This is a genomic window from Rhodococcus sp. 14-2483-1-1 (assembly GCF_002259335.1).
Lineage (GTDB): Bacteria > Actinomycetota > Actinomycetes > Mycobacteriales > Mycobacteriaceae > Rhodococcoides.
In genome coordinates this window covers 115,344-173,014 of record NZ_NPFX01000020.1, presented here as the reverse complement: position 1 = coordinate 173,014, position 57,671 = coordinate 115,344, and the positions used below count along the sequence as shown (strand labels likewise).

The following is a 57,671-nucleotide window of genomic DNA, read 5'->3' as shown; positions in this document are numbered from 1 at the left end:
GTGCGCGGGCTGCCCACACGCCGTCGCGAATCCAGGGCCGAGAGAACGCGAAGACTGCGACCGGGATGCTGACGAATGCCACGGCGGCACCGAGCCGGTGGATCGACCCGCCGAGGCTCAGTGACGCGTTGTTCGACCAATCCTGTTTCGGCACAGCGACGACGGCCACGAGCCCTGCTGTCCAGAGCGTCAAGCAGATCGACGCAGCCGATGCGGGTCGAGTGAGGCGATACCGAAGCGCGGACGCAAGAGTGAGTGCCGAGCCGAACGCGAGCAGGACGACCCCGATCGAGAACACCCACTGCTGCGCGCCGAGTCCGTATTCACTGATCGTGCGACGCAGATGCGATGGCGTCTGCCACGCGGTGTGGAGATCGAGAACCAGCACCACCAGCGCCCCCAACACGATCAACAGCGCGCCGATCTTTGCCGGTCGAATCTGCACGTTGCCTCCACTGTCCGGGACGGTGCCGATCACCGTCCGTAGTCCATGTTGCCCGAAGAATCGATCTGCCCTCTTGACCGAGGCTGCAACCTCGAATAACGTACAACCACATGGTTGTAGATCAGTTGATTGATGCGGAGGTCGATCGCCTCTTCCAGGCCTTCGCGGACACGACACGTCGTGACATCGTCGCGAAGGTCACCGTGGGCGAACAGTCGGTGTCGGACTTGGCATCTCACTACGCCATGAGTTTTGCCGCAGTACAAAAACACGTCGCGGTCCTCGAACGTGCTGCCGTGATCACGAAGCACAAGCGTGGCAGGGAGCAGATCGTGAGAGTTCGATTGGACACCATCGCGAAAGCTCGTGAATTACTCGATACCTACGAGGAGATCTGGCGACGCAGGGTCGACCGGATCGACGACCTTCTGTCCACGGACGAGAAAGGCTGAATCATGCCGTTCATCAGCTCACACAAGGATTCAGAGAATCTGACCATGACCGTGGTCGCCGAGTTCGACGCAAAAGTCGAACGGGTCTGGCAGATTTGGGAGGACCCACGCCAGCTCGAAAAATGGTGGGGACCACCGACGTGGCCAGCGACATTCGACAGCCACGACTTCGTTCCGGGTGGCAGGGCGTCGTATTACATGACCGGGCCGGACGGCGAGAAGGCCGCCGGCTGGTGGCTTTTCACCGATATCTCCGCGCCGACGACGCTCTCGTTCGACGACGGATTCGCCGACGACTCGGGCAATCCGTCGTCGACGATGCCCGTCACCCACGCCGTCGCGACCCTCGAAGACGTCGACGGTCGGACACGAATGACCATTCGCTCCCGTTTCGACTCCCTCGAGCAACTCGAGCAACTCGTCGAGATGGGCATGGACGAAGGTATGGCCCTGGCACTGGGCCAGATCGACGCCATTGTCGCCGACTGATCGTGGTGCGCGGAAACTCGGCCTCTGCGACGAGTTTTCGTGCACATGCGGCGAAGCCGCTCAACTCACCCCGTCACCTCGACCGGAATCGCTCCGATTGTCTCGACGGAGGATCCGTTCAACTGGTAGCGCACCAAGGCTGGCCCACCACCCGGGGAGATGGCGTCGTCACCTGGGACTCGCCAGCGGTACGCGATGGTGACGAAGTCGTAGCCGGAGTCCGCGACACTCATGTTCGGATACGGAACGTCATTGGCCTTGCCCAAATACTGGCCGTCGTGAAAGAAGAGCAAATACGACGGGTCGTCATACATGTTGCGGCTTTCGGGTCGCGTCAGAAATGTGACCAGAGGTAAGCACGGGTATGAGCTCGTGCTGTCGACCCAACCTCTGCCCTCGAAGGGTGGGAGCGATGCAAGAGCCGCATCTCGCGCCGAGTTCTCCACGCACACCGACCCGGTCGCCGGATCCACGGTGCCAGCGGGTGCAGGAACGGGTGCAGGCCCGGGCGCAGGACTTGGAGCCGGGTTTGCGCGCGGTGGGTTCAGTACTTCCGGCGGCAACTGGTCGAGCATGTCGACCGAGGACCCGTTCCACCGGTATCGCACGAGCGCGGGTCCGCCGGTCGGATTGGCGTTCGCATCACCAGGATTGATCCACTTGTACGACACCGCGACGGTGTCGGGGAGCTGATCGACGACGGTCGTGAACGCGAACTGCTCGGCCGTGGCGGTTCCGAGGTAAGTGTTGTCGTGAAAGAACAGCACGGTTTCCGGGCTACTGCTGGTTGCATTCGCGATGTGTGCGGTGGCCCAGGCGAGCGTTGCGCAGGGGTCGCCTTGCTCGTCGAGTTGCCAAGCACTGGCCATGAACGGGGTAAGGCCCCTGATCGCGTCCTGAACTACGGAGTCTTCGAGACAGGTGGACGACCCTCCCACGACAGGCGTGCCCGGAGTTGTCGATGACCCCGGTGACGTCGTCGGGGCGGCGGAGGAGGTGGGTGTCGCTGCTGTTCCGGACCCGGGAATGCCGGCCGCTGGGGTGCCCGAGTCAGGACCCGAACACCCACTCACGATCAATGCGACGACGGCCAGCCCCGCACACACTCGAAGTTTCATACCCGGGTGTCGAGCGTCACGAACCGACCGTTACTTCAGATCACGATCCTTCACCGAGTCGAGATCCAATCGAGTCGTATCCGCTACCGGTGAGTGCTGCCGACCAACGCTCGACTGCTGCCCCACAGGGCGAAGCCGAGCAACAGGAAGCCGGGCAGGATTGCACCGATCGCGTCGATAGTGCTGTCGGCGGCACCCGCAGCGGCGAGAATCAGGGCGAGTACGCCGAGCGCGGTCAACGCCACTCCGAGGCCGGTGAAGAAACGTAGCTTCCACACCAGAGCGAGGGCGACGAAGTGCACGCCGACCACCATCGAAATCCACGCAACCGCAGCCTGCGGTGCATCTAGTGGACCGTTGATGATCGCGAGACCGCCGAAGATTGCAACCACCTCGACGGCGACCACGACCCAGTACCCGCGGCCGAAGCCGCCACGGGCACCGCCCTCAGGAGCGGGGGCCGGCTGGACTCGCCACACCGCGAGAAGCACGACGACCAACGCCACCATTGCGACGACGCGCAGCCCGATGGTCAGCGTCGTCGGAAATGTATCCGAATTGACGAACACGAAGACCAGTCCGAAAACGGCTCCGATGATCGAGCCGATCTTTTCGGGAGCCATGCGTGCGCCGGGTTTCATGTGGCCTACCGTCGCACAGTTACACCGCGTGTACGGCGGTTCTCGCCGATCGATCGTGGTGCGCGGAAACTCGACCTCGGCGACGAGTTTCCGTGCACGTGCGGCGACGCCGCTCTACTCCGGAACAGAGCTGACGGTGAACGGCTCGACGGGTTCTCCCCCACGCTTGTCGAACTGGCTGTTCACCACCAGCAATCGATCATCCACTGCCGCAACGGTTGTGGGGTAGGCAAACGATGCGTCGGTGATTTCGCCGGTGACCGCGCCGGTTCTGCCGTCATCATCGAGGTCGACCTTCGCGATCAGACCGTCGCGATTTCGGACGACGTACAGCGTGTCGTCGTCCATCTCCATCCCGTCGCCGTTCACGAGCGTCGCTCCGCCGAGATCGACCTGGGTGACCTCCTTGGAGGTCTTGTCGATGCGATACAGGTTGCCGGTGCTCGACTGCACGACGATCAACGCCGATTCGTCGTCGTTCTCGACGATGCCGTTCGCATTGAAGCCCTCACCGTATGCAAACGGAGTGCCGTCGAAACTCACGAACGTTTCCAACGGAGCGTCCTGCGTCCGAGCCGTCATCTGCTCGAAGGGAATGCGATACAGCGCCGGACTACGCGAGTCGGTGACATACGCATCGCCGTTATCGGCAATCGCGACGTCGTTGAGGAACGTCGCGTCGGTGCCGAGACCGTTGGTGAACGTGGCCACCAGATCACCGGAGTTGGCGTCGTACACCCATACCTTGCCTGTCGCTCCACCGGCGATCACCAAGTAGTTGGCGCGATCGTCGTCATCGGTGACATCAATGCCGGCAGCGCCGGTGCGTCCGTCGGCTCCGCCGGGCAAGAACACAGAGACATCCGGAGACCCGACGGTTCCGCGGAACACTGCGCCGTCGGAGGTGGACGTCACGTAGAACGTGTCGTCCGCTGCGGTGATGCCTTCGGGGAACACTCCGGTTCCGGGCAGGTTGTAGACCATTGCAGAGCTCGAACTCGGTGACGTCGACGCCGACTCCGACGCCGACGCGGCAGAATTGCTTGGGGTGCTCGGTGCCGGCTCCGCCGAATCAGAGGACCCGCAGGCACTCAGCAGCAGTGTGGCGACGGCAACAGCAGGGACTACTCGAGAGACTCGGTTCACATCATCGAGTGTTCCATATGTCTCAATTTGCGGGCATTTCTCCTGGTGAGCAGATTTCCGGTCCGTCCGTTTCGTACAGTCGTTGTCATGAGTGACCTCTCACCCCTCGCCGCAGCCGACAGCGACCTCGGAGGGATCGCCGGATGGGCAGTGGGTTTGATGGAGGCCATCGGTGGCCCCGGAGCCGGAATCGCGGTGGCCGCCGAGAACTTCTTCCCGCCGCTACCCAGCGAGATCATCCTGCCGCTGGCGGGCTTCACCGCATCGCAGGGCGGCATGACTCTGTTCGGTGCATTGTTCTGGACCACGGCCGGCTCGGTCGTCGGTGCGTTGGTTCTGTACTGGCTCGGCATCAAGCTCGGACGTGGCCGGATGTACACCATCGTCGAGAAGATGCCGTTCGTCGGAACGGAGGATCTGACCAAAGCGGAGGACTGGTTCACCCGTCACGGTCGGTCGGCGGTGTTCTTCGGCCGGATGATCCCGGTGGTCCGCTCGGGCATTTCCATTCCCGCCGGAGTCTCACGGATGCCGATCCTGCAGTTCACGTTGTATACGACTCTTGGCAGCCTGATCTGGAACTCGATCTTCGTTCTCGCCGGTTACTTCCTCGGCGAGAACTGGCACTACGTTGAGAACTACGCCTCGGTGTTCCAGTACATCGTCATCGGCATCGTTGTGGCGTTGATCGCGTGGTTCGTGGTGAAGAAAATGAAGTCCAGGCGCGTCGAGGTGCAGTGAGTTCACAGTTCGTCGAGGTCGCCTCGCCCGATCTCACCGAACCCGCCGGATTCCGTCGGCGAAGCGGTCCAGCGCAGCGAGAATCTCATCAGCCTGCCAGACCCTGTTTCGTCGCCCCTTCGATGTCTGGTGAAGGATGTCAGCCTCGACCAGCTTGTCGATCGCTCGCTGAGCCGCGATCTCGCTGACCCCGAATGTGCTTCGCACATAGGCATTGTCGACAACGGGCTGCGCCACCAGCGCGTCGACGAGCTTCCAGACGACCGAGTCGGTGCGAGCCACGATGCGCTCGATGTACTCGGCCCGAGCGGCGGCCAGATCGTCGACCAACCGTCGCCCACCGGTAACTGCATGAAAGGTCGCCGCGGTGAGACTCCGAACGATTGCCTCCACATCTCCTCTCCGATAGGCGTCGAGGCTCTCGAAATAGCTGGCGGTATCGGTCAGCAATCCGGCCGACAGCGGAACCGTCACTCGCTCGGTCACGTCGGCCCTCCGGAGCATTCCGTGGATGATCGCGCGGCCGGTGCGACCGTTTCCGTCCGTGAACGGGTGGAGCGTCTCGAATTGCGCGTGTGTGACTGCTACGTGAGGGATGACCGGGAGGTCCGAGCGAGCCGCGAACTCGAAGAGATCGTCCAGCGCGTCCGGCAACCGATCGTGATGCGGCGGTACGAAAGCCGCGCGGTGCGGGCCGATGTCCGATCCGCCGATCCACACCTGTTGTGTGCGCCATCGGCCGGGCTGAGGGTCGCCACTCGGCTCCATCAGCGCATGGTGCATGGCCAGAACACTCGATGCGTCGATGGACGTACCCACCTCGAGAGCAGCTTCCATCGCGCGGACGTTTCCCGACACGATCGATGCATTCCGTGTTGTGGGCGAACCCAATTCGGCGAGTGCGAGCGCCCTGGCTCCCACGGTCAGATTCTCGATCTGCGAGGACGCTGAGCTTTCCGTTCGCAGCAGAATCGAACTCATCTGTGCCAGCTCGACCGATGGACCGAGTTGCACCGAGGCGTACTGGTCGAAGCGAACGATCTCGCGGAGAGCGTCCTCCGATTCCGCAAGCAGCTGCGCGGGCAACGCCAAATCCGCATCCGCGATACGCGCCGGCACGCACGCGCGATAGTCACCCTGATGCAGCCGACGCTGGGCGCGCGAGGTGTAGGTATCGGACGCCTGCCATGGTCGACGCTCGAATTCGACCGCAGGCCATCGGCTCGCGTCCTGATCATCTGCCATCGACGAAATATACCAAATCTTCTTGCCCTAAGGTTTGGTATGGGGAGACGATGCCCACGTCAGGGTCGCCCGGAGTCCCCGAGCTTTTCTGCCGCCTCGCGCAGTTGCACTCCGATGCGATTGGTCGCCTCGTCGAACAGATCTCACGCCGCACGGAGGTTCAAGGACACCAGCTCATCGCTCTCGCGCTCCTCGAGCTCGGCGAAGTCCGGAGACCCGCGATGCTCGGTTTCATCCCATGTCAACTCCCCACCGAGTCAGTCCTTCGGAATACGGTAACGACTACCCATGAACGCGAAGGCCGCATATCCCAGAATCACCACCACATAAAGCACAGTCGGCACCACGAACACCCACGCGCTCACCGACGCACCTGTGGTCGTGCCCGCAACGACGCAGATCCAGGCGAACAGCAGTGCGGTGACGACTCCGATCCAGTCGAGGTCCTCGGACATCTTGCGGTTCAGTTCGGGTCGATTCTCGGGGGAAGTCCAGTACTCGTGCAGTCGTCGACTCGGCAGATTCACCATCTGAGCCGGAAGCTTGGGCAGCCACCAACCGACGCTGACGAACAACCCGATCATGACGAACCCGGTACCGCCCATCGTAAGGAGGAACGACAGCTTCGAGTCCATCCGATCCACCTGCCCGGATCCGTCGAAGTGTGCGGGTACCTCGTCGCCCGCGGTGACGGCGACCCACACGAGGCTACCGATGAAGACGAGACTGGACAGCAGTAAGGCAACGCGCGAAAGCTTCATCCCAGTTCACTTTAATGCCTCCGGCAGTGGTGTGATGCTGAGCCTCTGGGTCGCTCCGCAGGCTATGCTCCTGTGCCTCAGAAGGAACCCAACCGCACCACTGCCGGAGGCACCGATGCCCAACAACGAGTTCGGGGACTTCCAGACCCCGATCGAGTTGGCGCGCGCGTTGGTCAACACTCTGCCCCGTCGCAAATGGACCCGTGTTCTCGAACCCACCTGTGGTGTCGGGAACTTCCTGTCGGTGATGGCCCGGAGTCACCCCGAAGCAGAGCGAGTCGGGATCGAGGTGCAGCCCGAGTATGCCTCGTATGCATCACAATTCGGCAGGGTTGTCACTGCGTCGATTTTCGACTTCGATCTGGCGTCTGATGTCGACTGGACATCGGGGCCAGGCCCGACTCTCGTCATCGGAAACCCACCGTGGGTGACCAACTCTCAACTATCGGTGCTCGATTCTGCCAATCGTCCTAACCGCGCGAACACCAAAAACGCCCGCGGAATCGACGCGATCACCGGCAGTTCGAATTTCGATATCGCAGAATACATCTGGATCAAACTCCTCACCGAGTTCAGCGATAGACCGGTGACCATCGCGATGATCTGCAAGACCCAGGTCGCGCGCAATGTTCTGCTGCACAGCGCGCAGCAGCAGCTTCCGGTGACCGGCTCGAGTCTACGAATGATCGATGCGAAGAAGTGGTTCGACGCGGGGGTCGATGCCTGCTGGTTCACTGTGGAGCTCGGGCCGGGCAAGGCCGACTACACCGCGCAGACATACCCGAGCGTCGATGCGTCACAACCCGACAACAGAATCGGGGTCGTCGACGGTCAACTCGTCGCGAACGTCGAAGCGTATGAGCGCAGCAAGCAATTCGACGGTGCCAGCCCTCTCACCTGGCGGCAGGGCATCAAGCACGACGCCGCCGCAGTGATGGAGCTGATCGAAAACAACGGTCCTCGAACCAAACTGGGAATCGGCGTCGACGTCGAACCCGACTACCTGTTCCCACTGTTCAAGTGCACCGATGTCTACCGCGACAAGCTGGACTCGGCGTCCAAGTGGATGATCGTGCCGCAGTCGCATACCGGTGACGACACCGAGCTACTTGCGTCGACTGCACCGAAGCTGTGGAAGTACTTGACCGACAACGCCGATGCGCTCGACGGAAGGAAGTCGTCGATCTACCGCAACAGGGCCCGCTTCTGCATCTTCGGTGTCGGCCCGTACACGTTCGCTCCCTACAAGATTGCGATTTCCGGGTTCCACAAGATTCCACAATTCAGGATGGTCGGCCCTTACGACGGCAAACCAGCGGTGTTCGATGACGCCACGTACCTACTCCCTTTCGAGGACCCTGCATCATGTGCAGTCGCCCACGCGCTGTTAACCGGACCGGAAGCGACTGATCTCATTGCGGCCCTGGCATTCTGGGACAGCAAACGGCCGGTGACGAAGAAGCTCCTCCAACGCATCGACCTCTCGGCCATCGCTCGCGAAACCGACAAGGACACAGTGCGATCTCGAGCCCTGACTGTGCACCCGAACGGCAGCGCGGTCGATCAGGCCATGGATGCCTTCACAGATCGGTCTTGATCGTCTCGGCCAGTCGGTCGAGGTATTCGGCGTTGCGTTTGTAGTGCACCCAGGGCCCGATTTTGGTACTCGTCACCAGGTGGGCGCGTTGCAGTACCGCCATGTATTGCGAGGCCGTCGATTGTGAGACACCCGCTCTGGATTGAATGTGCTTGAGGCACACCCCTACCTGTTCGGCCGGTTCGAGCTGCGGCGGAAAATCGCTCGGGTCCTTGAGCCATCGCATGATCGCCAATCGCGCCGGGTTACTGAGGGCACCGAACACTGCCGCAAGCTCCGCGGGGTCCAGTTCGTCAGCCACCCTCGAAGGGTACTCCAATATCGCAATATCCCGATCTGTGGTCTACTTGCACGGAAATCGCAATATCGCGATATACAGATAGGAGTAGCTCATGCAGCGAGCAGTAGTCGTGGGGGCCAACGGAGTGATCGGCGGAAATCTCGTCGCCCACCTGCAGCGAAGCGGAGATTGGGACATCATCGGCCTATCACGCCGCGGAGGGATCGACAGCGGACGCGTCCAGCACATTGCCGTGGATCTGCTCGATGGTGAGGAGACTCGACGCCAACTCTCGCACCTGACGGACGTCACGCACATCTTCTACGCCGCGTATCAGGAACGCCCCACGTGGGCCGAGCTCGTGCCTCCCAATCTGGAGATGCTCGTCAACGTGGTCACCGTGATAGAGGACAGCTCTCCGAACCTGGAACACGTCAGCCTGATGCAGGGATACAAGGTGTACGGCGCGCATCTGGGCCCGTTCAAAACGCCTGCCCGCGAATCCGATCCACCGCACATGCCGCCCGAGTTCAACGTCGACCAACAGCACTTCCTCGAAACCCGTCAGGTCGGCAAGAGGTGGACTTGGTCGGCCATCCGACCATCCGTGGTGTGCGGTGTGGCGCTGGGAAATCCGATGAATCTGGCCACCGTCATCGCTGTCTACGCAACCATGTGCAAGAAACTGGGCGTACCGATGCGATTCCCGGGCAAGCCCGGCGCCTTCGGATCACTGTTGGAAATGACCGATGCGTCGCTGCTCGCCGAAGCGACGGTATGGGCCGCGACCACTCCCGACTGCGCGAACCAGGCGTTCAACATCACCAACGGAGACCTCTTCCGCTGGAACGATATGTGGCCTCGCATCGCGGACCTCTTCGATCTGGATACCGCCACTCCACTGCCGATGTCGTTGGCCGACGTGATGGCCGACAAAGAGTCGCTGTGGAATTCGATCGTTGCCGAGCACGATCTGAAGCCCACTCCCTACCGCGATGTATCTTCCTGGGGATTCGGCGATTTCGTGTTCTCCTGGGACTACGACGTCATCTCCGACGGTTCCAAGGCGCGCCGGATGGGCTTTCATCGTTTCGTCGACACCCAGGCGATGTTCGCCGGAATTTTCGCCGATCTGAGGGGTCAGCGCATCATCCCGTGACCACACGCGGGTCCAGATTCCGCACCCAGACGGCACCGGCCGCATAGGCTGCCACTGTCGGTACGGGATGAGGAGATCGCCATGTCAGTGAAGTCCGAATCGACGTCCACTCGCCACGTGATGCCCAAGAAGCAACTGCTGGCAGTCAGTATCGGCAACGCGGTGGAGTGGTACGACTGGACTGTCTACGCGACGTTCTCGATCTACTTCGCCACTCAGATCTTCTCCGGCGACAACCCGGCTCTGGCGCTATTGAGCACCTTGGCCACGTACTCGGTGGCATTCTTTTTCCGGCCACTCGGCGGATTGTTGATCGGACGCTTCTCCGATCTGAAGGGGCGACGCCAGGCGATGATCCTGACGATCGCGATGATGTCGGGTGGGTCGTTCGCGATCGCCGTGCTCCCTACCTTCGCTGTCGCAGGCTGGCTTGCTCCGATTCTGCTGTTGCTGGCCCGGATCGTGCAGGGCATGTCGATGGGCGGTGAGGTCTCCAATGCGTCGGCCTACCTCGCCGAGATCGCCCCGAACGACAGACGGGGCCGCTACTCGTCCTTCTACTACATCTCCACCGGCACAGCCATTCTCCTCGCCTCGCTGCTCGGCGCGTACCTCACCTTCGCACTCGACGACGCCCAACTGAACTCGTGGGGCTGGCGCGTGCCGTTCCTCATCGGCGGACTGCTGGGAGTGGTGGGGCTCTGGATGCGACGCGGTATGGCCGAAGCCGACAACCAGGAGCGCAACGCCGTGAAGGCGAAGGCTGTGCGAAATCCGTTGTGGATGACCATGAAGCACCATCCTCGTGCCGTTCTTCAGGTCGTGGGATTCGTTCTACTCGCAACCCTCGCCTACTACACGTTCTTCTCCGCGATGACGCCGTACGCCGTCAAGCAACGCGGAGCGGACGCCAACGACGTGTTCGTGGCCTTGTCGATCGCGACAGCGATGTTCGTCGCGTTGCAGTACCCCATGGGCGCTCTCGCGGACCGCATCGGCCGGAAGCCGCAATTGCTCACCTACGCTGCGCTGTTCGCGATTCTGATCATCCCGCTCTCCAAGCTGATCGGGCCGTCGTTCGTCAAACTGCTGATCGTCTTCTGCGTCGGCCTGCTGCTGTTCGCGATGTGCTCGGCCATCATCCCTGCCGTTCTGGCCGAGGCCTTCCCGGCAGAGCTTCGAGGTGTCGGTATCGGAGCTTGGTACAACCTCACCGTTGCGCTCTTCGGCGGCACCGCTCCCCTACTGGTCAACGCATTGTCCGACGCAGGCCACGCCGACTGGTTCTTCTACTATCTCGCGGCAGCCGCTGTGATCTCGTTCCTGACGATGGTGTGGATGCCGGAAAAGCGCGGCCAGGACCTGGACTGAATGCCGGCGACACTACGATCGGATGGCACACACCGTCCGAGTCAGTAGGAGAACCATGCATCCGTTCGACGAGGCAGTCGCGCTCGACGTGGTCGGCGACGGCACCTACAACGGAAAGACGTCGCCGCCGTACAACAACATGGTCGGCCCGTTCGGTGGCGTCACCGCGGCGACGTTCATCCGGGCCATCGAACAACACCCGGAACGCCTGGGAACGCCGGTCTCACTGACTGTGAATTTCGCCGGACCGGTTGCCGAGGGTGATTTCGACATCTCCGCCCGCCCGGTGCGGACCAACCGAAGCAACCAGCACTGGTATCTCGAACTGACGCAGAACGGTGCGGTGGCCACGACCGCAACAGCGGTGTTCGGTGCGCGACGTGACACCTGGGACAACATCGAGGCAACGGCCCCGACCGTTCCCTCCCCCGCCGACACGAAGCAGGGCGGATTTCCCGATGCCATCGCGTGGGCTCAGAACTACGAGATGCGTTTCGTTGCAGGCGCACTGAGTGATCAGGAATCAGCAGACTCGACGGAAACCTTGTGGATCCGCGATACCCCGCCGCGGCCCCTGGACTTCGCAGCCCTGACCTCGCTCAGCGATGTGTTCTATCCGCGAATCTTCCAGCGGCTGGGCACGTACGTTCCGGCGGGCACCATTTCCCTGACGACCCACTACTTCGCGACGCCCGGGGATCTCGAGCAGCACGCCGACGGATACATCCTCGGCACCGCACGAGCGCGCCGCTTCCACCAGGGCTACTTCGACCAAACTGCGGAATTGTGGACCGAGGGCGGGAGCCTGTTGGCCACCAGCCACCAGGTGGTCTACTACAAGGTCTGACCAGCCGACGACTGCTCCAGAACCCGGCGCACAGCACCGCGCGAACCGCTGTCCTGCAGCGAACGCTTGGCTCGCTGGTATGCACCTCGCAGTCTCGGGCTGCCCGAAAGATCCCCGAACACCGCCCGGTTGGTCAGAAACGCTCCCGGGTTGTCGTGGTCTTCCCACGACAATCGTTGCAGGCGTTCGGAATCGGCATCGACCATCGGAACGTCCCCGCGCTCGTGGACTCCGCACCACGCGGCGAGGACCAGAGCGGCATGATCGACGGATCGGTCCTCGGCAAGGCGGTCTCGGATCACCGGCAGCACGAATTTCGGGATTCGGACAGATGCGTCGACGATCTGACGTTCGAGAGTGTCACGAACCGCCAGACTCGAAAATCGTTGCAGCAGTTGCTCGATGTACTCATCCAGGTCGATTCCCGGTACCGGCGCCAGCGTCGGGGCCGCCTCGGCACGCATGTACGACGCGACGAATTCGCGCAGGTCAGGACTGGCCATGACCTCGTGCACATGGGTGTAACCGGCGAGGATGCCGAGGTAGCTCATGGCCTGATGAGAACCGTTGAGCAGGCGCAGTTTCATGTGCTCGTAGGGGGCGACGTCGGTCACGAGTTGCACGCCGACGTCGGCGAAGGGCGGTCGCCCGAACGAGAAGGAGTCTTCGAGTACCCACTGGGAGAACGATTCCGACTGGACCGGCCAGCGGTCTTCGATGCCGAAGTCACGTCGCAGGTCGTCGACGACGGTGGGCGTCGTGGCCGGGGTGATGCGGTCGACCATCGAATTGGGGAACGCGACTGTGGCGTCGATCCAGTCGGCCAGATCGCTGTCGTGGTGGCGCGCGAAGGACGTCAGCGCGGTGCGAGTGACCGTTCCGTTGTGGACGATGTTGTCGCAGGACATCACGGTGAACGGCGGGATTCCATGGAAGCGACGGGTGGCCAGAGCAACGGTGAGAAACCCGAAGACACTCGACGGCGTGGAGAGGTCCTCGAGGTCGGCGAGCACTGCGGGATCGGACGGCTCGAACACTCCGGTCACATCGTCGACGCCGTAGCCGGCCTCGGTGATGGTCAGCGACACGATCATCGTGGCCGGTGAGCTGAGCACGTCGAGCACTCCCTGCGGATCCTCGGGCGCGAAGACGAAGTCCGCGACCGATCCGACGACCCGCGCGTCGCGTCGGCCATCGGGGTCCACGGTCACGACCGTGTAGAGATGATCCTGAGCGTCGAGGACCTCCCCGATTCGCTTGTCTCCCGGCAGGACTCCCACTCCGCACAGCGCCCAGTCGAGATGACCGGCGGCGAGCAGGCGATCGAAATAGACGGCCTGGTGCGCGCGGTGAAACGCACCGACCCCGAAATGCACTACGCCGCAGTGTAGTTCGTCCGCGTCGTACTCCGGCTTCGCGACGCCTGCAGGCAGGTCATTCGATGTGGTGCGACGAAGCTCGATCATGACAGGTCCTCGGGGTCGGATGAACGTGGTGAGCGGTGGCGCTCCCGGGCATGTTCTGCCACCAGGAGCACCACCGCAGTTCAAGGGGTTACACGTCGGCGATCAGCAGGACGACTTGTAGACGTACTGCGCGCCCTCGCCATCGATGTTGTCGGCGGTGATGACGTGGAAGCCGGTCGAGATCTCGGCGGTCACCGGCTGGTCGTTGATGGCGGCCATGGCCTGCGCGACGCCGTCCGTTCCGATGGTGTCGGGCTGCTGGGCGATCAGAGCCTGGACTGTTCCCTCACGAAGCTGCTTCACTTGTGCGGGGCCTGCGTCGAAGCCGATGATCTTGACCTGGTCCTGCTTGCCCGCCTGCCGAACTCCGGTCGCGGTGCCCTCGGCTGCGAACGTGTTCGCGGCGAAGATACCGGTGATGTCGGGGTCCTTGGCCAGGGCGGCAGAGACGAGACGAGCAGCTTCGGCCGGGTCGTTGTGGCTGTACTGCACTCCGAGGTAGTCGAAGGCAGGGTTGGCACCGACGGCTTCCTCGAAGCCCTCCACACGGGCGTCGGCGGTGGATACACCGGGATCGGTGGAGATGACGAGCACCTTGCCGCCGGCCGGGCTGAGACGCTCGATCGCGTTGAATGCCTCTGCCCCACCGCCCTTGTTGTCGGACGAGATGGAGGAGACCGCGATGGACGGGTCTTCCAGGGTGGTGTCGACGAGGACGACCTTGATGCCCGCTTTGGAGGCTGCCGCGAGGGGCGCCTGCATGGCGGCGACGTCGGTGGGCGCGATGAGGATCGCCGACGGGCGTGATGCGACAACCGAATCCACGATCGGCTTCTGCAGGGTGGGATCGAACTTCACCGGGCCCTGGGTGTCGACGGTGACGCCTGCATCCTTCGCCGCAGCTTCGATTCCGCACTGCATGCTGATGTAGAACTCGTCGCCGCTGACGCCCTGGATGAAGGCGATGTTGCCGCTGCCGCCACCGCTTCCGGAGTCGGACGAACAACCCGCCAGGAACATGGCGGAAACCGAAGCGACACTCAATGCAACGACGGCGGTGCGTGATGTGATCATGGTCGACTTTCTTGTAATGGGGTTGCGATAGAGGGAGTTTGGAAGCTGGCCGTAGCTAGGGACTTCGGGACCAGAGTTTCTTGAGGGAGCTGGGCGATTGACCTCGGCTCGCCGCGTCGCGTCGACGCTGATCGAAGTAGACCGCTGCGATGAGGACAGCACCGACGGCGACCTGCTGCCAGAACGGCTGGACTCCGACGATGACAAAACCGTTCTGCAGCACGGCAGGGATGAACAGCCCGACGACGGTGCCGAACATGGTTCCGATGCCGCCGAAGAGGCTCGTTCCACCGATGACCACTGCCGCAATGACATTGAGGTTGGTCTGCGACTGACCGGCGATGGCGGTGGTGCCGTACTGGGACAGAGACAGAATGCCCGCGAGCCCGGCGAGAGTACCGGAGAGTGCGTAGACCTTGACCAGGTGCATGTCCACCTTGATGCCGACGCGTCGCGCAGACTGCTCCTTGGAGCCGACGGCAAAGGTGTACAGACCGAACTTGGTGCGATGCAGCACGATTCCGAAGATGACGACCAACACCAGAGCGATGCTCGAGATCAGGGGAATGGTGGTGGCCGGGAAGTTTCCGTAGCCGATGGTATCGACCAGAACCGGTGGTACGTCGCGGATGTCGACACCTCCGGTGATGACCTGCGAGAGCCCGAGAGCGCCACCCAGGGTCCCGAGAGTCACGATCAGCGGAGGCACGTTGGCCTTACCGATAAGGAAACCGTTGAGCAATCCCCAGCAGAGGCCACACCCCAGTGCCACCACGATTCCGACAGCGGCAACTCCCCATCCGTCGCCCCCGATCGCGGCCATGGTCTTGGCCGAGACGACGCCGGAGAAAACGAGAACGGAGCCGACCGAGAGATCGATACCGCTGGTGACGATCACGAAGGTCATGCCGATGCCGAGAACGGCCAGGATGGATACGTTCTGGATGATCTGGCGGATGTTGCCCCACTCGGGGAAGCTGCCGGGAGCCATGATCGAGAACACGATGCAGATCGCAGCCAAAACGAGCACGATCTGGAACACCTGAACCCGGGCCAACTTACCGAGCGCCTCGACGAGATCGAAGGAGTGGCGAGACGGCTTGTCGCCGGGCGGCATCGGCTCGAGGGAGGGGCTGATGGTCTGGTTGGTCATCGTGTGGCTCCGGTGGTTGCGCCGGTCATCGCGCCGACGAGTTCTTCCATGGTCGTGTTCTTGGCGTCGAGGGTGGCCACGCGCTTGCCCATTCGCAGCACCTGAACCCGGTCGGCAACTTCCATCACGTGCGGCATGGAGTGGCTGATGAACACCACGGCCACTCCCCTGTCCGCCACGCGGCGAATGGTGTCGAGCACGTTGCGGGTCTGTACGACTCCGAGCGCTGCGGTCGGCTCGTCGAGAAAGACGACGCCCTTGGCCCAGGCGACGGCTCGCGCGATGGCAATGGCTTGTTGCTGCCCACCCGACATCGCTCCGACCGGGACGGTCAGGCTACGCACAGTGGCTCCGAGTTCGTTCAACGCGTCCTGCGACTGCTTGCGCATCGTGGAGACGTCGAGAAAACCTAGATGGCCCAGCAGCCCTTTCGCCGGCAGTTCGCGTCCGAGAAACATGTTCTGCTGCGCGTTGAGGTGCGGCGCGAGAGCAAGATCCTGGAACACCGTCTCGATGCCGAGTTCTGCTGCAACGGTTGGACTGTCGAGATCGACCGCGGTGCCGTCGAACAGGATCTCGCCGGTGTCGACGGCCAGGCTGCCCGAGAGCGCCTTGACCATCGTCGACTTGCCTGCGCCGTTGTCGCCGATGAGGGCGACGACCTCACCCGGGTAGATGTCGAAGTCGGCATCGTCGAGGGCGCGCACGTTTCCGAAACTCCTCGACAATCCCCTCGCTTCGAGGATCGGTGTCGCAACAGGTGCAACGCTGGCCATGGATACTCCTAGGTCGAATCGAGAAAGCTTCGAGTGCGGGATGGACACCCCCACCGGCGCCCGCAGCACGGTCCGAGGACGTGGTCTGCGAAGCAGGTCGAGCTCCCTTCGGGGCTCGCTGTGTTAACGAGTGTGACCCACACAACTCCCATTGTCACGCGTTTCGCGAAAATTCATGTCACCGGTGACATGGACACGCGCGACACCTTCCGTTTCGTGCCTGCGGGAGGCCAATATCGGACCGGAAGGTACCGACTCTGAACTGCGCCGATACGCAATCTCGCCGTTTTCGACGCTGATGCAACCAGGCTGGGGTACCGTCCATGACACCGATGACATACACGAGCTTCGCGAAGCCGATGACATCGATGACATGACCATTCGGAGACAGTGAAGGTAGACCCCATGGCGAAGTTCGACGGCCGAAAGATCTTGGTGACAGGTGCCAGCGGAGGCATCGGCTCGGCGACAGTGCGTCGGTTGGTGGCCGACGGTGCCGACGTCGTCGCGGCGGGTCAATCGGTGGATGCGCTGAACAAGCTGGCCGACGAGACCGGCGCAACTCCCCTGGCATTCGATCTGACCTCCGAGGACAGCGTCCGCGAGGCCGTCGAGGGCCTCGAGCTGTACGGCGTGGTGAACTGCGCAGGATTCGGCGGCGAGATCGCCACACCTCAGGACACCGACATCTCGATCTTCGACAAGGTCATCGCCATCAATGCGCGCGGCGCACTGTTGGTCATCAAGTACACCGTCCCGGCCATGATCGCGGCAGGTGCCGGTGCGATCGTCAACGTCTCGAGCCAGGCCAGCCTGGTCGCCCTCACCGGCCACATCTCGTACGGCTCCTCGAAAGCGGCTCTGGACAACATCACTCGCGTCTCTGCACTCGAGCTCGGCCGACACGGAATTCGAGTCAATGGTGTCAACCCGACGGTCGTGATGACAGAGATGTCTGCGTTCTATTGGGGTCGCCCCGAGATCGAGGAGCCGTTCCTGGCTCAGATGCCGCTGGGACGGTGGGCCACCGAAGACGAGATTGCCGCGCCGATTGCCTTCCTGCTGAGCGATGATGCTTCCATGGTGACCGGAGTGTCGCTGCCGGTCGATGGCGGCTACACCAGTCGCTGACGAGACGATGACGAGCAGACGGGGGTAGATCATGACCACCATGCAAGACGTCGCGGCGCTGGCCAAGGTCAGTGCCAAGACCGTCTCACGGGTGTACAACAACGACCCGCACGTCGATCCCGATACCCGTGCCCGCGTCACCGAGGCGTTGAATTCGCTGAACTACGTGCCCAACACGATGGCCACGTCGTTCCGCAACGGTCAGGCGGCAGCCATCGGAGTCGCCGTCCCCGATATAGACGATCCGTTCTTCTCCTCCATCGCACGCGCGGTGGAGGAACGAGCGCGACAGGACGACATGGCCGTTCTGGTCACCAGCCTCGGTCACGACGGTGATCAGGAACAGGCTCTGGTGGAGTCGCTGCTGCGTAGGCAGTTGAGTGGCTTGATCATCGCGCCGACCGGTGCACATCACTCCTACCTGGAGCGGTGGATCGACAAGACCCCCACGGTGTTCGTCGATCGGGCTCCCGACGGACTCAAAGCAGACAGCTTCGTCGACGACGATCACGGCGGGGCGGTGTTGGCCACCGACCACCTCCTCGATCTGGGACACACCCGCATCGCAGTCATCGGCGACAGTGCCGGCATCCCGACCAGCCGAAACCGGCTCGAGGGGTATCGGGAGTCGTTGCAGGCACGCGGAATCGACTTCGACGACACGCTCGTCGCTCTGGGTGTGTTGGACCGCGAGGACGCCCGAGTGGCTCTGACCGACCTGACCGCGCTCGAAAACCCGCCTACCGCATTGTTTCTGTCCAACGCGCGAGTGGCGATGGCATGCGTGCCCGTTCTGCAGCAGATGAATCTGCTGCATCTGGCGTTCGTCGGATTCGGCGATTTTCCCCTTGCCGATGCAGTGATGCCACCGGTGACGGTGATCGATCAGAACCCCGCTCGCCTCGGCCGGTTGGCCATCGAGCGACTACTGGGACGGATCGAGAATCCGAGCAAGCGCTACAAGCGCCGCAACATCCTCGGCGTCGAGCTGGTCGAGCGCCAATCCTGCACTCCCGGAACAGATCACCGCCTCGACTGATCCTCGAGCGCGTGGGCAACCAGATCGACCTGCAGTGGGGTCGACAGTTCGGCATCGACCCGCAGATGGGGAACCAGCGCCTTGGCCGCCGGGGCGTCCACCGGCCGATGGGCATCACGCTCCGCCCCACGCGCAGCGCGCCTGCGCGCCAACAGCTCCGGCGACCCGTCGACGTGCACGACCAACGATGCAGCGGGGGCTACGTGCGAGACCAGTCGTTCCCACTCCGCGCCGGCAGTCAATTCGCGGGTGAAGGGTGCGACCAGAACGGGGCGCTGACCGATCTCCACGAGATCCCGCGCAGCAGCGAGCAGTACGGCGTATCGGCCGACTCGGATGCGTTCCGAGTGCGGGCCCGCACTGTTCCAGTGTGAGCCGTCCAGCAACGAATCCAGTTCGTCGAGAAGCGGATTGGTGAGCGTGTCCAAGTCGAGCAGAGCGGTACCGAACCGTCTCGCAAGCTCTCGACCGAGAGTCGTCTTGCCACTTCCCGCAGCACCGGCCACCACCAGAACCGGCATCCGCTCGCGATCGATCACGGAGACGTCTTGACAGACATGAGTCATAGAGGGAATCATACAAGACAACGTTGTCTCGCACTGTTGATACCGCGAGCACACTCCTCCGATCGAGAGTTCACGTGACCGAGCGCGCAAGCATCAAAGACGTCGCCGCATTGGCAGGCGTCAGCTTCAAGACCGTCTCACGCGTCGTCAACGGCGTGGATACGGTCTTGCCGGAGCTGCGTGAGCGCGTCGAGGCCGCGGTCCAGACGCTCAACTACGTTCCCAATTCTGCTGCTCGGTCGCTGAAATCGGGGTCCGGCAACACGATCGGCATCATCGTCGACTCCATCGACGACGTCTTCTTCGCATCCCTGGTCAGTGCCGTGGAGGATCGCGCGCTCGAGCACGGTCTCGCAGTGATCGTCGGCAGCACCGGGTTCGACTCCCAACGAGAACGTGACCAACTCGCGTTGCTGGCCGGCCAGCACGTCCGCGGCATCATCCTGGCACCGGTCGGCGACCACAGCGATTTCCTCGTGCCGCGTCGTCGAACGTTGCCCACGGTGACCATCGACCGCTCGATCTCGGGATTCGATTCGGTCATCGTGGACGATTACGGTGCCGCGAAGCGCGCCGTCGAGAAGTTGGTGGCAAGCGGGCACGCCCGAATTGCGTTGCTCGGCTTCGACGATCGACTGCAGACCGCCCAGTTGCGCCGGCAGGCGTACCTCGACGTGCTCGCGGACATCGGACAGAAGCCCGAGGCCGCTCTCGCTCCTCCGGTGTCGCATGCCGCGGATTCGGTGCGTCCCGTCGTCAAGAAGCTACTGGCACTGCGTAATCCGCCGACCGCCTTCTTCGTCGCCAATGCGCGGCATGCCACGGCCGTGGTGTCGGTGCTGCACGAAATCGACCGCACCGACGTGGCGATGGTCTCGTTCGGTAACTTCTCGCTCGCCGACGCCGTCAGCCCGTCGGTGACCTGCATAGACCAAGACCCGTATCGCATCGGCACACTCGCCTTCGATCGCCTGGTTCAGCGGTTCGACGATCCGTATCTCGAACCGGAGCAACAGGTCGCGCCCACCACGCTGGTGGAAAGACTCTCGCATGCCCTCCCCCTACCCGTACAGAAATGAGACCAACTCCGTGAACCCCAGACTTGTTGCGGGACTGGACCTCGGGAGCACCGGCGTCAAAGTGCTCGTCACCGACGATGCCGGCACCGAACTGCTCATCGAGCAGAGTCCCACACCGTGGCGGCACGGCCCGGGCGGAACCACCGACCTCGCCGCAGAGGACTTGCTGGCCACCATCGGGCAGTTGCTCGACGCCGTCGCGCGTCGGCTGCCCGACGTCACCGGCGATCCGGCCGCCCGCATCGACGCCATCGCAGTGTCCGGGATGGGCGAAACGGGCTTTCTTCTCGATGGAGACAACGTTGTCCGCGCGCCGGCCTTCGCCTGGTTCGATCCGCGCGGTCAGCAGCAGGTCGACAACCTGCCGGCCGAATTGCGCGATCGGTTCGCCGGCAAGACGGGCCTTCCCGTCGGCGTGCAGGTCTCCGTCGTCAAGATCGCACACCTTCGCGACAACGGACTGAGCTTGAACGGGCTTCGCTGGTTCAACCTGCCGGAGTTCGTCGTACTGTCCCTCGGCGGCCGCGCCGTGGCCGATTACTCGCTGAGTTCGCGCACCGGACTACTCGATCAGGACAGTGGCGAACCGTGGTCGGAGATGTTGGCGCACTTGGGCGTCGGAGCCGATTTCCTTCCGCCCTTGGTCGATGCAGGAACCGACCTCGGAACCGCCGACGCGGCAACTCTTCCCGAGTCCATCGCCGGCGCTCGCCTCACTGTGGCCGGTCACGACCATCTTGTGTCCGCAGTGTCCGGCGGTGCGATCCCTCACGACCGGTACCACGTGTCGATGGGCACCGCCGAGGTTCTGCTGCGGGTACTCGACGCTCCGTTGACCACGGCCGCGCGGAGCAGGCTCGCCGAGCATCTCATCAACTCGGTACGCCACGTGGTGCCGGGCCAACACGTACTCGTTGCCGGAGTCAAGACCGGTTTGCTGATGCGACGGGCATTGCAGCTCTGCGACATCAACGATCGAGCCGGACGCGATCTGCTGGATCAGCGAGTGTGCGCTCTGCCTGCGGGTGGGCCGTTCACCGACGGCGGTCTCGACATCGGGGGTGCCCGCAACGACGACGGAGTTCTGTCCATCACGGTCCGCACCGACGGAATCGATGCGGCCGAGCTGTTCCGTTCGATTCTGTTGCACGGCAACGACGAAGTGGCTCGACTCATCGAGGCACTGGACGCCGAGGTGCCGCCCGCCAGCACGACGTTGCTCACCGGCGGCTGGGCCGGGATGGCCAGCGTGCGAGACGCGCGAGCTCAGGTGTTGCCCGGCGTCTCGGTCTCGACCCGTTCCCAGGACACCGCCTACGGTGCAGCACTGTTCGCCGCCCGCCTACTGACGCTCATAGAAATCTGAGCCCACATTTCTGCAGTGAGACAACGTTGTCTTGACTGCGCTCGACCCCAACACCCACCAGGAGAAGAAGATGAACGAACTCACCACCCTCGAACGTCGCGGAATGGCTGCCATCTCCACCGCAGACGGCAACATGCTCATCGTCGCCGGAGATCAGCGCAACGGCATGAAGGCCGTCATGAAGGACGCCACCGACGGACCGGGCTCGATCACCGTCGAGCAGCTCGCCGAGGCCAAGGCCGATCTGGTTCGCTACCTCGGCAATCACGCACCGGCGATCCTGCTGGACCCGGAGGTGGCACTGCCGAAGATCGTCGACGACGGTGTGCTCTCGCGCAACACCGCACTCGTGGTCGGCATGGATGCCTCGGGCTTCGAGGAGACCGACGGTCTGCGCTACACCCGCTTCGTCGACGGTGTCACCCCCCGCGTCGTGCGTGATCTCGGCGGCGACGTCGCCAAGATGCTGTTCTACATGCGCCCCGAGCAGCAGGGCGTCGATTCCCGTGTTGCCGAGGAGATCCGCGACCTCGTCAAGGCCTGCTCCGCCGAGGGTCTGCTGCTCATCGTCGAAATCCTGACCTACCAGCTCGAGGGCGAGTCGGACGAAGATTACAAGGCCGGCTTCGGCAAGACCATCGCCGACTCCACGCGCATCTCGGTCGAGTGCGGTGCCAAGGTACTCAAGCTCCCGTACCCCGGTTCGGCCGAGGCCTGCGCTGCGGTGACCGAAGCGGCACAGGGTGTTCCGTGGGCCGTGCTCTCGGCAGGTGTCGATCACGAGACGTTCATCGAGCAGGTCCGCATCGCCGTCGCCAACGGTGCCCGCGGAGCAATGGCTGGCCGCTCGCTGTGGAAGGACAGCATGGCCGTCTCCGCCGAGACCCGCGAGGACCTGCTCACCAACCGCGCACTGCCCCGACTGCGTGAGCTGAACGAGGCCGTCGACGCCTGATTCGCGTCCTTCGACCGAGCCCGAACTCGCCCTTCGGGCTCGGTCGACGCCCGGTGGGTAGCGTGAAACCCATGAACGACGTCTCGAAACACATCGACATCATTGCCGCGCCCGGGGTGTTCGCCGATCTCGCCACCGCGCAGGAACTGGCGGCCAGGGCTCTCGATGCACGCGGACTGTCCGGCGGAATCGTCGGCGCAGCAACCGGTTCCGATGAGGTGATCGTCGTTCCAGGTGACGGAATCCCGATCGACATGTCGCCGTACACCAGTGTCGTTCGGGTCGATCTGGGTCAGTGCACACCGGACAGATCTCCCGGCATCCGCACTCACATTCGTGGCCGCGGACTCGACGGGCTGCGCTTCGCGATCGACAGCGTGTATTTCCACCGCTTCCACCCCGGCACGATCGTGTCGTACGGGGATCACCCGGAGCAACGCGGCGAACTGCGCGTGCCGGTCGGTGATGGCCCCTTTCCCGTTGCCGTGCTGATTCACGGTGGGTGTTGGCGTTCGCGGTGGGAGTTCGATCTGATGGACGCGATGGCCGTCGATCTGACGGAGCGCGGCTTCGCGACCTGGAACGTCGAATACCGTCGCCCCGACGAGCACGAGTGGGATGCGATGACCGGCGATGTCGCGTCCGCGCTCGCAGCGTTGGAGACGGTCCCAGGTGATCTGGATCTTTCGCGAGTAGTTCTGTTCGGCCACTCAGCAGGCGGTCAGCTCGCACTGCAAGTCGCGGCCGACTCCATCGGAAAGCCGGTGACACCTGCCCTTGCGGTCAGCCTGGCCGGTGTACTCGATCTGCGGGTCGGTGACGAGCGCTGGCTCGGCGAGGGTGCGGTGTCGAATGCGATCGGTGCGCGATTCGCCGGAGCGCAGGAGACGTACGAGGCGTCGTCTCCGATCTCGAGGCTCCCGCTCGGTGTCCCGCATCTGGTGGTGAGTGCGGTATCGGACGACCCCAACCTGCTCGAGATAAGTCGGGCGTACTACGCCGCCGCTGCAGCCGGCCCGGATTCGGTCGACTACATCGAAGGACCGGGTGGCCATTTCGCCGTCATCGATCCCACGTCGGACACCTATCGGGACACCGTTCGCGAGGTCGACGCCCGAATCGGAGGTACCCGAGACCACGCGTCCGAGTAAGTCCGTATCGTGCATGGTGTGACACGCAGCACAACGACGTGTATGCCGAGACTTCAGGAGCGAGATCGATGAAGAGCACCATGCAGGACACCCCACTGTCCATCGGCCAGCTGGTTCGATTCGGGACGTCCATTCACTCCTCGGCCGAGATCACCACCTGGACCGACAACGGCCCCACTACGGTGACCTTCGGAGAATTGGGCAGGCGGGCAGCGCAACTGGCGCACGGTCTACGGTCGATCGGCATCGACGACGATCAGCGCGTCGCGACGTTCATGTGGAACAACGCCCCGCACATGGAGGCCTACATGGCGATTCCTGCGATGGGCGCGGTGCTGCACACGCTGAACATTCGACTCTTCCCCGAGCAGCTCACCTACATTCTCAATCACGCCGAGGATCAGGTGATCATCGCCGACGCGAGCCTGCTCCCCCTGCTGACACCCTTGCTGCCGACGTTCGAGACCGTCCGTCATCTCATCGTGGTCGGCGTCGACCCGGCGCAGGTCACTGCACCCGACGGCATCGAAGTACTGGGCTACGAGGATCTGCTGGCGGGTCAGCCCGAGGAGTTCGACTGGCCCGAACTCGACGAACGATCCGCTGCCGCAATGTGTTACACCTCGGGCACCACCGGCGACCCCAAGGGGGTCGTGTATTCGCATCGCTCGATCTACCTGCATTCGATGCAGGCCTGCATGACCGACGCGATGGCGATCGCGCAGTCCGACAAGGTCTTGGCCATCGTGCCGATGTTTCATGCGATGTCATGGGGCCTGCCCTATGCAGCGCTGATGGTCGGTGCGTCGCTGATCATGCCCGACAGGTTTCTGCAGCCGGCGCCGCTGGCGGAGATGATGTCGACGTTGCGTCCGACGGCGGCGGCCGCGGTTCCGACGATCTGGCAGGCCCTGCTCGCTCACTTGGACGAGCACCCAGCGGATCTGTCGAGTCTGCGTGACGTGGTGGTCGGCGGTGCCGCGTGCCCGCCGAGTCTGATGAAGGCATTCCACGAGAAGTACGGCGTGCATATCTCGCAGGCGTGGGGCATGACCGAGACCTCACCACTGGGCACCTCCGGCAAGCCCGACGCCGGCCTGTCCCCGGAGGACGAGTTCGACTTGCGTTGCACACAAGGACGATTCGTCGCCGGAGTGCGAGCACGACTCGTCGGCGATGCCGGTGACGTGTTGCCGTGGGACGGCAAGACCGTCGGTGAACTCGAGGTGCGTGGCCCGTGGATCACTGGAAGCTACTACCGCGCCGATGCGGACGACAAATTCGACGACGGCTGGCTGCGGACCGGTGACGTGGGCACCATCTCCGAGGGCGGCTACCTACGACTGACCGATCGCTCGAAGGACATCATCAAGTCCGGTGGCGAGTGGATCTCGTCGGTGGAACTCGAGAACCAAGTGATGGGACATCCCGCCGTCCGTGAGGCCGCGGTCATCGGTGTACCGGACGCCAAGTGGGACGAACGGCCTCTTGTGGCTGTCGTTGTCCGCGAGGGCGCGTCGGTGACGGCCGAGGAACTGAAGGAGTTCCTCGACAGCCGCGTCGCGCATTGGCAGTTGCCCGAACGTTGGACCTTCATCGACGAGGTTCCGAAAACCAGCGTCGGCAAATACGACAAGAAGAGGCTGCGGAGTTCACACGCCGACGGTGCGTTGGAGGTTGTCGAGCTGTCTTGATCCGTAGCTGGGCCACGCTCAACGTCAGTGTCTCACCCATAGAATGCTCACCTAGTGGCTGCGCGGGTTCGGTGTGGCGCTGCCCCTAGTTCTCCTGTCATCCATTCGGACTCTTCCACGAGCAGACCCGAACGATAAAGGATTCTCCTGGAAGGTACAGTCCCGCTGCAGAATTCAGGAGAGCAATCATGCGCACGAAGTACAGGCGGTTGGTTTCGGGCATCGCCGTAGCGGGGTCGGTGGCAAGTGCACTGATCTTGGGAGCGCCGGCAGCGAGCGCCGGTCCGGTCGCGACCATCTATCCGAATTACTCGGATGCAAACTGCGCGAACAAGGGAACGGTCACAATGCTGCAGGTCGCCGCAACCCCCGGCGGATCGACCAATTGGCGGCCGGGCCGTTGGGCACCCGTCCAGGCAAATACTGGTCAGCGCGTTCAAATCACAGCGAATTTGTACTGCAAAACACGATTCGGAGGCGGATACACAGTCGTAGTGCGGTCGATAACCCCTAAGGCCAACACCAGCTACTACTTCTGATCGGTGGTGCGATGCCGCTGACGTCGTGTGCTCAACAGCCTCGAGTACACGACCTTGGTGGACAATCGAGGACGAGGACCCGAGCGCACTCTAAGCGCCGGGTCACTCGTCCACCTCGACGCCGTATCTGACGGCCAGTTCCGCCAGTCCGTCGTCATAGCCCTGGCCGATGGGCCGGAAGCGCCAAAGGCTCCCCCGCCGGTAGATCTCTGCCAACAGCATCGATTGTTCGGTCGTCGCTGCGTCGAGCACTGCCGTGACGACCGTCGAATCGACTCCATCGAGCGATACCGAGACGGCACCGACGTCGCCGAATGTCTTGTCGCCGTCTATGGCTGCGGCGATGACGATACGGGCGCATTCTTCGGGAACGAGTGCCAGATCGATCCGCACACCCTGTTCACTGTCACCGTCGATCGACATCGAGACGGCGCCGTCCGAGGTAGCCGGAGCGTTGTAGAAAACGAAATCCTCGTCACTGGAAACCAATTCGTCGTCGTTGACCAGGAATGCGACGACGTCGACGCCCATCCGGTCGGACTCGTCGGCCCGCCACGAACTGTTCAACGTCAGCATGGTGACGCTCGGATCCAGATCGACGACACCACCACGCGGCACCAGCGGGGCGATTCGAGACCGCCGCGCCGGAAGCGGAGCAGGCTCCTCGATCTTCAGCTCACGGTCGATCGATGCGGGCGTCAGCACTGTGAGATCCCGTTCTCTCACCTTCGGCATCCGCGGATCTCCGTCGCCGCCGTCCAGGATCAGGATGTCGGTGACGCCTGCGCTGAGATTCACCGCCGGTGTGGCCCCGAGTTGGATCAGGCGAGAACGCATCAGTACGGATTCCGCATGCGAACCACCCATGACCAAGACCCGTCTTGTCTGCCAGGGCTTGGCGACTGGATCGGGCTGCTGCACGGGTGGCTTCGGCTGGGTCTGCGGCCGAGTACCTTTCGGCGTTCCTGGCTGCACATCCCGGAGCAAGTCGAGCAACTCCGACTCCGAGACGATCCGAAGGCCATGGGCGCGAGCCCGTTCGACCTTTCGGCTTTCCGTTGTGGGATCCGAACACACCACCACGCTGGTGAACCGGCTGACGGAGTTCATCACGTCCAGGCCCGCTTCGGTGAGCTGAGCGGCCAAACGCAATCGCGGAATGCGCGTGTCGCCGCTGATCACGACTCGCATGCCCTGAATCAGACCGCCGTCCTCAGCAAGAGGACCGGGGTTCTCCCACGTGCAATGTGTGCGAGGAACGGTATCCGGATACAGAGTCAGGCGCTCGGTGCACGTGACGACGGGAAGGGGAAGTTCGAGCGACCTGGCCAGTCGAGCACTGTGGGTGAACACCTGCGCCAGCACGCGGGCATCGTCGTAGGCGTCGTGTGCATTGGACTGCAACACTTTCCAGTGCGCGGCGAGGGTGGATAGCTTGTGGTTGGGAGTATCGAGTTGTAGTCGCCTCGACAATGCCACGGTGCACAACCGCTGCTTCGTCGGCATGTCGATGCCCGCACGCATCGATTCGAGCTTCAAGAAGCCGTGGTCGAAACTCGCATTGTGCGCGACCATGGTTCGACCGTCCAGCAAATCCATGAGTTGCGGGGCGATCATGTCGAACGTCGGTGCACCGGCAAGTCGTTCGGGCGTCAGTTTGTGGATGTGCACCGGACCGGGATCGCAGCCCGGGTTGACCAGAGTCGACAGTTCGCGTCCGACGCGTCCGTCCTCGTCGACCGTCAGAGCGGCCACGCTGAGCACCCGGTCACGGGACGCTTTCAGACCCGAGGTCTCGACATCGACGACGACCCACTTGTCGCTGCCGCTTCTGAGCGCGTTCCTCACAGAGCTTCCACCTTCGACCGCGTCGGACAGTGGTGGTCACTATGCCGTACGGGCGATCCTCAATACGGAAAATGCCGATCGCGGGTCGCTCTATTCACACTGCGGACCGGTGATGTAGCCCTGCTCGCAGCCATACTGGGTTTGTATGTCTCCGCTGGTCGGTTCCTCTCCGCACAGAACTCCGCACCGCTCATACCCATTCACGACGCCGTCACCGTTTCGATCTTCGGACTCGTTGTACGGATACCCGGACTCGGGCGACGGCGCGGTCGCAGCACATCTCGGGTCGTTCACCGCGTACGAGCCATCGGTGAAGACTGCAGTGCCGCCGTAATCGCAATATCTCAATTCAGGAGCCGCGGGCGCGACGTACGTGTCGCATTCAGCTTCGTACCCTGTTGTTCCGTCTGAGTACAGGGCAGTGCCGGATTGATACAGGTCCAAGTTTCCGCACTCGTAGGTGACTGGTTGGGGCGGAGGAGCGGGCGGCGGCTCAGGTGCAGCCGGAGCGACGACGGTGGAGCTAGGCAATACCGAGACAGTATTGCTCGAGCTGCTCGACACAGAAACAGCCTCGCTCGGTGTCTCGTTGGGGTTGCTGGAGCAGCCGACGCAAGCGAGAGCTATTGCGGTGATTGCAATGAACGTTCTCGTGGACATGGCAACTCCGAACCGGTCGAGAATGGTTGGACCCGCCCCCGGCACAGGCCATGTCGGCTCAGTATCGCAGGGAACTCCGCGCGAAAACGCATGATTCGATGTTTGGACCGAGCACTATGCCTTAGTACGCAGGCGTAAGCGGGTTCCACACGACAATTTCCACGGGTAGTCTCCTCTGTGCATGTAGATGCAAGCACAAGGAGCAAATGTGGCCACCCCTCGACGACGAACCCGACTGAATTCGAGTGAGCTAGCTGAATCCTTCGTCGCTCGTCGGCATCAATTGCGCCTCACTCAAGCAGAACTGGCATTGCTTGCAGGAGTTGGTCGATCGACAGTCCAAGCTCTCGAAGGCGGTAAGGACTCGGTCCAACTCGATGGTGCTATCGCAATTGCGGATGCGCTGGGCTGCAGGATCACTCTGAACAATCGATCTGGCATTCCTGTGCCGCCGCTTGATCCGCGTTGACCACAGGCTGCACGCCCCTTGGCAATCTGTTCGACTGACACGGATTGCATTCACAGTTTGCAGACTCCCAGGAGGAACCGTGACCGAACCCGCACGCACCGATGAGTACTTCCTCGGACTCGCAATAGAGCAAGCACAGATCGGCTGGGCTGAAGGCGGCGTTCCGATCGGCGCGGCACTTGTCCACGACGGCGAAGTTCTTGCTGTGGGGCGGAACCGCCGCGTGCAGATGGACAGCGCAATCCGTCATGGAGAAACCGACTGTATCGAGCGGGCGGGTCGACTGCCGGCTTCGGTGTACCGCAACTCCGTCCTGTACACCACCTTGTCTCCGTGCTTCATGTGCGCGGGAACTGCTCTGCTGTACGAGATTCCTCGGATCGTCGTCGGCGAGAACCGCTCGTTCGAGGCATCGGAAAGCTTGCTACGCGAACATGGGGTTCAGGTCGACGTCCTCGACGACGCTGAATGTGTGCGACTGATGGAACGCATGTTGGCAGAGCGACCGGGCCTGTGGCTCGAAGACATCGGCGAAGAGGCATGAGCAGCGCAGCCGAACACGAACCCACCGCTTAGGGTTGTGGACGCGACTGTTGACCCCGTGTGTCGCGAACACTCAGAAACCAGTGTCGATCGAAGGAGGTAGGCGAAGCCGATGATCATCACCGGGTTGTTCTTCGCCGAGTATGCGCGAGCCTCCAACGACATGCTCGACATTCTCGGCGGTGTCTGGGATTCCTGCACAGTCCCGCGCGATACCCGCATGCTCGAATGCCGACTGGTAGCGCTCCTACAGACCGGGCCCGACGACATCGGCAAGGACTTCCCCGCGACGCTCGAAGTGCTCGACGCGAACGGCGAACACATAGTGAATCAGCGGGGACTCCAGATCCCCGGCGCCGGCTTCACCGGCGAGAATCGGTTCTGGTTCCTGCCGATGCAGATGGTGTTCCGCGACGAAGGACGGCACAATTTCATCCTCAGCGCCGGTGGGGCCACAGCGAGCGTCGGGCTTCGCATTGCCTTCGGCTGACGCCTCGGTCAGTACGACGGCAGTTGGCGTTTCGGCACCGCCGACGGATTCAGTTCGTCATCAAAGATGCACCGACAGCCGACGTGACCAAGGCCGATACCGCCGGCGATCGGACTCCGGCCGGCCATGCGAGGACCGTCGTGATCATCGGCGCATCGGACACCGGTACGGCCACGTGATCGGGCCACTGCCACGCGCGACTCGACGCAGGGATCACCAGCAGCGCCTGACCCAGCGCGACCAGTTGGGCAATCTGCGATTGAGCGCGCACCTCAGGCCCGGGTCCCTCCGGATAGGTCCCGTCGAGCTGCGGCCATCGGGCCATCGGCAGATACGGGACGTCGCGGATATCATCCATGGCCACTTCACTTTTGGAGGTCAAGGGGTGATCACGCGGAACGATCGCGACCTGCCCCTCGGTGAGCAGGTCCTCGAAGTCGAACCCGACGAGGTCATCGACGGGGCGATGCATCAACGCCACATCGGCATCACCGCGGCGAAGATATCCGGCTTGCTCACCGACTTCGCACAGTATGACATCCACGTCAGTAGGGTGCGCTTCGAGAACGCGGCGTAGGAGCTCGTGGGACGCACCGGCTTTGGTCACCAGCTTGACTCTGGCACCGGCGGCTCGCGCTCGCTGCGCTGCCGCAGCAACAGCGTCGAGCGCCGTCGCAGCGTCCCTCAGGAGCACAGCACCGGCAGCAGTGAGCGCGACTCCCCGACGATTCCGATCCAGGAGGGCGACGCCGAGTCGGCGCTCCATCCTGCTGATCGCTCGCGAGAGCGGTGGCTGCGCGATCCCCAAGCGTTGCGCTGCGCGTCCGAAGTGCAGCTCCTCGGCCACGGCAACGAAGTACCGGAGTTCGCGCGTTTCGAGGTGGTCCACGCCGTCAGCCTAGTTGTGATACCCGTCGAGTATCACTGGTTCGTCGATCGGTATTGGACGCACCTGCGCTCGACGCCGACCATGGACCGCATGACAACGAAGACCGCGCTGGTAACCGGCGCCAACAAAGGGATCGGCTTTGCCATCGCGCACGGACTCGGAACACAGGGAATCAGAGTAGGAGTCGGGGCCCGCAACGATGAACGACGACGGGACGCGGTCGACAAGCTTCGTGCTGCAGGCATCGACGCGTTCGGAGTCCCCCTCGATGTCACGTCGGATCACAGCGTTGCCGCCGCCGCCGACTCGATCCACAACCTGGACATACTGGTGAACAACGCAGGCATTTCCGGCGGCGACCGACAGAATCCGACGACGCTGGATATCGACGTACTGCGGACTACCCTCGATACCAACGTATTCGGGGTCATCAGAGTGACGAACGCACTACTTCCGACACTTCTTCGGTCTGCCTCGCCACGCATCGTCAATGTCTCCAGCAACATGGGCTCGCTCGCGCTACAGACCGGCCCGATCATGGCGGCATACGCTCCATCCAAGACCATGCTGAACGCGATGACCGTGCAGTACGCACGGCAGCTCGCGGACACTGCGGTGATCGTGAATGCATGCTGCCCGGGCTATGTGGCTACGGATTTCACCGGATTCGCATCCCCACGAACACCGCAGGAGGGTGCGCGCATCGCACTGAAGCTCGCCACCCTGCCCGACGACGGCCCGCGGGGCGGATTCTTCGACGACGCCGGATCCGTGGCCTGGTAAGAACACGGCCGATTTTCCGAGTCCAGGCATAGAGTGGCCGACTCGGCGCTGCCAGACTCGGCTGACGTCAGGTACTGATCGTCTCCCGCGCGGCACCCCGCTCCACCACTCGTCGAGCGGTTCGGGCCACTGCCTCGTCGATCAGAAATCCCTTGCTGTCCACGGCCACACCCGAGGTTGCACGTTCCAAGTCGGCCAGCAGTTCCTCGGCTTCTCGCACTTCCAACTCGGATGGCACGAACACCGTTCGCACAGGACCGAGTTGAGCCGGATGGATGCACGCACGACCAACGAAACCGAGACCGGCCAGCGTTCGAGTGTCGGCCTCGAAGGCCTCGGCATCTCGGAAGTTTCGCGACACCGCTGCAGGCGGTGGATCGATACCCGCCGCCACGCTTGCTGCGACCACCTGAGCGCGCACGAACGACAGCGACTCCGCAGAACCGTCGACGCCCAGATCGGCGGCGAGATCCACCTCACCGATCTGGAGAAACTTGACCCGAGGCGCACGGGCGATGTCGAGAGCGGCGAACACTCCGGCGGCCGTCTCGATGAGGGGCGAGACCACCGCGCTACTGCCACTCAGCAGAGCATCGGCTTGCTCGATCTCCCGAGCAGACGACACCTTCGGCAGCCAGATACCCGTCAGGTTCGGGTGCAGCACCGCGCGAATATCGTCTTCCTGCAACGGCCCTGGGTTCACCCGTACCCAGATCTGCACGTCACCCGGTTCGCAGGCTGCAACCCACGCAGCCACCGTCGCACGGGCATGGTCCTTGTTCGCCGCGGTGACGGCGTCTTCGAGATCCAACACCACCGCGTCAGTGCCCGATGCCAGTGCTTTGTCGAAGCGCTCCGGCACGTCCCCGGGAACGTAGAGGTACGTCAGAGCCGACCTCATCCGATGACTCCCGTACCCGCGACGAGGGACTTCGCGATGACGGTGCGCATGATGTCGTTGGTGCCCTCACCGATAGCCATCAGCGGGGCGTCACGGTAGAGGCGCTCGACGACGAACTCGGTGGAGTAGCCGTAGCCACCGTGAATACGCATGGCTTCGAGGCTGGCGGTAATGGCGGCCTCGGAGGCGAAGTACTTCGCCATACCGGCCTCCATGTCCACTCGCTTACCCGAATCTGCCTGCGATGCAGCCCAGTACGTCATCAGTCGCGCAGCCTGCAGCTGGGTCGCGATGTCGGCGATCTTGAGCTGAATGGCCTGGAACTCGGCGATAGGCTGCCCGAATGCGGTGCGCTGCTTCGCGTATTCGAGGGCAGCGTCGTACGCAGCCTGAGCGATTCCAACACTGCGGCCGGCGATGTTCAGACGGCCGATCTCGAGACCCGACAGTGCTTGCTGCAGACCACGACCCTCCACACCACCGAGAAGCGCATCGACGGGGACGCGCACATCGGTGAAGGTGATCTCACACGATTCGGTGCCCTTGTAGCCGAGCTTGCCCATGTCGCGCTGCACCTCGAACCCGTCGGTGCTGGTGTCGATCAGCAGCAGCGACATACCCTTGTGCGCCGGCGTGGTCGAGGTGTCGGTCTTCACCAGTACCGGAAGCACATTCGCGTGCCGTGCGTTGGTGATCCAGGTCTTCGCACCGTTGACAACGTAGTGGTCGCCATCGCGCTTGGCGGTGGTCTTGATGCCCTGCAAGTCGGTGCCGGCGCCGGGCTCGGTGAGGCCGACACCCGTGCGCCATTCGCCGGACGCGAGCTTGGGCAGCAGCGTCTTCTTCTGCTCCTCGGTACCGTGCTTACCGATCATCCAGCACGAGAGGTTGTGGCTACCGAGAATGCCGGCGACTCCCATCCAACCGCGGGCGAGCTCCTCGTAGACGAGGGTGAACGAGACCTTGTCGAGGTCGAGTCCGCCGTATTCCTCCGGCGTCGTGATCCCGAACAGGCCCATGGCCTTCATGTGTTCGACGATCTCGGTGGGGTACCGACCCGTCTTCTCCCACTCGTTCGCGACGGGGATGATTTCCTTGTCGACGAAGGTGCGCAACGCTTTCCGGAATGCCATTTGCTGTTCGTCGTACGTGAAGTCCATGATGATGTCCTGTCGATTGGGGTGTCGTCGATCAAAGCGTCAAGGTGCCGGCGCGATGGCTGCGGCGAGATCGAGAATGGCGGTCAAGTCGGCTTCGTCGACCAGACCGAGGATGCGGCCGGCGAGCTCGCCGGCACGAAAATCGTTGCCGCAGTTGGCGAGAAACTTCTCCAGCAGACGGTCGTCGCTCAGCGGGAACCCGGCGGATCCCTGACTGCCGCCGACGGAGGCGTCGAGCACTCGACCGTCGGTGAGGGTGAGAACCGCCCTGCCCGACGCGGCCGCCGCGGGAACCTCGGACGGCAGGTTCGTCACCCGTACCTTGCGGGCGGTGACGAGGACGTCCTGACGTGCAATGGATTCGTCGGTGTAGGTCGAGACGGTGATCGCGCCGTCGTGCAGCAGAGCGGCCACGCTCCAGGGCAGATCGAACTTGCCGTCGTACGTGCTGCGCGGTGACGCGACCCCGGTGTTCGGACCACAGACGAACGGACTCGAATCTGGGTGAACGAAGACCTCGATGTCGGCCACGTCGCGCGCTTGAACCGCATTGTCCCCGAGCGCCTTCGACACTGCGTCGAGTGTGACGTGCATGAGCTGACAACTGGGGTACGGCTTGATGCCGATTCGGGTGGCTTCCCACCGCGTCCCGAGTCCTTCTGTCAGGGCTGCGAAGTTCGTCGGCCGATCGGTCAGCGCAGCGTAGATGCCGCGTCGACCTTCCAGAACCGAGGACGGTCCAGTAGCGCCGGCGGCGGCGAGTCGGGCAGCCAGCACACCGTTCATGCTGGCCGATCCCGGATGCAGTGCCTTGGTATCGGCGTCGGTATCGAGAAACTCGAGCAATCCCGAACTCGACGACCCGGCGATACCCAGAGCGTTGACCAACGCCTCGGTGTCGAATTTCGAGAGATGTCCGGCAACGAGTGCGGCCGTCAGCGGTCCCACCGCCGCGGTCGCGTGGACACCCCGAGCGTGAAATCCATGCGGACTGACTTCACCCAGGCGACAGGCGGTTTCGAGTCCGAGAGCCGCGGCGGTCAGCACATCCGCCCCGGAGGCCGACACCTGCTGCCCGACGGCGAATGCCGCGGGAAGAGATACCGCCGTCGCGTGGACCAGAGCGCCCGCGTGCGTGTCGTCGAAGTCCAGCGAGTGCAGCATCACCCCGGTCGCGAAAGCGGCTGCCGGCGCGGACAGGCCGCGGGTGCCGGTAAGAGGCCGCGCCTCCGGTGGGCCGCCGAGAGCGTCGGCCACAGTCCAGCCCGGTCGGCCGTAGCCGAGGCGTTGGGCCGCAACGGTATTGCCCACGCCGTCGAGTAGGTGACGCGCGGCCGCGTGCCGGACGTTCTCCGGCAGGTCGGCAACGGTGACACCCGATGCCCACTCCGCCAGGATCGCCGAGGTCACGCCCGAACCTCGTCCTTCGCCGTTCCGAAGGCACCCTCCGCCTTCAGTTTTGCGACGCGTTCGTCGTCGTAGCCCAGTTGGTCGCGCACGATGTCGTCGAAGTGCTCGTTGCGCTGCGGCGCTCGGCGGTACTGCTTGGCCTCGGAACCGAAGTTCACCGGTGAGGCGACCTGGCGAACCGTGTTGTACACCGGGTGCTCGGTCTCGACCACAAGATTGCGTGCGAGCGTGTGAGGTTCGGTCAGCGCATGCTCGACGTCGTTGATCGGACCGGTCGGCACCCCGGCCGGGCCGAGCTTCGATAGCCAGTGCTCGACGGTATTCGTAGCGAACACCGCTTCCAGGATCGGCAAGAGCACGTCCTGATTCTTGCCCCGCAGCGAGAAGTTGGTGAACCGCGGATCGGCACCGAGGTCCGGGCGATCGATGGCAACCACCAAGCGGTCCCAGAATTTCTCCTTCGCGCAGCCGACGATGAGCCAGCCGTCCGTCGCCTCGAAGGCCTGGAACGGCACCAGGGACGGGTGAGCGGAGTTCTTCGTGCGGATCGGTTCGAAGCCGGCGTTGAGGTGCCACGTTGCGGGATACGTGAGCAGTGACATCGCCGTGTCGTACAACGAGACGTCGCAGTCCCCGCCGATGCCGTCGCGTCGGGCAGCGTGCAATCCCGACAGCAGCGAAATGGCAGCGACGAATCCACCGGAGTAATCGACCAGCGACAGACCGGATTTGGTGGGCGGGCCGTCCGGGTCGCCGGTGACGCTCATCCAGCCGGCGAGACCCTGAAGGATGTAGTCGTAGCCAGGCTCTTTCGCGCGAGGGCCGGTCATACCGAAGCCGGTGAGACTGCAGCACACGATCGCGGGATTGAGGTGCTTGAGCTGGTCGTAGGTGATGCCGATCTTCTCGGGCACATCACCGCGGAGGTTGGAATAGACGGCGTCGCTGGTACGGACGAGGTCCTCGAACACCGCTCGGCCACTCGGGGTCGAGAGATCAAGGGAGAGACTGCGCTTGTTGCGGTTGAAGCTCTCGAAGAACAGCGAGTCCTCGCCCTCGTTGTAGGGCGGGACGTAGCGGCCGACGTCGCCGCCCACACTGGGGTCCTCGATCTTGATGACATCCGCGCCGAGGTCAGCCAGATGCAGGCTGCCGAACGGGCCTGCCCCGTACTGCTCGAGGGAGATGATGCGGACGTCTTCGAGTGGCCTCATGCGTCGGAATCTTTCGTCGTGGGGAGTTCGAGCGGGCCGTTCTTCGCTTCGGGGAAGTAGTTCTGCCCGATGCCACTGTCGCGGGTGGCGACCATGACCGAGCGCTTCCATGAAATGACTTCGACGCCATCCTGATTGAGGCCGCGGGTGATCATCGAGACGATGCCGGCATAGGGGCGTGATTCGGACTTGCGCAGTCCGGTGCAGATGCTTTCGGCGTAGAGCGTGTCGCCTGCGTACACCGGGTGCGACATCTTGATGTCGGTGAAGGCGAGGTTCGAGATCGCGTTCTGACTCATGTCGATCACCGAAAGTCCCAGCACCACAGAGACTGTGAAGCCGGAGTTGACGATGACCTTCCCATCGGTGATGGGGTTCTGCGATGCCAGGTGCGCGTTGAAATGGTTCTGGTTGGTGTTGAGCGACAGCAGCGTGATCCACGTGTTGTCGGTCTCCGAGATCGTCCGCCCGAAGGGATGTTGGTAGACGTCCCCCACGGCGTAGTCGTCGAAGAAGCGCCCCAGAACGGCCGGATGGATTGCCACCGTGTCTCCTCGTGTCAGTTTGGCGAGTGCCTTACCTAGACCATAAACATCAGATGTTTACGGCGTCAAGGGTTCGAGAAAACCGACAATCAACGAAGTTCAGGTGAATCGACCCGATAAAGAGCAGATGTTTACGGGTTGCGGAGTCGATCCATCTGTCGGTACGAGTCGCCGAGGTGGTCGAGATGCTTGCGCATCAAGTCCATCGCGGCCATCGAATCACCCGCTTGCACCACGTCCAGCAGTCCTCGGTGGTCGCTGTCGACGCACTGCCAGAAGCCCTCGGGCGCGTGGTCGCGACCGAATCGACCGGACAGGACGCGAAAGACAGGAGCGGTGATGAGCTCGAGCAGGGGGTTGTGGGCCGCGCGAAGCAAGACGAGGTGGAATTCCTGGTTCTTGGCGAAGGTCTCGGGCCCCTGCACTTGATTGGGGTCGAAGATCGTCGCGTTGAGCTGCTCTAGATGCTCGTCGGTGCGGCGGAACGCAGCAATGCCTGCGGCCGGTACCTCCATCAGGTTGCGCACTTCCATCAGCTGGTCGACGGTGACGGTTTCGGCTGCGGCCATCAGGGCCACACCGGTCTCCAGATGCTCACTGATGTGTCCGACGCTGGGGACGGCGACGAAGCTCCCTCCGGTCACTCCCCTGGTCGTCTCGATCAGGTTCTGACTGGCCAGGGACCGGAGAGCTTCACGAATGGTGCTACGGCCGACGCCGAACTCGGCGGTGAGCTCGGACTCGCCTGGTAGCCGCTCCCCCGGTTGCAGCTCACCGGACAGAATGCGGCTCCGAAGATGGCCGGCGAGAACCGCATACGCGGGGACACTCTTGGCGGTGGCCTTGAGCGAAGCCGATTGAGCCACTTCTGCCCCCTGGTTGTCGACGACGGGTACTGGTCGGCTCGAGCTTAGCCTGGCCGATGCTCGGAGATGCAGGGATCGCAACCCTCGATACATCCGCTCTTTCGTAGGAAAAATCCGACACCGTCGCGGACGAGACTGGAAATTTAGACAAAGTAGACGCAATACATCAGAGGTATTGCTTTTCCGGTTGATCATCAGCACTATGACTCATGTCACCTCAGCGGTGACCCAACGACTTCGTAAACAGGCGGAGCACGCCTTCCCGCTCCACTCGGGCACCGACAGAACGGACGCAGCATGAAACGCATTGGAGTCGACGTCGGCGGCACGTTCACCGACCTCGTCCTGTGGGACGACGACGGCACGGTCGTCGTGCACAAGACCCCGTCCACCAACCACGATCCCTCGATCGGCACGATGGACGGAATCAAGGTCCTCGCCGAACGCGCAGGGATCGACCCGTCCGAAATCGACATGTTCTTCCACGGCACCACCGTGGCCACCAACATCGTGCTCGAGCACAACGGCTGCGACGTCGGCATGATCACCACCGAGGGTTTCCGCGACCTGCTGCACATCGCACGCAAGAAGCGTCCTCTCAATTACTCGAATTACCAGGATCTTCCGTGGCAGAAGTGGCAGCTCGTGCCGCGACGCAACCGTCGGGTAGTCCCCGAACGCATCGATGCAGCAGGAAATATTCTGACTCCGCTCGATGAAGATGCTGTGCGAGAACAGGTTCGACTGCTACGTGAGCGAGGCGTGCAGGCCATCGCCGTCGCATTCCTTCACGCGTACCGCAATCCGACTCACGAGCAACGCGTCAGAGCCATCATCGAGGAGGAGTTCCCCGGCGTCTTCATCTCCCTCTCCAGCGAGGTGGCCCCGCAATACCGGGAGTACGAACGCTTTTCGACCGCCGCGCTCAACGCCTTCATCGGACCGAAGACCTCGAAGTACATCGAGAACCTCGCCGGTAAGGCCAAGGCGGCGCAGGTCGGCGAAGACGTACACCTCATGACCTCGGCCGGCGGGCTAGTCACCTCGCGCAGCGCCAGCGAAATCCCGGTCTCACTCCTGACCAGCGGTGTGGTCGCCGGCCTGCTCGGTGGCTGCGCCATCGGCAAGGCATCCGGCTTCCCCAGTGTTATCACTCTCGATGTCGGTGGCACCTCTGCGGATGTCGGCGTGGCCCCGGACGGCGCGCTACGGATGAAGCATCTGCTCGACACGCGGATCGGTGACTATCACGCGATGGTGCCGATGGCCGAGGTCGACACCATCGGTGCCGGAGGCGGTTCCATCGCCGTGGTCGACGACGGGGGCATGTTCCGCGTCGGACCACGCAGTGCGGGTGCCGTTCCCGGTCCCGCCTGCTACGGACACGGCGGCATCGAACCGACCTCCACCGATGCCATGGTGATGATGGGATGGCTGCGCGAGAAGAGCTTCCTGTCCGGAACCATGGAGGTCAAGCCCGAGCTGGCGCGCGAAGCGATTCAGACTCACATCGCCGACAAGCTCGACACACCTCTCGACGACGCCGCGATGGGCATCTTCAAGATCCTCGCCCATTCCATGACCGAGGCGATCAGCCTGCACTCGGTGCGCAAAGGCTATGACCCGCGCGACTTCTCACTGATCGCCGAAGGTGGTGCCGGTCCGCTGTTCGCCTGGCAGATCGCCGACCAGCTCGGTATTCCGCGCGTGATCGTGCCCGGTCACCCCGGCATCACCTCCGCCGTCGGCCTGCTCACCACCGACATCCGCTACGAGGAGCCGACGACGGTGTGGACGTCGTCTGCAGACCCGAACATCGATCTGCTGCAGGAGCAGGTCGAGCGCCTGTCCGCGCTCGCCGTCGCGCAGCTCGAGAAGGACGGTGTTGCGGCCGAGAACATTTCGCTCGAACGCAGCGTCGACTGCCGTTACGTCGGCCAGGGCTACGAATTGCGCGTCGCTGCGCCGGACGGTGAGATCGACGACGTGTGGGTCAAGACCGTCGCGGAGGCGTTCCACGACGTGCACGGCCGCACCTACTCACAACGATTCGACGACAAGCCCGTGCAGCTGATCAACGTCCGAGTCACCGGTGTGGGTGCGGTCCCGCACGTGCAGATCGCCGACATCGCCGTGGGCACCGCCGACTCCTCGGCCGCGATCAAGACGACCACCAAGGCCCTGTTCTGGCAGGACGAGACATCCGCGCCGCAGTGGGTGGACACCCCGGTCTACGAGCGGTCGTTGTTGTTGGCGAACAACGAGATCGACGGTCCTGCGATCGTCGAACAGTTCGATTCCACCACGATCATCGGTATGAACCAGCACGCCACCGTCGACGCCGTCGGCCACATCATCATCGAGAGGAACCCCGCATGAGCAAGGCGCTGATGCCCACCACCGGAGTGTCACTGGCGGGCGAATCCACTCGAACCTGGAACGACGTCGAGGTCGATCCCATCACGCTGCGCGTCATCGGCGGAGCCCTCCAGTCGATGGCCAAAGAGATGGCCCAGGTGCTCTACCGCATGGCGTACTCCTCGCTCATCCGAGAGTCCGAGGACCTCGGCGCGGGCATCTTCGACATCAACGGACGTGAACTGTGCGAATCGGATTCGACTCCGATGCACTGTGGGTCGATTCCCGCCTACATCAAGGGCGTCAACCGTCGCCTCGCCGGAACGTACAAGCCCGGAGACGTGGTGCTGCACAATCATCCGTACCACGGAGCGGCTCACTCCCCCGATTACGGCGTGATCATTCCGATCTTCTGGCAGGGCGAGCACATCGGCTTCGCCGGGTGTACCGGTCACGTGTCCGACGTCGGCGGCAACTTCCCCGGCCTGTGCATGGACGTCGTCGACGTGTGGGCCGAGGGCAAGCTGATGGACTCGATGAAGATCTACGAGGCCGGCGTCCGCAACGACTACCTGATCCAGCACATCCTCGACAACGTCCGTACACCGGAGCAGAACCGCGGCGACCTCGAAGCCTTGATCGCGTGCTCGCGGATCGGGGAAAAGCGATTCACCGAGCTGCTCGAGAAGTACGGCCTCGACACCGTGATGAGTGCGGGCGAACGCTGGATGGACTACTCCGAATCCATGCTGCGCAGAAAGATTCGAGAGATTCCCGACGGCAGCTACACCGCCCCCATCGGATACCTCGACGACGACGGTAAGAACCGCGACGAACCGCTCAAGGTGGCCGTGCGGGTGCAGGTCGAGGGCGAGGACATCCTCATCGACCTCACCGGCTCGAACAGCCAGGTGCCCACCGCGTTCAATGTCCCGTTCGAGGGTTCGGTTCTGCCGGTGGCCGTCTCGGCCATTCGTACGATTCTGCTCGACGAGGACCTGACCGAGGAATTCGTTCCGCAGAACGACGGGTGCTTCCGTCCGGTCAAGGCCTATGCGCCCGAGGGCACGATCTTCAACCCGGACTTCCCTGCGTCATGCTTCGCGCGGTTCTCGCAGGTGAACCGGGTGTTCGACTCGATCAACCTGGCTCTGGCCCCGGTGCTTCCGGATCATGCGATCGCAGGGTCGTCTGCCGCTCTATGCGCCATCGCCTACTCCGGTATCGCGCCGGACGGCGAATCCTATTGGGTCTACATCGAAATCAACGAGGGCTCGTACGGCGGCCGCAACGGCAAGGACGGTATGGACGCCGTCGACGCCCTGATGGCGAACACTCGCAACAACCCGATCGAGGAGCTCGAGCTCAACCACGCCATGCGCGCGTTGCGTTACGAGCTGCGCGACGAGGCTCCCGCGCCAGGGAAGTGGCGCGGCGGTATCGGCAGTGTGCGCAAGTGGTTGATGGAGACCGATACGTTCCTCGGTTCCGAGGCCGACAACCGGTCGGATCCTCCGGCCGGAGCCCTCGGTGGCCACAACGGTGTGTCCGGCTCGTTCACCAGGAATGCCGGGACCGACCGCGAGGAAGTGTTGTACTCCAAGGTCACTCAAGAGACGATTCGTTCCGGTGAGACGCTGGAGATCAAGCTCCCCTCGGGCGGTGGCTTCGGAAACCCGTTCGAGCGTGATCCGTTCCAGGTGCTCAGCGACGTCTGGGACGAGTACCTCACCGAGGACGATGCTCGACGCGACTACGGTGTGGTCGTGAACACCGATTCGTGGACGGTCGACGAGGACGCGACGGCCGAGCTGCGCGCCCGGAGCGCAGCCTGATCGAGGACGGGACCTTCGGCGGTGTCGTCCGGTGGATCGACGACCGGAACGATACCCCGGGGCCCCTGTCCGGCCTGCGCATCGGCGTCAAGGACAACATCGACGTGGCCGGCGTCGAGACCACCTGCGCGTCGGAGTTCTTCGAGGACAACGTCGCCGCGTCGGACGCCGAAGTCGTCTCCCGCCTGCGACGCGCAGGCGGGTCGGTGGTCGCGAAACTGAACATGGCCGAGTTCGCCGTCGGCGTCACCTCGCAGAATTCGGCCGCCGGCCCGTCGTACAACCCGTGGAATCGCACCCGGGTGCCCGGCGGATCGAGTGGCGGATCGGGGATTGCCGTCGCCGCTGGATTAGTCGACGCATCCCTGGGCACCGACACCGGCGGGTCGGTGCGCCTACCCGCCGCGGCATGCGGACTCACCGGTCTCCGCCCGAGCTGGGGATCGATCAGCAACCACGGTGTGTTCCCGGTGAGCGAGCAGTTCGACACCGTAGGCCCGATGGCGCGGTCGGTTACCGAGCTGAAAGCCCTGTTCGACGTCCTGTCCCCCAGCCCATCCGAGCCCTCGGAGGTCACACGCATCGGCGTGCCCACTGTGTTCCTCACCGCGGACGTGGACTTTGGCGTTGCGCAGACCGTCGCGGTCGCGGTGCGCACGTTCGCCGAACTGGGGTACGAGATCGTCCCCATCCAACTCGAACACGCCGCCGACGCCCAGGACATCGTCTACACGATCGTGTACGGCGACCTCGCTCGCTGCCACCGGCACCGGCTCGCCAGCGAGCCTTCACGCTTCCAACCCGCGACCTACGAGCGAATAGCGTTGGGCCTGAGCATCTCCGAGTCCGACTGTGCCCGTGCACTCGCTGGCCGCGATCGATTCCGCAAGGCCATGACCACCACGTTCGCGACGGTCGACGTGGTGTTGACTCCGGTCATGCCCGTCGATGTTCCCCCGAGGGACGGGGGTGACGACGTTGTCGCGCTCTCGCGCCGGATGGGACAATTCACGTACCCGTGGTCGTTGCACGACGGCCCGACGCTGGCTCTGCCGGTTGGGTTCCACCCGTCCTCGGGCATGCCGGTGGGAGCGCAGCTCACCGCTGCGGCGCACCGTGAGGGTGCATTGTTCGGCGTCGGCGAGCGCTATCAGTCGGTGAGCAACTGGCATCGAGCCGCGCCACCGCATACATCAGATCTTTAACCAGTGTTGCGTGGTCAATCTTCAGGCTTTGTCCGGATTTACCTCACCTTGACGCCTAAAACATCTTATGTTTAGGTAGAAGGCAGCTGTTACGTACGTCTCACTACGGGTGAACATGCGACAGCCGACACTCCCACTTCGGCACCGTCACGCCGATCATCCAGCGAGGACGCAGATGCATTTACGCCGAGCCACGTCCATCATGGCAGCACTGACGCTGTCCACCGCATTGGTGGCCTGTGGATCCGATCCCGGTCCCGACGCGGACCCGGCCAACCCGGTCACGATCGACGTCACCGTCTCGGCAGCGGCCGAAATCTACAGCATCCCTTGGCTTGTCGCGCAAAAACAGGGACTGTTCGAGAAGCACGGTGTGATCGTGGAGAACATCGTTCCGGGTAAGGGCGGCAGCGCGACCATGCGCACGCTGCTCGACGGCAACATCCCCATCGGCGAAGTCAGCTACCCGTCGATCGTCCAGGCGGACGCGGCCGGCTCCGAGCTGCGCATCGTCGGCGGTGGCACTCAGGGGCCGTACCCGATGAATTTCTACGCGCTCGCCTCGAACCCAAACATCAACTCCATCGAGGACGTCCGCCGGTGGGCCTACACCCGCCCCAACTCGGCCTCCGACGCCCTCACCCGCCTCATTCCCTCACTCGCGGGCGTCGACCCGAGCCAGATCGAGCGGGTTGCCTCCGGCGGAATCGGCGAAGGCTTCGCACTGCTCGAAGCCGGCAACGTCGATATCGCCCTCGTTCCCTCCATCGTCGCCGAGCAGCGACCCGAGGACTTCAAGCTGATCGTGAGCAGCCCCGACTACATGTCACGGTTCTTGCAGTCGACGATCACCACGACCAAGGACTACGCCGCGAGCAACCCCGGCGTCGTACGAGCCATCAACGCCGGCTACACCGAGGCGGTCGCGTCGATCGAGGCCGATCCTGTTGCGGCTGCCGAGATCTACGCGGCATACACGGGATTCGACGTCGAGTCGGCCACCGCAGTGGTCGAACGCGCGTCCTCGGTCGGCACTTGGGGCGGCGGATTCGACACAGCGTCCGTCGAATCCGCCCAGGACGGCGTGGAAGCGTCGGGGAGCGATCGCGTACCCAATTTCTGCACTCTGTTCGACCCGGAGTTCCTCGCCGAAGGAGTCGAAAACGATGTCCCCGGCGACTGCGACTCCTGACCCAAATTTCCCACCACCAGAAGGTATCGACGTGACTCACGCAGCGACTCGACCCCGCCCCGACACCACCTCCGCCATCGCCGTCGCATCGTCGGTGTCACGGCGCTTCGGTGATGTGACCGCTCTCCACGAGATCGACTTGTCCATCGGCCGAGGCGAATTCGTCTCCGTCGTCGGGCCCAGTGGCTGCGGCAAGTCCACTCTGCTCGAGGTGTTCGCCGGACTACAGGATCACGACGGCGGCACCGTGCACGTCGACGGCCAACCGCTCACCGGCCCTCGATCCAAGACTGCAGTCATCTTCCAGGAATCGGCTACGCTGCCCTGGCGGACCGTCCGCGACAACGTCGCGTTCGCTCTCGAAGTCCGGGGTGTCGGGAAGAAAGAACGTCGGTCCCGCGCCGACGAGTTGCTGAACACCGTGGGGCTGAGCAAGTTCGGCGACCACTACCCCACCCAGTTGTCCGGCGGTATGCGCCAGCGTGTGGCCATCGCGCGCTGCCTGTCCATGGAGCCCGACCTGATTCTCGCGGACGAGCCGTTCGGTGCACTCGACGAGCAAACGCGACTGGTGATGTCGTACGAGCTGCTCAAGATCGTCGAAAAGCTTACGTGCGGAGTCTTGTTCATCACCCACAGCATCCAGGAAGCAGTACTGCTGTCCGATCGCGTGCTCGTGATGAGTGCGCGGCCCGGTCGATTCATCGACGAGGTGGACATCGACCTCCCGCGTCCACGGTCCGAAGACGTCTTGGCCAGTCCCGACGCTGTCGCTCTGCACGAACGTATCTGGTCGCGGCTGCGGGACGAGGCCAAGAAGACGATGAGTATCGAACCATGAGTGCCCCCACGCGCCAGAGCACGCGCGCATCTGTGGTCCCCGGATACATTCGGCCGGCCCCCTCCACTCAACTCGGTCTCCCCGCATGGGGATGGACCGTGCTGATCCTCGTCGCGGCACTGGTGACCATCGACATCTCGGCACGGTTCTTCGCCTCACCCCTGGACATCGTTCCGGTGACCGACATGATCTCGACGTCGCTGAGCTTGCTGACTGACCCTGACTTCCTGATCGACGAGTTGGGCCGAACGCTGGGCATCATCGTCCTGGCGTTTGTGCTCAGCTCCGTACTCGGTGTCGCCGCCGCGTACGTTCTGTGGCGGTACGAGTTGTGGGACAGAGCGTTTCAGCCCTATCTCAACGTCTACTACGCCGTCCCGACGTTCGCGCTGTACCCCATCATGGTGGTGCTGTTCGGTGCCGGTGTGGCTCCGATCGCCATTCTGTCCACCATCTTCGCCTTCGGTGTGGTGGCGTTGAATGCGCGCACCGGTTTCAACTCGGTGTCGCCGATCGTCACCAAGCTCGGCACCACACTGATGCTCACGCGGTGGCAGTACTTCCGATCGGTGCTGCTTCCGTATGCGTTGCCGAGCATAGTGACCGGACTCAAGCTGGGGCTCTCGTACGCCGTCATCTCCGTGTTGGCCAGTGAGTTCATCCTGTCGACGCAGGGGCTGGGCCACTTCATCTCCATTGCCTACGACGGGTTCGACATCGCCGACATGTACGCCGGGATCCTCATCGTGGCGCTGATCGCTCTGCTCTCGACCTCGCTGATCTCTCTCGCGCTCAACCGATTCGATTGGAGGCGCCGCTGATGAGCAGCACCTTGGACAGAGTAGTTTCCGCCCCGACGATTCCCCCGAAGGTGACCTCATCCGCGGGCCGCACCAACGCGCGACGGTTCCTCCCTCCTCTGGTCGTGGCCGTCGTGGCGGTCCTGATCTGGTGGGTCGCGGCGGTTCTCGTCGACAGTCTCATCTTCCCGACGCCTGCCGAGGCCATGGCCTCGCTCGTCGAGGACCTGGGCAAGGCAGACTTCCGGGCCAATGTCGGCGACTCGCTGCGTATTCTCTTGCTCGCGTTTCTGGCCAGCACCGTCGCGGGTTCCGTGCTGGGTCTGACGCTGGGATTGAGTCCGTTCTGGACCCGAACCATCGCCCCGATCGTCTACTCGATCAACAGCATTCCGAAGATCGTGCTGTATCCGATCTTCCTGTCGTTCCTCGGCATCGGCGCACTGAGCCGATTCGGATTTTCCTTCTACGCCGCCTTCATCCCGATGTTCCTCGTAGCCGTCGAGGCCACCGCATCGGTCCAGAGAATTCATCTGAAGATGGCGGCGTCACTGCAAGTGAGCTGGCCCAGGTTGATCCGTCAGATCGTCATTCCCGCCGTGCTCCCAGCATTGGCGACGGGTATGCGGATGACCTTCGGCCTGGCGTTCCTGGGACTGCTTCTCGCCGAGATGTTCTCATCGTCCAGCGGCATCGGATACGAACTGCTCCGCAACGTCAGCCTCGTGCGGATGGAGAACATCATGGGCACGGTTGTGTTGATCCTGGTGATGGCACTGCCACCCACGATTGCCCTGCAGTGGTTGGAAACTCGTATCACCTCGAAATACGGTGCTGTTTGACCTATCGACATTCGACCCACGTTCCTACACAAATCGATACAGCGGCAGAGGCGGGAAAGCAAGATGCCCCAGCAATCACCGACTCACGACAGGATTGACACCAAAGTAGAACCGAGTGACGCAAGCACAGACCAACGTTAAGCGACCCGTCCTCAAGCTTAGGTCCGCAGCCATCGCGGGTCTGCCTTGCACTCAGCACGGGCACCTAGTAGCGAGCGCAGGCACGTTGGACGAGATTCCGGAGACTCTGATATCCGGGATCTACCGGTTTCTCTTCGAAGAACCGCAGTACAATTTCCTGCCCTGCGAAAAGTCCGCAACGCGCGTCTTGTCTCCGGTATCATCGATACATGCACTCGTGGACCGTACGTGACTTCAAAGCAATTGGATTCTCACGCATTGACTTCAAGAATAAGAACTTGACAATACTCTGCGGTGTCAACAGCTCGGGGAAGTCATCGATACTTCAGTCACTGCTGCTACTGACCCAGTGCGCGTACCGTACTGGTTCCATCACGCTTAACGGACAGCTGGTACGACTAGGGCTTGGATCCGATGTGATCCGAGATGGCCAGAAGAGCACTCAATTTGAGTTTCTCTTTCCGCTCTCGGACCTGAGAACTGGTACACAGACCAAGGAGATGGAAGTTCGAGTTTCACTTGAGAATGCGGAAAATAAGGCGGACCTTACGGTTAGCGACTTCGAACTTGTAGAACCAGACTCAGGCCGCCCAATTTTCAACGCAACCAGCTCAAGGATTAATGGCACCGACCGAGCAGAAATTTTAGAGGTCCTCGACGACGACCAATTGATCGTTTTACGCATTACTATCGAAAATGGTAAAAAAGCACGCAACCGGCGATATATCCTACTCCGGGGATTAGTCCCGGTCGCTGTCGCTCAACACTCAAACAGCGCACGAATAAGAAAACTCTACGCTGGATCCTTGATTCCACTCGCGAATGCCTCCCAAAATTCACTTCGGTTGCGGTACGTTTTCGTAGAGCTAGCTCGACTAATTTCCAAAAAAGATTATCTAAAACTAGTCTCAAACAGAGACGGCATCGAGATACAATTCACACCATCCGTCAGATGGTCACCTGCTGATTGGAAGTCACTCAGCGATAAACAAAAATTAGAAGTCGCCGACATCGCCGCCGGGCGCCGCTCCGAGAATCCGTGGATAATTCAAGGTACCGATTCCTACCGTCTTCCGCCACGCATCGGAAGGGCTCACGATGGGCTCATTGAAGTTACGACATCCAACGATGACGAACTGACGTTGCATATGCTTAGTGAAGTCGGTGAACAGGTAACCGAGACCGGGGGACTTATAAAATATCTGGGCCCGTTGAGGGACGAACCACGCGTTGTGCATAGCGCGTGGGACGAACGGGTGGAGCCGTTGCCTGTAGGAATACGAGGCGAGCTAACCGCGGAAGTACTTACTAGGCTCAACAACGTTCGCATTAATTATGGCGATATGAGCGGGAATAGAAGGAACGACCTGTTTACCGTTGCAGTCAGCAAGTGGTGTAGCTATCTGGGCATCGGTGACGAAATATCCGTTACCGACCACGGAAAGCTAGGACGAGGGGTTCAGTTACAGGTCGACGGGGCTGACCGAGACCTTACAACCATAGGGGTGGGTGCAAGCCAGCTCCTTCCGGTTCTCGTAGCGGTGCTGTCGGCGCCACCACGGTCGATTTTGCTTGTCGAACAGCCCGAGTTGCATCTACATCCAGCCGTTCAATCCCGGCTCGCAGACTTCTTCCTTTTTGCACGTACTGATATAAAACTAGTCATCGAGACTCACAGCGAATATGTAGTGACCAGGCTCAGACGGCGGGTCGCTGAGGATTCGGTCGATCCTGCCCGCATCGAGGTTGTCTTCGTGGAGCACCGGGACACTGCGTCAATCGCAAGAAGTGTGCCAATAAATGACCTGGGGGACTTCGAATTCTGGCCAGAAGGCTTCTTCGACGCGCAAGACATCGATTCGCTCGCCATTATCCGAGCAATCGACAAGAAGATAGAGAAGCGAGCACACAATGGGTGAGGCGTTATTTGTCGATCCAGCGCTCGTGATACCGTCGAAAGAGAGTGACGCAACTGCGAAGTTTTGGCTGCGGATCGCGGAGTGGGAAAATCTCAGAAATATTTCGCTAGGCTACGCCACCTTTGAGGCTGCGACAGAGTTCTATGGTAATTCACTGCTACCCAATCCACACGCGTGGATACCAAGCGGAATGACAAAATCCGTTCACCGAGTCTTTTCCAGGCTTCTTAGCCGTACCGGAAACGCCGCGGCCGCGAACCCACTCGCTGAAGGCATCAGAATAATCGGAAACTATATACCGAATAATTTTGCTTCCCTACTGACTTCAGACATCGCACATCACAGCGACTTCCCAGAAGTGCATATGGCATCCGATACGACTCATTGGTCACCTCCTCACGAAATCCGGCTTGAAATTAGCCCCGGACCGCCATCCGTCCTAAACCTCTATTTTGACGTGGACAAGCCTACGAAAGCCGATGCACTCGATTTAGTTCATGAATATTTCAAAGAAAGATCTATCTTAATCGTCGGCGGGCAAGTTGAGTTTCGAATACTGGAACGCGCACATGAGATCTGCGGTATTGGAGCTGATCAAATACAATGGTCGGCCAGCGAGAAATCAAAAAAGGCCGCCGGTGTTGAGAGTAAAATTCGCGGGCTGAGCAGCAGCGCTATCATTGTTTGCCTGACAGGCAAGATTGACCATTCTACTTATTACCTAATGAAAAAAACTTGCGGCCGGATCGGCAATACTCTTCACGTAGTTGAAAGTCCCACCGGACTCATTGAGCTGCTGTGTAGTGTCGCAGGTATCAATCATGAGCTAGTAGCGCTTGATTGACTTTTTGCAAAAACTTCCACACCCCAGAATCGATGTGACGCCTGAGCTCACTCATAGCCCTGACCTGCTTACCGGACTGACTGCCATCTTCGTCGATTGCCTCCAACGGTAGACGACCCTGCGGCTGCGTTCAGAGAACTTTACACGACGTGGGGCTTTGACGGCAACGGATTCTCCAGTCGATGACGGTCGCGTCTTTACCGTAAATTTTCGATTTTGAAGATGGCGTCTTCCGGGTCATTTAGAGCAGAACGTACATTGTCGGCCACTTTGTCAATAAGTTTATTTCCCCAGAACGGATCCGACTGATCATACAGAATAACTCGGATATGCCGGAGGTCAAACGGAACATCGTCCTGATTGGATGATACTAAGATGACAGGCTTTTGAAGCGCGTGCGCGAGGCCAAGCTCATAAAAAACATTGGGGTTCTTCGTTGTTAGCTCGGCAATGAGTACGGCAGCATTACTAATTCCTCGCCAAATCTGGTCAATTATTTTGCCAGTACCAAATATATCGGCGTCAGCCCGGACAGCCCGCAGGCCCGTCTGTTCTATCGCAGGTAAAAATATTGATTCATAGTATCCACCCAAAGGCGCTTGAAATGGCTGCATCACAAAACACGTTCCCGCACCTCCAGCTAACGCATCAATTCGTGAGCTGTCCAGCGTCTTCGGTGGCGAGGATTGGTGCCTCTCGTCTCTGCCGATATCGCGTAATCGTGGCCTGTCTCCCGAGTTATCTATTAACTCGGCCTGCTCAAGGGAATCGTTGAAAATCGACAAAAATTCAGCAGTTTTGTCTGCTGGAATTCCAAACTTATCCGTTAGGGCGTTTACAAGAAAGTTTGAATCCGGTAGGTTTTCTCCGCGATAGAAACTATAGACGTCTGATATCTCTGGCGCAGCCAGAACCGCTTCTTGAAACGATGCAACACGATCACCGTCAGACTGAGGCGCGATGGCGCGCCTCGCCCTTTCCTCCAATAGCAGCTTTCCACCTTCAGACTTTATGAATCCATACTTCTTTGCGGAGGAAATTTCTAACTTGTATGCTCCAGTCAATGACCGGCCACCGGCAAAAGCAACGGCCTCTTTTGGAGTTGCCGGGTTCCCACCGTTTTGCTGATATATTGCTTGCGGAATTCTCAACGCCTGGAGCAGAGTATGGCGAGGAAATTTCGCCACTACAGCAGGTAGGTTTTTCGGGCTACCTTTCTTGGTAACGCCCGCCTTCTTCGCCACCTTTGGCGCAGAAGTAGCGCCCGCCTTCTTCGCCACCTTTGGAGCAGAAGTAACCCTCGCCCGACTCGGACTCGGTATAGCGCTCGGACTCGAACCAGCACCATCGGAGGCCGGCACCGCACCAACTTTTTTGTGCACCGATGCGTCATTGCCGTTGGCCGTGTCCGAACTATCCGATGTCATCGCTTACCTTGCCTGTGTCGGGGATCTGGGCCCGGTTAGAAGAGTCCCCAGCTGGTTCTACGCACGGCGTTGAACGGTAACAGAGCACCGAGACGAATGTGATCGAACTGAAGTGAAAATTTCCCGCTGCCGTTGAACTTGCATTGGCCATTGACACCATACAGGACAGAGCAGGTTGCGTTAAATGTCTGGTGAGCGGCATTGATGCCCACACTTTGGATGTACCGTGCTCGGTTCGACAGAGACCTGATCTCAGCCCCCTGCAGTTCGGGAGAAACCCGGCTCGCAAGCTTCGCCAGCGATACTCGTTTTGCGGTCGACGACGGCCGCGAGATGTCCGTCCGCGAGTGCTGACCCGGTGCACCCAGCACCGGGTCTTCCTTTTCGCCGCCGCCCATCTGATGCAGACGCCTGCTCTATGGTCTAGAAGCGTGCGTTTAGCTGGCGGACTCTCGACGAAATTCGTCGTAAGTTCCTCCAAGGTGGTTAAGCAGCATCGCCTGGAAATCAGGGTTTGCGAAGAACATATCGAACAGGACCGCATTTTTTTCATGGCGATCCAGCAGCAGATCTTTGACCTTTTGCTCCAGCACCAGTTCGAACTGGCTACGGTCATTGTGGACGGCTACGGCCTGCATTTCGGCGTCTTCCATCACTACGGTCCATTGCTGATCGACCCACACCTTGTCGGCCTCAGTGAGATCAGCTCCATACTTCTCGTTCATAGCCTGGATCAGCGCGGAAAGCTTGTCGATCAACGGCTCAGCGAGTGCCCCTCTTCCGTCGCCAGGAAGAGCAGCACTTGGTTCGTCGCTGCCCTCAAGCCCGATCGTTGCCTCGTCTGCTGTGACTGAAAGCCTCAGGTGGGTTAGCTGGACAGACTTGCTCAGCTGCGGCATTGGGTCGTTCTCCCGCGGAGGCAGTTCGGTGAGCAGAAGGCGCCCATAGAGGAACACTCGTTCCAAGTCCGGGTCGGCCCACGGCATGATCTGTGCGACGAACGAGTATGCGCGGCAATATGATTGCAGTGTTCCGCGAAAGGCCTCCTGTGCGTTCTCGTCAAGCGCCGCGAAGCGGCCGACCGGCGGACCGAGGTTGGAGTACAGCACCGACTGCTGCGACGCATCGTTGGAGAGCAGCGCTGTCACGGCCGCGTCCATCTCCTGCCGGGAGAGCACTCCTGAAGCTAGTAGGTCGTGCTCCATGGTGTAGAGCACGTTGGGTTCGGTTGGTGTCGCGAAGGATTCTTCATAGAACGGGTCGAACGCGTCCTTGATCTCTTCGGCGGTGTTGGCGAAGTCCAGGACGAAAGTGTTTTCCTTGCCCGGATGGGTCCGGTTAAGCCGGGAAAGGGTCTGGACTGCGGCGACCCCGCCGAGCTTTTTGTCGACGTACATCGTATGCAGCAGCGGCTCGTCGAATCCGGTCTGGTATTTCTCGGCTACGACAAGTAGCTGAAAGCCATCCTCCTTGAATCGCTGCGGTAACTGGCCTTCGGAGAACCCGTTGAGGTTGGCCTCGGTCCACGGCGCGGCGCCCAGGTCGTCAGGGTCGGCGAGCGAGCCCGAGAACGCCACGAGGGTGCGGAGCGGGTTCGCCCCAGTGCCGTACCCTTTTGAGGAGATATAGAAGTCGAGGGCCTGCTTCATCCGAATCGCATGGAGCCGGGACCTGGTGACGACCATTGCCTTGGCCTGCGCATCGATCTGTCCCGCCGTCTTCTGCCGGAAGTGCTCGATGATGACCTCGGCCTTAGCCTCGAGCTGGTACGGATGGAGCGACGCGAACCGAGCCAATGCCGCACGCCCCTTGCTGCTATTGAATTCGGGATCATTGCGTGGGTGGGCGTTTGCGAGTTTGTAGTACACCGAGTAGGTCGTGTAGCTTGCGAGCACGTTAAGGATGAACCCCTCGGCGATGGCTTGGCGCATCGAATATGTGTGAAACGGCCGCTTATGGCCCTCGGCGTCAATCCGGCCGAACGTGTCGAGGGTCTTGGGTTTCGGAGTGGCCGTAAAAGCGAAGAACGACAAGTTGCCCTGCTTACCTCGAGAACGAGCGATGGCGAGGAGCGGATCGTCCGGGGCGCCCGCCTCCTGCGCCTCGGCCTGCTCCGTCTCGGCTGCAGTGAGCGGATCCGCACCCGTCAGAACGGTCTTAAGCGCGGTGACCGAGTCCCCGGAACTTGAGGAGTGCGCCTCGTCGATGATCACTGCGAATCGACGGCCGACAACGTCTTTCGACGCGCCCTCCGCGACCTCGTTTCGGGCGAGCTCGGCCACAATGGGGAATTTCTGCAGCGTGGTGATGATGACCCGCGCAGCGTTGCCCTCCAACGCTTCTTTCAGCTGGTCGGACTTTTGGTCGATTCGGACTATTGTCCCCGGGGTATGATCAAGTCCCGCCACGGTCTGCTGAAGCTGCCGGTCGAGCACTTTGCGGTCGGTGATGACAACGACCTTGTCGAAAATCGGCACGTCGTCAGACCCGTGCAGTCGGGACAGTGCATGCGCGGTCCAGGCAATAGTGTTCGACTTCCCGGAGCCCGCAGAGTGCTGAATCAACCGATCGACACCTGCACCGTCCCGCATCGTCGCCGCAATGATCGTTCGCACCGCGTGCCACTGGTGATAGCGCGGGAACAGTATGCGCCCGTCTTCGTCGTGTACGAATGAGCCGAGAACTTCGAGCCAGGCGTCGCGTTGCCATACCTCGCACCAGAGGTAATTGGTTTGGTACCCCGTTGGTGCGGAGGGGTTTCCCGAAGCGCCTGGTCGACCTGCCCCCTCACTGCCCTGATCGAACGGTAGAAAGCGGGTGTTCTGCCCGGCGAGCCGCGTCGTCATCGCGACGCGGTGGGGGTCGACGGCGAAATGCACGAGAGTGCGGGCCCGGAAGACGAGGTCGTGTGGGTTGCGGTCGCTGCGGTACTGCGTCATGGCACGTTCAATGCCCTGTCCGGTCAGGGGATTTTTAAGTTCCGCCGTTGCGACCGGAATGCCGTTGACGACCAACGCCAGATCAACCGAGTCCAGCGGATTGGACTCCGAATGGTGCAGCTGTCGCACCACCCCGAGCCGGTTCGATGCGTACCGCTGCGACTGTTCCTTGTTCAGGGTGCTTGCAGGCCTGAAGAAGCACAGTCGGACCGAGACTCCGGTGTCCTTCACCGGGGAGCGAAGCACGCTGATCGTCCCACGGTGATCGAGCGCGTCGGTCACCGTTTTGAGGAACTTGATACGAGCCGATTGCTCCCCGCCGTGCCGACTGACCAACTGCTGCCATGCCTTCGGCTGCGACGCCTGCACAAACGCGACGACCTCATCCGGGAAAAAGCCGACCTTGCGGTCGTAGCCCGATGGGTCGACCTTTGCCCACCCGTTCGCAAGTAGATCGGACTCGATGTTGGACTCGAATGCTGCTTCCTGCGTGATTTTCATGCGTCCCTCATCTCGGAATTCCGCTCCCCGCAGTCGTCACATCGAGCTGACCCGTAACCGCAGCGGTAATCAGTGATTGCTTGTACTCATGAAGCAACTCGATTGAGTGTCCAACATTCGCCGCATAAGCGGCCTGTCTTTCCTCGATCTCAAGCGCGGTCGCCGCCGCAGTTGCCTGCGCTGGCAGTGGAGCGAGCGGGATCCAGAGAGAGCGCACCACGCCAGAGGGGAGGTTGTTTGCCATTCCCTCCGCACCACTCACCCCAACGCGGATGCTCTCGCGATTGAAGTGCGTGCGCAACATAGGCGCGAGGTAGTCCGGTCGCCACTGCGGCAAGGGGGTGATTCGATAGATCTTGTCGCACAAAATTAACTGGGATCGGACCTCAAGCGGGACAACGGCAACGCTGCCAATCTTGTCAAGGGACCCGCTAGCACGCGACATAAGTAAGTCGTTGGACTTGATCTCGTACTGTTTTTGCGGCTCGAGCTCATCGGGCAATCTCTTATTGTCGTCTTCTCGAAAGACACCACCGTTGACGCACCCGGCGCGCATAACTCCCCAGTCCTCGAAGCCCGCAGGTGCACTCTCAGCTTGCGGTGACCAACCTTGCTCCAACCCCCTGATCAGATAACCGAGACGTCCACGTCCGTGCTGGCAAATTAGTTCATCGAAAATTTCTTGGAGCTTCGCAGCCGACCACTGGGGTGCCAAGCTCGCTTGAGTGCGGCGGTCTGCAATGATCTTGTCGATGCGGGCGACTGCGTTATCTAGGAAATCCGCGATCTGCGTCTGCTCCTCGACTGATGGCAGCCACAGTGGCAGTTGGTCAAGATCATTCTGTTGTATTCGCCGGTCAAAGGTGGTGTTAGCGCGTACAAACAGGTCGTACTGGTCTCGATATGGTTGGCTTCTCATGAGGTGATGAAGGTAGCGGGGGTTGACCCGCGCTTGGTCCGGAGCAAACACCCGATAGTCAGGGCTAACTGCTCCGCGCTTGTCCGACATGGCAATACTGCCACCGGTCAGCCACATCGGATTGATAACCAGTTGGTCCCGATCCACCAGAAGACTGCGCTGCTCGGTCGCCTGCGAAGCCTGCTGCCGGTCCGTCGCTCCGGCCCTGGGATACAAGTGGCCTTCACTGGAAAGCGAGAGCCGTGTGACATCGAGCGACTCACCGACCCGAGTATCGACACGTTGCATGACGTTTTTGAAGCGAAGCATCTCGGAGAGCTTGGAATCGGGATACGCGGCAGCGATAGCTAGGTTATTCACAACTCAAGCCCGCGCATCCAGTCCTTGATCTGGGTCTCTAGGTCTCTGATCTCTGCTGCGATCTCTCCAATCGGTCGCGGGGGTTCGTATACGTAGAACTGGCGTGTAAAGGGGATCTCGACGCCAACCTTGTTCTTGTCGTGGTCGACCCAAGCGTCGGGAACGTACGGGTGGATCTCGGTTTTTAAGTGTGTCTCGGCGGCGTCCGTGAGTGCCTGCTCGCGAGCGTCGTCGTCGAGATCGAACCATCCGGCCGGCAAGGGGACGTTCTCGGTGTCGCGCAGATCCGGGTCGGGTTCGGCCTTTCCGCCGCGGCCGGTGATAATAGTCGCGTCAGGATCGGCTACTGCGCACGCCTTTGCGAAAGCTCTGCGCTGTGCGGGTTTAAGGTCGCCGACCTCGACGAAAAGCGCCTTCTCACTCTTGAACCGCCTACCGACCAGACCGGCGTAGGCGCTATATGGCTCAGTCGCGACGGCCTCGGAGGTGACTTCCCAGCGTCGGCGGAGCGGCCGCTCCACGGTGATCCGTTGGAACCCGAACGCCTCGCGGGTCAGCACCTTGACGCGAGCGTCGTCGGCGAACTCACTTTTCGCGCCCAGGTATAGCCGGACGATCTCGTCAATGGCGGCACCGGTCAACTCTTTACGTTTGTCGCCCAGGGACTTTCGCATCTTGGTGCCCATCGTGCGGGCGTCGACCAGCCGGATTAAGCCATAGTCCTCGGTTGCTTTGTCGTTGGTGAGTATCCACACATAGGTAGAGATGCCAGTGTTGTAGAACATCTGGTCGGGCAGGGCAACTATCCCTTCGAGCCAGTCGTTTTCAAGGATCCAGCGGCGGATCTCCGACTCACCCGACCCGGCTTGGCCGGAGAATAGCGGTGAGCCCGAAAGTACGATGCCGACTCGGGAGCCTCCGGTCTTCATATGGCTGAGCATGTGCTGCAGGAACAGGAATGATCCGTCCGAAATTCTTGGCAGTCCAGCACCGAATCGGCCGGCATGGCCCTGCCCGGCATTTTCGTCGCGGATTGGCGCTGCGTATGCCTTCCAGTCCACGCCGTAGGGTGGGTTGGCAAGAATGAAGTCGAACTTGTCGCCGGAGAAGGCGTCCTGGGTGAGGGTGTTTCCGTTGCGCATGCGGGCCGGATCAATGCCCTGCATCATGAGATCGGACTGGGCGACGGCCCATGTCTCGTCGTTGAGTTCCTGACCAAAAACGTTGACGATTGCGTGGTCGTTGAGCTCTTTGATGCGGGCCATCGCTGTCATGAGCATGCCGCCGGTACCGGCCGCTGGGTCGTAGACAGTGCGGACCGGGGCCGGGTTCTCGGTGAGCGTGATGGCGGCTCGGCCGCTAACAAGCAGGTCGACGATGAGCTGAATGACCTCGCGGGGTGTGTAATGCTCCCCGGCAGTCTCGTTGCTCATTTCGGAGAACTTCCGGAGCAACTCCTCGAAGATGTACCCCATCGCCTCGTTGCTGA

Annotated in this window: 51 protein-coding genes (2 of these 51 cut by a window edge); 27 read left to right on the top strand and 24 right to left on the bottom strand. The window is 62.0% G+C overall.

Annotated elements, in window-relative coordinates; all coding sequences use genetic code 11:
• On the bottom strand, nucleotides 1-478 hold the 5' portion of the coding sequence (locus tag CH294_RS18375) for a DUF998 domain-containing protein (RefSeq protein WP_249305376.1). It extends 245 nt beyond the left edge of the window; only the first 478 of its 723 coding nucleotides appear in the window; the start codon lies at nucleotides 476-478; the stop codon falls past the left edge of the window.
• A gap of 77 nt (nucleotides 479-555) precedes the next feature.
• On the opposite strand from CH294_RS18375, the gene CH294_RS18370 reads away from it, so the two are divergent.
• Together CH294_RS18370 and CH294_RS18365 are read left to right on the top strand one after the other, a co-directional pair.
• Nucleotides 556-897 carry an ArsR family transcriptional regulator gene (locus CH294_RS18370; protein ID WP_094738755.1) on the top strand — a complete coding sequence of 114 codons (342 nt, stop codon included), beginning with the start codon at nucleotides 556-558 and terminating at the stop codon, nucleotides 895-897.
• 3 nt (nucleotides 898-900) lie between these two features.
• Entirely contained in the window at nucleotides 901-1,386 is a 486-nt protein-coding gene (locus CH294_RS18365) for an SRPBCC domain-containing protein (RefSeq protein ID WP_037148345.1), read from the top strand.
• A 65-nt stretch (nucleotides 1,387-1,451) separates the two neighbouring features.
• Here the strand turns inward: CH294_RS18365 and CH294_RS18360 are convergent, their stop codons facing one another.
• From CH294_RS18360 to CH294_RS18350, 3 genes are all read right to left on the bottom strand, one after another.
• Complete coding sequence (locus tag CH294_RS18360) at nucleotides 1,452-2,255, bottom strand: LppP/LprE family lipoprotein (protein WP_170944779.1); 804 nt, start codon at nucleotides 2,253-2,255, stop codon at nucleotides 1,452-1,454.
• A 332-nt stretch (nucleotides 2,256-2,587) separates the two neighbouring features.
• Complete coding sequence (locus tag CH294_RS18355; protein ID WP_094738753.1) at nucleotides 2,588-3,145, bottom strand: hypothetical protein; 558 nt, start codon at nucleotides 3,143-3,145, stop codon at nucleotides 2,588-2,590.
• 114 nt (nucleotides 3,146-3,259) lie between these two features.
• On the bottom strand, nucleotides 3,260-4,291 hold the full coding sequence (locus CH294_RS18350) for a superoxide dismutase (RefSeq protein WP_094738752.1): 1,032 nt from the start codon (nucleotides 4,289-4,291) through the stop codon (nucleotides 3,260-3,262).
• 87 nt (nucleotides 4,292-4,378) lie between these two features.
• Between CH294_RS18350 and CH294_RS18345 the strand changes: the two genes are divergently transcribed.
• The gene (locus tag CH294_RS18345) at nucleotides 4,379-5,032 is read left to right on the top strand and encodes a DedA family protein (protein WP_094738751.1); all 654 of its coding nucleotides are present in this window, start codon (nucleotides 4,379-4,381) and stop codon (nucleotides 5,030-5,032) included.
• A 33-nt stretch (nucleotides 5,033-5,065) separates the two neighbouring features.
• On the opposite strand, the gene CH294_RS18340 is transcribed toward CH294_RS18345, so the two are convergent.
• Nucleotides 5,066-6,277, bottom strand: a complete 1,212-nt coding sequence (locus tag CH294_RS18340) for a Fic family protein (protein WP_094738750.1) — start codon at nucleotides 6,275-6,277, stop codon at nucleotides 5,066-5,068.
• Nucleotides 6,278-6,534: 257 nt separating this feature from the next.
• Complete coding sequence (locus CH294_RS18335; protein ID WP_094609980.1) at nucleotides 6,535-7,038, bottom strand: DUF1648 domain-containing protein; 504 nt, start codon at nucleotides 7,036-7,038, stop codon at nucleotides 6,535-6,537.
• Between the two features lie 115 nt (nucleotides 7,039-7,153).
• On the opposite strand from CH294_RS18335, the gene CH294_RS18330 reads away from it, so the two are divergent.
• Complete coding sequence (locus CH294_RS18330) at nucleotides 7,154-8,635, top strand: SAM-dependent DNA methyltransferase (RefSeq protein ID WP_212709816.1); 1,482 nt, start codon at nucleotides 7,154-7,156, stop codon at nucleotides 8,633-8,635.
• Here CH294_RS18330 and CH294_RS18325 read toward each other — a convergent pair.
• Entirely contained in the window at nucleotides 8,619-8,936 is a 318-nt protein-coding gene (locus CH294_RS18325; RefSeq protein ID WP_094738749.1) for a helix-turn-helix transcriptional regulator, read from the bottom strand. The genes CH294_RS18330 and CH294_RS18325 overlap by 17 nt on opposite strands.
• Before the next feature lie 91 nt (nucleotides 8,937-9,027).
• Between CH294_RS18325 and CH294_RS18320 the strand changes: the two genes are divergently transcribed.
• From CH294_RS18320 to CH294_RS18310, 3 genes are all read left to right on the top strand, one after another.
• Nucleotides 9,028-10,074 carry an SDR family oxidoreductase gene (locus tag CH294_RS18320; RefSeq protein ID WP_094738748.1) on the top strand — a complete coding sequence of 349 codons (1,047 nt, stop codon included), beginning with the start codon at nucleotides 9,028-9,030 and terminating at the stop codon, nucleotides 10,072-10,074.
• Nucleotides 10,075-10,155: 81 nt separating this feature from the next.
• On the top strand, nucleotides 10,156-11,445 hold the full coding sequence (locus CH294_RS18315) for an MFS transporter (RefSeq protein WP_032379814.1): 1,290 nt from the start codon (nucleotides 10,156-10,158) through the stop codon (nucleotides 11,443-11,445).
• Nucleotides 11,446-11,500: 55 nt separating this feature from the next.
• The gene (locus tag CH294_RS18310; protein ID WP_094738747.1) at nucleotides 11,501-12,292 is read left to right on the top strand and encodes a thioesterase family protein; all 792 of its coding nucleotides are present in this window, start codon (nucleotides 11,501-11,503) and stop codon (nucleotides 12,290-12,292) included.
• Here the strand turns inward: CH294_RS18310 and CH294_RS18305 are convergent.
• The 4 genes from CH294_RS18305 to CH294_RS18290 all read right to left on the bottom strand — a co-directional run bounded on the left by CH294_RS18305 (nucleotide 12,280) and on the right by CH294_RS18290 (nucleotide 16,761).
• Nucleotides 12,280-13,758: a mannitol dehydrogenase family protein gene (locus CH294_RS18305; RefSeq protein ID WP_094738746.1), complete on the bottom strand. Its 1,479-nt coding sequence runs from the start codon at nucleotides 13,756-13,758 to the stop codon at nucleotides 12,280-12,282. The genes CH294_RS18310 and CH294_RS18305 overlap by 13 nt on opposite strands.
• 102 nt (nucleotides 13,759-13,860) lie before the next feature.
• The gene (locus tag CH294_RS18300) at nucleotides 13,861-14,832 is read right to left on the bottom strand and encodes an ABC transporter substrate-binding protein (RefSeq protein WP_032402657.1); all 972 of its coding nucleotides are present in this window, start codon (nucleotides 14,830-14,832) and stop codon (nucleotides 13,861-13,863) included.
• 55 nt (nucleotides 14,833-14,887) lie between these two features.
• A complete protein-coding gene (locus CH294_RS18295; RefSeq protein ID WP_212709815.1) occupies nucleotides 14,888-15,985 on the bottom strand; it encodes an ABC transporter permease in 1,098 nt (365 codons plus the stop codon).
• Entirely contained in the window at nucleotides 15,982-16,761 is a 780-nt protein-coding gene (locus tag CH294_RS18290; RefSeq protein WP_037148364.1) for an ATP-binding cassette domain-containing protein, read from the bottom strand. The genes CH294_RS18295 and CH294_RS18290 overlap by 4 nt, the downstream gene beginning before the upstream one ends.
• 405 nt (nucleotides 16,762-17,166) lie before the next feature.
• Between CH294_RS18290 and CH294_RS18285 the strand changes: the two genes are divergently transcribed.
• Together CH294_RS18285 and CH294_RS18280 are read left to right on the top strand one after the other, a co-directional pair.
• Nucleotides 17,167-17,892 carry an SDR family oxidoreductase gene (locus CH294_RS18285; protein ID WP_032379701.1) on the top strand — a complete coding sequence of 242 codons (726 nt, stop codon included), beginning with the start codon at nucleotides 17,167-17,169 and terminating at the stop codon, nucleotides 17,890-17,892.
• A gap of 31 nt (nucleotides 17,893-17,923) precedes the next feature.
• A complete protein-coding gene (locus CH294_RS18280) occupies nucleotides 17,924-18,931 on the top strand; it encodes a LacI family DNA-binding transcriptional regulator (protein WP_094738745.1) in 1,008 nt (335 codons plus the stop codon).
• Here the strand turns inward: CH294_RS18280 and CH294_RS18275 are convergent.
• A complete protein-coding gene (locus CH294_RS18275) occupies nucleotides 18,916-19,497 on the bottom strand; it encodes an AAA family ATPase (RefSeq protein ID WP_170944778.1) in 582 nt (193 codons plus the stop codon). The genes CH294_RS18280 and CH294_RS18275 overlap by 16 nt on opposite strands.
• Nucleotides 19,498-19,571: 74 nt before the next feature.
• Between CH294_RS18275 and CH294_RS18270 the strand changes: the two genes are divergently transcribed.
• The 5 genes from CH294_RS18270 to CH294_RS18250 all read left to right on the top strand — a co-directional run bounded on the left by CH294_RS18270 (nucleotide 19,572) and on the right by CH294_RS18250 (nucleotide 25,742).
• Entirely contained in the window at nucleotides 19,572-20,576 is a 1,005-nt protein-coding gene (locus tag CH294_RS18270; protein ID WP_170944777.1) for a LacI family DNA-binding transcriptional regulator, read from the top strand.
• A 10-nt stretch (nucleotides 20,577-20,586) separates the two neighbouring features.
• Nucleotides 20,587-21,942, top strand: a complete 1,356-nt coding sequence (locus CH294_RS18265) for an FGGY family carbohydrate kinase (protein ID WP_212709814.1) — start codon at nucleotides 20,587-20,589, stop codon at nucleotides 21,940-21,942.
• A gap of 31 nt (nucleotides 21,943-21,973) precedes the next feature.
• On the top strand, nucleotides 21,974-22,897 hold the full coding sequence (locus CH294_RS18260) for a hypothetical protein (RefSeq protein WP_212709813.1): 924 nt from the start codon (nucleotides 21,974-21,976) through the stop codon (nucleotides 22,895-22,897).
• A gap of 71 nt (nucleotides 22,898-22,968) precedes the next feature.
• Nucleotides 22,969-24,048: an alpha/beta hydrolase gene (locus tag CH294_RS18255; protein ID WP_094738740.1), complete on the top strand. Its 1,080-nt coding sequence runs from the start codon at nucleotides 22,969-22,971 to the stop codon at nucleotides 24,046-24,048.
• Between the two features lie 68 nt (nucleotides 24,049-24,116).
• Nucleotides 24,117-25,742, top strand: a complete 1,626-nt coding sequence (locus CH294_RS18250; protein WP_094738739.1) for a long-chain fatty acid--CoA ligase — start codon at nucleotides 24,117-24,119, stop codon at nucleotides 25,740-25,742.
• 641 nt (nucleotides 25,743-26,383) lie between these two features.
• Here CH294_RS18250 and CH294_RS18240 read toward each other — a convergent pair.
• Nucleotides 26,384-28,129, bottom strand: a complete 1,746-nt coding sequence (locus tag CH294_RS18240) for a TerD family protein (protein ID WP_094738737.1) — start codon at nucleotides 28,127-28,129, stop codon at nucleotides 26,384-26,386.
• Nucleotides 28,130-28,976: 847 nt separating this feature from the next.
• On the opposite strand from CH294_RS18240, the gene CH294_RS18230 reads away from it, so the two are divergent.
• The 3 genes from CH294_RS18230 (at nucleotide 28,977) to CH294_RS18220 (ending at nucleotide 30,291) form a co-directional block, all read left to right on the top strand.
• A complete protein-coding gene (locus CH294_RS18230) occupies nucleotides 28,977-29,258 on the top strand; it encodes a helix-turn-helix domain-containing protein (RefSeq protein ID WP_249305374.1) in 282 nt (93 codons plus the stop codon).
• Between the two features lie 79 nt (nucleotides 29,259-29,337).
• Nucleotides 29,338-29,802 carry a nucleoside deaminase gene (locus CH294_RS18225; protein ID WP_094738736.1) on the top strand — a complete coding sequence of 155 codons (465 nt, stop codon included), beginning with the start codon at nucleotides 29,338-29,340 and terminating at the stop codon, nucleotides 29,800-29,802.
• A 111-nt stretch (nucleotides 29,803-29,913) separates the two neighbouring features.
• Complete coding sequence (locus tag CH294_RS18220; RefSeq protein ID WP_032395019.1) at nucleotides 29,914-30,291, top strand: hypothetical protein; 378 nt, start codon at nucleotides 29,914-29,916, stop codon at nucleotides 30,289-30,291.
• Between the two features lie 49 nt (nucleotides 30,292-30,340).
• Here CH294_RS18220 and CH294_RS18215 read toward each other — a convergent pair whose 3' ends face one another.
• On the bottom strand, nucleotides 30,341-31,180 hold the full coding sequence (locus CH294_RS18215) for a LysR family transcriptional regulator (protein ID WP_094738735.1): 840 nt from the start codon (nucleotides 31,178-31,180) through the stop codon (nucleotides 30,341-30,343).
• A gap of 90 nt (nucleotides 31,181-31,270) precedes the next feature.
• Here CH294_RS18215 and CH294_RS18210 point away from each other — a divergent pair, with 90 nt between their 5' ends.
• Nucleotides 31,271-31,963, top strand: coding sequence for an SDR family oxidoreductase (locus tag CH294_RS18210; protein WP_212709812.1), 693 nt, complete (start codon nucleotides 31,271-31,273; stop codon nucleotides 31,961-31,963).
• Between the two features lie 67 nt (nucleotides 31,964-32,030).
• On the opposite strand, the gene CH294_RS18205 is transcribed toward CH294_RS18210, so the two are convergent.
• From CH294_RS18205 to CH294_RS18180, 6 genes are all read right to left on the bottom strand, one after another.
• Nucleotides 32,031-32,864 carry a CoA ester lyase gene (locus tag CH294_RS18205; RefSeq protein WP_094738734.1) on the bottom strand — a complete coding sequence of 278 codons (834 nt, stop codon included), beginning with the start codon at nucleotides 32,862-32,864 and terminating at the stop codon, nucleotides 32,031-32,033.
• On the bottom strand, nucleotides 32,861-34,024 hold the full coding sequence (locus tag CH294_RS18200; RefSeq protein WP_032402640.1) for an acyl-CoA dehydrogenase family protein: 1,164 nt from the start codon (nucleotides 34,022-34,024) through the stop codon (nucleotides 32,861-32,863). Before CH294_RS18200 ends, CH294_RS18205 begins: the two co-directional genes overlap by 4 nt.
• 39 nt (nucleotides 34,025-34,063) lie before the next feature.
• Nucleotides 34,064-35,434 (bottom strand): MmgE/PrpD family protein, encoded by a 1,371-nt coding sequence (locus CH294_RS18195; RefSeq protein WP_052077548.1) that lies wholly within the window; start codon nucleotides 35,432-35,434, stop codon nucleotides 34,064-34,066.
• On the bottom strand, nucleotides 35,431-36,648 hold the full coding sequence (locus tag CH294_RS18190; protein ID WP_094738733.1) for a CoA transferase: 1,218 nt from the start codon (nucleotides 36,646-36,648) through the stop codon (nucleotides 35,431-35,433). The genes CH294_RS18195 and CH294_RS18190 overlap by 4 nt, the downstream gene beginning before the upstream one ends.
• Nucleotides 36,645-37,193: a MaoC family dehydratase gene (locus tag CH294_RS18185; protein ID WP_037148390.1), complete on the bottom strand. Its 549-nt coding sequence runs from the start codon at nucleotides 37,191-37,193 to the stop codon at nucleotides 36,645-36,647. Before CH294_RS18185 ends, CH294_RS18190 begins: the two co-directional genes overlap by 4 nt.
• A 131-nt stretch (nucleotides 37,194-37,324) precedes the next feature.
• Nucleotides 37,325-38,059: a FadR/GntR family transcriptional regulator gene (locus CH294_RS18180; protein ID WP_249305372.1), complete on the bottom strand. Its 735-nt coding sequence runs from the start codon at nucleotides 38,057-38,059 to the stop codon at nucleotides 37,325-37,327.
• Nucleotides 38,060-38,356: 297 nt separating this feature from the next.
• Between CH294_RS18180 and CH294_RS18175 the strand changes: the two genes are divergently transcribed.
• The 9 genes from CH294_RS18175 (at nucleotide 38,357) to CH294_RS27275 (ending at nucleotide 50,036) form a co-directional block, all read left to right on the top strand.
• Complete coding sequence (locus tag CH294_RS18175; RefSeq protein WP_094738732.1) at nucleotides 38,357-40,438, top strand: hydantoinase/oxoprolinase family protein; 2,082 nt, start codon at nucleotides 38,357-38,359, stop codon at nucleotides 40,436-40,438.
• Complete coding sequence (locus CH294_RS18170; RefSeq protein ID WP_032402635.1) at nucleotides 40,435-42,252, top strand: hydantoinase B/oxoprolinase family protein; 1,818 nt, start codon at nucleotides 40,435-40,437, stop codon at nucleotides 42,250-42,252. Before CH294_RS18175 ends, CH294_RS18170 begins: the two co-directional genes overlap by 4 nt.
• Entirely contained in the window at nucleotides 42,198-43,457 is a 1,260-nt protein-coding gene (locus tag CH294_RS18165; protein ID WP_249305370.1) for an amidase, read from the top strand. The genes CH294_RS18170 and CH294_RS18165 overlap by 55 nt, the downstream gene beginning before the upstream one ends.
• A gap of 175 nt (nucleotides 43,458-43,632) precedes the next feature.
• Nucleotides 43,633-44,649 carry an ABC transporter substrate-binding protein gene (locus CH294_RS18160; protein ID WP_032402634.1) on the top strand — a complete coding sequence of 339 codons (1,017 nt, stop codon included), beginning with the start codon at nucleotides 43,633-43,635 and terminating at the stop codon, nucleotides 44,647-44,649.
• A gap of 31 nt (nucleotides 44,650-44,680) precedes the next feature.
• Nucleotides 44,681-45,490, top strand: coding sequence for an ABC transporter ATP-binding protein (locus tag CH294_RS18155; protein WP_094718945.1), 810 nt, complete (start codon nucleotides 44,681-44,683; stop codon nucleotides 45,488-45,490).
• Entirely contained in the window at nucleotides 45,487-46,311 is an 825-nt protein-coding gene (locus CH294_RS18150; protein ID WP_094738731.1) for an ABC transporter permease, read from the top strand. Before CH294_RS18155 ends, CH294_RS18150 begins: the two co-directional genes overlap by 4 nt.
• Nucleotides 46,312-46,361: 50 nt before the next feature.
• Nucleotides 46,362-47,132, top strand: coding sequence for an ABC transporter permease subunit (locus CH294_RS18145; protein WP_249305368.1), 771 nt, complete (start codon nucleotides 46,362-46,364; stop codon nucleotides 47,130-47,132).
• A gap of 350 nt (nucleotides 47,133-47,482) precedes the next feature.
• On the top strand, nucleotides 47,483-49,192 hold the full coding sequence (locus tag CH294_RS18140; protein ID WP_094738729.1) for a DUF3696 domain-containing protein: 1,710 nt from the start codon (nucleotides 47,483-47,485) through the stop codon (nucleotides 49,190-49,192).
• Nucleotides 49,185-50,036, top strand: coding sequence for a hypothetical protein (locus tag CH294_RS27275; RefSeq protein WP_141216523.1), 852 nt, complete (start codon nucleotides 49,185-49,187; stop codon nucleotides 50,034-50,036). The genes CH294_RS18140 and CH294_RS27275 overlap by 8 nt, the downstream gene beginning before the upstream one ends.
• 197 nt (nucleotides 50,037-50,233) lie before the next feature.
• Here CH294_RS27275 and CH294_RS18135 read toward each other — a convergent pair whose 3' ends face one another.
• From CH294_RS18135 to CH294_RS18120, 4 genes are all read right to left on the bottom strand, one after another.
• Nucleotides 50,234-51,316 (bottom strand): hypothetical protein, encoded by a 1,083-nt coding sequence (locus CH294_RS18135; protein ID WP_212709811.1) that lies wholly within the window; start codon nucleotides 51,314-51,316, stop codon nucleotides 50,234-50,236.
• 584 nt (nucleotides 51,317-51,900) lie between these two features.
• Complete coding sequence (locus tag CH294_RS18130) at nucleotides 51,901-54,903, bottom strand: DEAD/DEAH box helicase family protein (protein WP_094738728.1); 3,003 nt, start codon at nucleotides 54,901-54,903, stop codon at nucleotides 51,901-51,903.
• A gap of 7 nt (nucleotides 54,904-54,910) precedes the next feature.
• The gene (locus CH294_RS18125) at nucleotides 54,911-56,131 is read right to left on the bottom strand and encodes a hypothetical protein (protein ID WP_170944776.1); all 1,221 of its coding nucleotides are present in this window, start codon (nucleotides 56,129-56,131) and stop codon (nucleotides 54,911-54,913) included.
• A 47-nt stretch (nucleotides 56,132-56,178) separates the two neighbouring features.
• Nucleotides 56,179-57,671, bottom strand: the 3' portion of a protein-coding gene (locus CH294_RS18120) for a class I SAM-dependent DNA methyltransferase (protein WP_094738726.1). The gene runs 451 nt beyond the window's last position; 1,493 of the gene's 1,944 nt are visible here — the last part of the coding sequence; the start codon falls outside the window, past its right edge — the gene reads right to left on this strand; its stop codon occupies nucleotides 56,179-56,181.

Bases quoted from the DNA above. Each gene is read 5' to 3' on its own strand.
- CH294_RS18285 (WP_032379701.1), top strand. From the start codon at position 17,167: ATGGCGAAGTTCGACGGCCGAAAGATCTTGGTGACAGGTGCCAGCGGA.
- CH294_RS18230 (WP_249305374.1), top strand. From the start codon at position 28,977: ATGCAAGCACAAGGAGCAAATGTGGCCACCCCTCGACGACGAACCCGA.
- CH294_RS18355 (WP_094738753.1), bottom strand. From the start codon at position 3,145: ATGAAACCCGGCGCACGCATGGCTCCCGAAAAGATCGGCTCGATCATC.
- CH294_RS18275 (WP_170944778.1), bottom strand. From the start codon at position 19,497: ATGACTCATGTCTGTCAAGACGTCTCCGTGATCGATCGCGAGCGGATG.
- CH294_RS18320 (WP_094738748.1), top strand. From the start codon at position 9,028: ATGCAGCGAGCAGTAGTCGTGGGGGCCAACGGAGTGATCGGCGGAAAT.
- CH294_RS18220 (WP_032395019.1), top strand. From the start codon at position 29,914: ATGATCATCACCGGGTTGTTCTTCGCCGAGTATGCGCGAGCCTCCAAC.
- CH294_RS18170 (WP_032402635.1), top strand. From the start codon at position 40,435: ATGAGCAAGGCGCTGATGCCCACCACCGGAGTGTCACTGGCGGGCGAA.
- CH294_RS18295 (WP_212709815.1), bottom strand. From the start codon at position 15,985: ATGACCAACCAGACCATCAGCCCCTCCCTCGAGCCGATGCCGCCCGGC.
- CH294_RS18365 (WP_037148345.1), top strand. From the start codon at position 901: ATGCCGTTCATCAGCTCACACAAGGATTCAGAGAATCTGACCATGACC.
- CH294_RS18140 (WP_094738729.1), top strand. From the start codon at position 47,483: ATGCACTCGTGGACCGTACGTGACTTCAAAGCAATTGGATTCTCACGC.
- CH294_RS18335 (WP_094609980.1), bottom strand. From the start codon at position 7,038: ATGAAGCTTTCGCGCGTTGCCTTACTGCTGTCCAGTCTCGTCTTCATC.
- CH294_RS18125 (WP_170944776.1), bottom strand. From the start codon at position 56,131: ATGCTTCGCTTCAAAAACGTCATGCAACGTGTCGATACTCGGGTCGGT.
- CH294_RS18250 (WP_094738739.1), top strand. From the start codon at position 24,117: ATGAAGAGCACCATGCAGGACACCCCACTGTCCATCGGCCAGCTGGTT.
- CH294_RS18210 (WP_212709812.1), top strand. From the start codon at position 31,271: ATGACAACGAAGACCGCGCTGGTAACCGGCGCCAACAAAGGGATCGGC.
- CH294_RS18255 (WP_094738740.1), top strand. From the start codon at position 22,969: ATGAACGACGTCTCGAAACACATCGACATCATTGCCGCGCCCGGGGTG.
- CH294_RS18315 (WP_032379814.1), top strand. From the start codon at position 10,156: ATGTCAGTGAAGTCCGAATCGACGTCCACTCGCCACGTGATGCCCAAG.
- CH294_RS18130 (WP_094738728.1), bottom strand. From the start codon at position 54,903: ATGAAAATCACGCAGGAAGCAGCATTCGAGTCCAACATCGAGTCCGAT.
- CH294_RS27275 (WP_141216523.1), top strand. From the start codon at position 49,185: ATGGGTGAGGCGTTATTTGTCGATCCAGCGCTCGTGATACCGTCGAAA.
- CH294_RS18175 (WP_094738732.1), top strand. From the start codon at position 38,357: ATGAAACGCATTGGAGTCGACGTCGGCGGCACGTTCACCGACCTCGTC.
- CH294_RS18150 (WP_094738731.1), top strand. From the start codon at position 45,487: ATGAGTGCCCCCACGCGCCAGAGCACGCGCGCATCTGTGGTCCCCGGA.
- CH294_RS18300 (WP_032402657.1), bottom strand. From the start codon at position 14,832: ATGATCACATCACGCACCGCCGTCGTTGCATTGAGTGTCGCTTCGGTT.
- CH294_RS18280 (WP_094738745.1), top strand. From the start codon at position 17,924: ATGACCACCATGCAAGACGTCGCGGCGCTGGCCAAGGTCAGTGCCAAG.
- CH294_RS18160 (WP_032402634.1), top strand. From the start codon at position 43,633: ATGCATTTACGCCGAGCCACGTCCATCATGGCAGCACTGACGCTGTCC.
- CH294_RS18305 (WP_094738746.1), bottom strand. From the start codon at position 13,758: ATGATCGAGCTTCGTCGCACCACATCGAATGACCTGCCTGCAGGCGTC.
- CH294_RS18190 (WP_094738733.1), bottom strand. From the start codon at position 36,648: ATGAGGCCACTCGAAGACGTCCGCATCATCTCCCTCGAGCAGTACGGG.
- CH294_RS18310 (WP_094738747.1), top strand. From the start codon at position 11,501: ATGCATCCGTTCGACGAGGCAGTCGCGCTCGACGTGGTCGGCGACGGC.
- CH294_RS18340 (WP_094738750.1), bottom strand. From the start codon at position 6,277: ATGGCAGATGATCAGGACGCGAGCCGATGGCCTGCGGTCGAATTCGAG.
- CH294_RS18205 (WP_094738734.1), bottom strand. From the start codon at position 32,864: ATGAGGTCGGCTCTGACGTACCTCTACGTTCCCGGGGACGTGCCGGAG.
- CH294_RS18360 (WP_170944779.1), bottom strand. From the start codon at position 2,255: ATGGCCAGTGCTTGGCAACTCGACGAGCAAGGCGACCCCTGCGCAACG.
- CH294_RS18200 (WP_032402640.1), bottom strand. From the start codon at position 34,024: ATGGACTTCACGTACGACGAACAGCAAATGGCATTCCGGAAAGCGTTG.
- CH294_RS18370 (WP_094738755.1), top strand. From the start codon at position 556: ATGGTTGTAGATCAGTTGATTGATGCGGAGGTCGATCGCCTCTTCCAG.
- CH294_RS18290 (WP_037148364.1), bottom strand. From the start codon at position 16,761: ATGGCCAGCGTTGCACCTGTTGCGACACCGATCCTCGAAGCGAGGGGA.
- CH294_RS18345 (WP_094738751.1), top strand. From the start codon at position 4,379: ATGAGTGACCTCTCACCCCTCGCCGCAGCCGACAGCGACCTCGGAGGG.
- CH294_RS18330 (WP_212709816.1), top strand. From the start codon at position 7,154: ATGCCCAACAACGAGTTCGGGGACTTCCAGACCCCGATCGAGTTGGCG.